50 protein-coding genes, 19 tRNA genes and 1 riboswitch are annotated in these 56,441 nt (G+C 33.9%); of the genes, 10 read left to right on the top strand and 59 right to left on the bottom strand.

Annotated elements, in window-relative coordinates; genetic code table 11:
• Positions 1–5: 5 nt before the first annotated feature.
• Positions 6–82: transfer RNA gene (locus COJ46_RS23590), tRNA-Arg, on the bottom strand.
• Positions 83–639: 557 nt separating this feature from the next.
• Here COJ46_RS23590 and cls point away from each other — a divergent pair.
• The gene (gene cls, locus COJ46_RS23585; protein WP_097978952.1) at positions 640–2,085 is read left to right on the top strand and encodes a cardiolipin synthase; all 1,446 of its coding nucleotides are present in this window, start codon (positions 640–642) and stop codon (positions 2,083–2,085) included.
• Between the two features lie 131 nt (positions 2,086–2,216).
• On the top strand, positions 2,217–3,035 hold the full coding sequence (locus tag COJ46_RS23580) for a M15 family metallopeptidase (RefSeq protein ID WP_097978951.1): 819 nt from the start codon (positions 2,217–2,219) through the stop codon (positions 3,033–3,035).
• A gap of 77 nt (positions 3,036–3,112) precedes the next feature.
• On the opposite strand, the gene COJ46_RS23575 is transcribed toward COJ46_RS23580, so the two are convergent.
• The 15 genes from COJ46_RS23575 to COJ46_RS23505 all read right to left on the bottom strand — a co-directional run bounded on the left by COJ46_RS23575 (position 3,113) and on the right by COJ46_RS23505 (position 10,779).
• Entirely contained in the window at positions 3,113–3,841 is a 729-nt protein-coding gene (locus COJ46_RS23575) for a GntR family transcriptional regulator (protein ID WP_097978950.1), read from the bottom strand.
• A gap of 60 nt (positions 3,842–3,901) precedes the next feature.
• Positions 3,902–4,684, bottom strand: a complete 783-nt coding sequence (frlD, locus tag COJ46_RS23570; protein ID WP_097978949.1) for a fructoselysine 6-kinase — start codon at positions 4,682–4,684, stop codon at positions 3,902–3,904.
• Positions 4,685–4,747: 63 nt separating this feature from the next.
• Positions 4,748–5,761, bottom strand: a complete 1,014-nt coding sequence (locus tag COJ46_RS23565) for an SIS domain-containing protein (protein WP_097978948.1) — start codon at positions 5,759–5,761, stop codon at positions 4,748–4,750.
• A gap of 102 nt (positions 5,762–5,863) precedes the next feature.
• Positions 5,864–7,228, bottom strand: coding sequence for an amino acid permease (locus COJ46_RS23560; protein WP_098566401.1), 1,365 nt, complete (start codon positions 7,226–7,228; stop codon positions 5,864–5,866).
• Positions 7,229–7,251: 23 nt separating this feature from the next.
• Positions 7,252–8,073: a TIM barrel protein gene (locus tag COJ46_RS23555; protein WP_097978946.1), complete on the bottom strand. Its 822-nt coding sequence runs from the start codon at positions 8,071–8,073 to the stop codon at positions 7,252–7,254.
• A 405-nt stretch (positions 8,074–8,478) separates the two neighbouring features.
• Positions 8,479–8,561: transfer RNA gene (locus tag COJ46_RS23550), tRNA-Leu, on the bottom strand.
• A 13-nt stretch (positions 8,562–8,574) separates the two neighbouring features.
• A tRNA-Lys gene (locus COJ46_RS23545) sits at positions 8,575–8,647 on the bottom strand.
• Positions 8,648–8,916: 269 nt separating this feature from the next.
• A tRNA-Gln gene (locus tag COJ46_RS23540) sits at positions 8,917–8,991 on the bottom strand.
• 261 nt (positions 8,992–9,252) lie between these two features.
• A tRNA-Gln gene (locus tag COJ46_RS23535) sits at positions 9,253–9,327 on the bottom strand.
• 487 nt (positions 9,328–9,814) lie between these two features.
• Positions 9,815–9,890, bottom strand: a tRNA-Asp gene (locus tag COJ46_RS23530).
• A 12-nt stretch (positions 9,891–9,902) separates the two neighbouring features.
• Positions 9,903–9,978, bottom strand: a tRNA-Val gene (locus COJ46_RS23525).
• A gap of 10 nt (positions 9,979–9,988) precedes the next feature.
• Positions 9,989–10,063, bottom strand: a tRNA-Glu gene (locus tag COJ46_RS23520).
• 7 nt (positions 10,064–10,070) lie between these two features.
• A tRNA-Ser gene (locus COJ46_RS23515) sits at positions 10,071–10,161 on the bottom strand.
• 7 nt (positions 10,162–10,168) lie between these two features.
• A tRNA-Asn gene (locus tag COJ46_RS23510) sits at positions 10,169–10,243 on the bottom strand.
• Between the two features lie 83 nt (positions 10,244–10,326).
• Positions 10,327–10,779, bottom strand: a complete 453-nt coding sequence (locus tag COJ46_RS23505; protein WP_097978945.1) for a SprT family protein — start codon at positions 10,777–10,779, stop codon at positions 10,327–10,329.
• Between the two features lie 302 nt (positions 10,780–11,081).
• Between COJ46_RS23505 and cmpA the strand changes: the two genes are divergently transcribed.
• Positions 11,082–11,192, top strand: a complete 111-nt coding sequence (gene cmpA, locus COJ46_RS23500) for a cortex morphogenetic protein CmpA (protein ID WP_088003988.1) — start codon at positions 11,082–11,084, stop codon at positions 11,190–11,192.
• On the opposite strand, the gene COJ46_RS23495 is transcribed toward cmpA, so the two are convergent.
• From COJ46_RS23495 to msrA, 13 genes are all read right to left on the bottom strand, one after another.
• Positions 11,182–13,380 (bottom strand): Tex family protein, encoded by a 2,199-nt coding sequence (locus COJ46_RS23495; RefSeq protein ID WP_176527982.1) that lies wholly within the window; start codon positions 13,378–13,380, stop codon positions 11,182–11,184. The two genes, cmpA and COJ46_RS23495, sit on opposite strands and share 11 nt — an antisense overlap.
• 117 nt (positions 13,381–13,497) lie before the next feature.
• On the bottom strand, positions 13,498–13,848 hold the full coding sequence (gene ndoA / locus COJ46_RS23490; RefSeq protein WP_056476047.1) for a type II toxin-antitoxin system endoribonuclease NdoA: 351 nt from the start codon (positions 13,846–13,848) through the stop codon (positions 13,498–13,500).
• A gap of 4 nt (positions 13,849–13,852) precedes the next feature.
• On the bottom strand, positions 13,853–14,134 hold the full coding sequence (locus COJ46_RS23485; protein ID WP_069033898.1) for a CopG family ribbon-helix-helix protein: 282 nt from the start codon (positions 14,132–14,134) through the stop codon (positions 13,853–13,855).
• Between the two features lie 144 nt (positions 14,135–14,278).
• Entirely contained in the window at positions 14,279–15,445 is a 1,167-nt protein-coding gene (gene alr, locus COJ46_RS23480; protein ID WP_098566399.1) for an alanine racemase, read from the bottom strand.
• 168 nt (positions 15,446–15,613) lie between these two features.
• Positions 15,614–16,633, bottom strand: a complete 1,020-nt coding sequence (locus COJ46_RS23475; RefSeq protein WP_097978942.1) for a LolA family protein — start codon at positions 16,631–16,633, stop codon at positions 15,614–15,616.
• A gap of 344 nt (positions 16,634–16,977) precedes the next feature.
• On the bottom strand, positions 16,978–17,331 hold the full coding sequence (gene acpS, locus COJ46_RS23470) for a holo-ACP synthase (RefSeq protein ID WP_097978941.1): 354 nt from the start codon (positions 17,329–17,331) through the stop codon (positions 16,978–16,980).
• 25 nt (positions 17,332–17,356) lie between these two features.
• A complete protein-coding gene (uvsE, locus tag COJ46_RS23465; RefSeq protein WP_098566398.1) occupies positions 17,357–18,322 on the bottom strand; it encodes a UV DNA damage repair endonuclease UvsE in 966 nt (321 codons plus the stop codon).
• Between the two features lie 126 nt (positions 18,323–18,448).
• On the bottom strand, positions 18,449–19,996 hold the full coding sequence (cshA, locus tag COJ46_RS23460) for a degradosome RNA helicase CshA (RefSeq protein ID WP_097978939.1): 1,548 nt from the start codon (positions 19,994–19,996) through the stop codon (positions 18,449–18,451).
• Positions 19,997–20,418: 422 nt separating this feature from the next.
• Positions 20,419–21,801 (bottom strand): UDP-N-acetylmuramoyl-tripeptide--D-alanyl-D-alanine ligase, encoded by a 1,383-nt coding sequence (locus COJ46_RS23455; RefSeq protein WP_098566397.1) that lies wholly within the window; start codon positions 21,799–21,801, stop codon positions 20,419–20,421.
• A gap of 80 nt (positions 21,802–21,881) precedes the next feature.
• Positions 21,882–22,982 (bottom strand): D-alanine--D-alanine ligase, encoded by a 1,101-nt coding sequence (locus tag COJ46_RS23450; protein ID WP_141437846.1) that lies wholly within the window; start codon positions 22,980–22,982, stop codon positions 21,882–21,884.
• A gap of 287 nt (positions 22,983–23,269) precedes the next feature.
• Complete coding sequence (locus COJ46_RS23445; protein WP_097978936.1) at positions 23,270–24,541, bottom strand: MDR family MFS transporter; 1,272 nt, start codon at positions 24,539–24,541, stop codon at positions 23,270–23,272.
• A 169-nt stretch (positions 24,542–24,710) separates the two neighbouring features.
• A complete protein-coding gene (locus COJ46_RS23440; RefSeq protein ID WP_097978935.1) occupies positions 24,711–24,938 on the bottom strand; it encodes a hypothetical protein in 228 nt (75 codons plus the stop codon).
• A 281-nt stretch (positions 24,939–25,219) separates the two neighbouring features.
• Positions 25,220–26,167: a peptide-methionine (S)-S-oxide reductase MsrA gene (gene msrA / locus COJ46_RS23435; protein ID WP_286145541.1), complete on the bottom strand. Its 948-nt coding sequence runs from the start codon at positions 26,165–26,167 to the stop codon at positions 25,220–25,222.
• A gap of 151 nt (positions 26,168–26,318) precedes the next feature.
• Between msrA and mscL the strand changes: the two genes are divergently transcribed.
• Positions 26,319–26,708, top strand: coding sequence for a large conductance mechanosensitive channel protein MscL (gene mscL / locus COJ46_RS23430; protein WP_098566395.1), 390 nt, complete (start codon positions 26,319–26,321; stop codon positions 26,706–26,708).
• A gap of 209 nt (positions 26,709–26,917) precedes the next feature.
• On the opposite strand, the gene COJ46_RS23425 is transcribed toward mscL, so the two are convergent.
• Entirely contained in the window at positions 26,918–28,111 is a 1,194-nt protein-coding gene (locus tag COJ46_RS23425) for a C40 family peptidase (protein ID WP_098566394.1), read from the bottom strand.
• Between the two features lie 212 nt (positions 28,112–28,323).
• Complete coding sequence (gene lysA, locus COJ46_RS23420; protein WP_098566393.1) at positions 28,324–29,643, bottom strand: diaminopimelate decarboxylase; 1,320 nt, start codon at positions 29,641–29,643, stop codon at positions 28,324–28,326.
• A gap of 134 nt (positions 29,644–29,777) precedes the next feature.
• Positions 29,778–29,951: riboswitch (Lysine riboswitch) on the bottom strand.
• A 308-nt stretch (positions 29,952–30,259) separates the two neighbouring features.
• Between lysA and COJ46_RS23415 the strand changes: the two genes are divergently transcribed.
• The gene (locus COJ46_RS23415; protein ID WP_098566392.1) at positions 30,260–31,198 is read left to right on the top strand and encodes a cation diffusion facilitator family transporter; all 939 of its coding nucleotides are present in this window, start codon (positions 30,260–30,262) and stop codon (positions 31,196–31,198) included.
• A 67-nt stretch (positions 31,199–31,265) separates the two neighbouring features.
• On the opposite strand, the gene COJ46_RS23410 is transcribed toward COJ46_RS23415, so the two are convergent.
• From COJ46_RS23410 to COJ46_RS23400, 3 genes are all read right to left on the bottom strand, one after another.
• Positions 31,266–31,922 (bottom strand): VC0807 family protein, encoded by a 657-nt coding sequence (locus tag COJ46_RS23410; protein ID WP_097978929.1) that lies wholly within the window; start codon positions 31,920–31,922, stop codon positions 31,266–31,268.
• Positions 31,923–32,677: 755 nt separating this feature from the next.
• Complete coding sequence (locus COJ46_RS23405) at positions 32,678–33,145, bottom strand: DinB family protein (RefSeq protein WP_098566391.1); 468 nt, start codon at positions 33,143–33,145, stop codon at positions 32,678–32,680.
• A 162-nt stretch (positions 33,146–33,307) separates the two neighbouring features.
• Positions 33,308–33,694 (bottom strand): DoxX family protein, encoded by a 387-nt coding sequence (locus COJ46_RS23400; RefSeq protein WP_097978520.1) that lies wholly within the window; start codon positions 33,692–33,694, stop codon positions 33,308–33,310.
• A gap of 176 nt (positions 33,695–33,870) precedes the next feature.
• On the opposite strand from COJ46_RS23400, the gene COJ46_RS23395 reads away from it, so the two are divergent.
• Both COJ46_RS23395 and COJ46_RS23390 read left to right on the top strand, forming a co-directional pair.
• Positions 33,871–34,515 carry a TVP38/TMEM64 family protein gene (locus tag COJ46_RS23395; RefSeq protein WP_097978519.1) on the top strand — a complete coding sequence of 215 codons (645 nt, stop codon included), beginning with the start codon at positions 33,871–33,873 and terminating at the stop codon, positions 34,513–34,515.
• A gap of 113 nt (positions 34,516–34,628) precedes the next feature.
• Complete coding sequence (locus COJ46_RS23390; RefSeq protein ID WP_069033916.1) at positions 34,629–34,937, top strand: magnetosome magnetite crystal formation protein family; 309 nt, start codon at positions 34,629–34,631, stop codon at positions 34,935–34,937.
• Between the two features lie 114 nt (positions 34,938–35,051).
• Here the strand turns inward: COJ46_RS23390 and COJ46_RS23385 are convergent, their stop codons facing one another.
• From COJ46_RS23385 to COJ46_RS23375, 3 genes are all read right to left on the bottom strand, one after another.
• Positions 35,052–35,936, bottom strand: coding sequence for a TVP38/TMEM64 family protein (locus COJ46_RS23385; protein ID WP_098566390.1), 885 nt, complete (start codon positions 35,934–35,936; stop codon positions 35,052–35,054).
• Between the two features lie 297 nt (positions 35,937–36,233).
• Entirely contained in the window at positions 36,234–37,064 is an 831-nt protein-coding gene (locus tag COJ46_RS23380; protein ID WP_097978517.1) for an aldo/keto reductase, read from the bottom strand.
• Between the two features lie 39 nt (positions 37,065–37,103).
• Positions 37,104–38,306, bottom strand: coding sequence for an MFS transporter (locus COJ46_RS23375; protein WP_097978516.1), 1,203 nt, complete (start codon positions 38,304–38,306; stop codon positions 37,104–37,106).
• 423 nt (positions 38,307–38,729) lie between these two features.
• Between COJ46_RS23375 and COJ46_RS23370 the strand changes: the two genes are divergently transcribed.
• Positions 38,730–39,095 (top strand): winged helix-turn-helix transcriptional regulator, encoded by a 366-nt coding sequence (locus COJ46_RS23370; RefSeq protein ID WP_097978515.1) that lies wholly within the window; start codon positions 38,730–38,732, stop codon positions 39,093–39,095.
• A gap of 46 nt (positions 39,096–39,141) precedes the next feature.
• Here the strand turns inward: COJ46_RS23370 and COJ46_RS23365 are convergent, their stop codons facing one another.
• Both COJ46_RS23365 and COJ46_RS23360 read right to left on the bottom strand, forming a co-directional pair.
• The gene (locus tag COJ46_RS23365) at positions 39,142–39,813 is read right to left on the bottom strand and encodes an META domain-containing protein (protein WP_097978514.1); all 672 of its coding nucleotides are present in this window, start codon (positions 39,811–39,813) and stop codon (positions 39,142–39,144) included.
• 63 nt (positions 39,814–39,876) lie between these two features.
• Positions 39,877–41,241 (bottom strand): alkaline phosphatase, encoded by a 1,365-nt coding sequence (locus tag COJ46_RS23360; protein WP_098566389.1) that lies wholly within the window; start codon positions 41,239–41,241, stop codon positions 39,877–39,879.
• 332 nt (positions 41,242–41,573) lie between these two features.
• Here COJ46_RS23360 and COJ46_RS23355 point away from each other — a divergent pair, with 332 nt between their 5' ends.
• A complete protein-coding gene (locus COJ46_RS23355; RefSeq protein WP_098566388.1) occupies positions 41,574–42,098 on the top strand; it encodes a copper resistance CopC family protein in 525 nt (174 codons plus the stop codon).
• On the top strand, positions 42,095–43,174 hold the full coding sequence (locus tag COJ46_RS23350) for a copper resistance D family protein (protein WP_098566387.1): 1,080 nt from the start codon (positions 42,095–42,097) through the stop codon (positions 43,172–43,174). Before COJ46_RS23355 ends, COJ46_RS23350 begins: the two co-directional genes overlap by 4 nt.
• 56 nt (positions 43,175–43,230) lie before the next feature.
• Here the strand turns inward: COJ46_RS23350 and COJ46_RS24730 are convergent, their stop codons facing one another.
• The 20 genes from COJ46_RS24730 to COJ46_RS23255 form a co-directional block, all read right to left on the bottom strand.
• Positions 43,231–43,395 (bottom strand): hypothetical protein, encoded by a 165-nt coding sequence (locus tag COJ46_RS24730; protein ID WP_176522648.1) that lies wholly within the window; start codon positions 43,393–43,395, stop codon positions 43,231–43,233.
• 90 nt (positions 43,396–43,485) lie between these two features.
• Positions 43,486–43,902 carry a methylglyoxal synthase gene (gene mgsA / locus COJ46_RS23345; RefSeq protein ID WP_097978524.1) on the bottom strand — a complete coding sequence of 139 codons (417 nt, stop codon included), beginning with the start codon at positions 43,900–43,902 and terminating at the stop codon, positions 43,486–43,488.
• Positions 43,903–44,053: 151 nt separating this feature from the next.
• Positions 44,054–45,466 carry a sensor histidine kinase gene (locus COJ46_RS23340; RefSeq protein ID WP_286145540.1) on the bottom strand — a complete coding sequence of 471 codons (1,413 nt, stop codon included), beginning with the start codon at positions 45,464–45,466 and terminating at the stop codon, positions 44,054–44,056.
• The gene (locus COJ46_RS23335) at positions 45,456–46,130 is read right to left on the bottom strand and encodes a response regulator transcription factor (protein WP_097978522.1); all 675 of its coding nucleotides are present in this window, start codon (positions 46,128–46,130) and stop codon (positions 45,456–45,458) included. The genes COJ46_RS23340 and COJ46_RS23335 overlap by 11 nt, the downstream gene beginning before the upstream one ends.
• A gap of 148 nt (positions 46,131–46,278) precedes the next feature.
• Entirely contained in the window at positions 46,279–46,947 is a 669-nt protein-coding gene (locus tag COJ46_RS23330) for a PspA/IM30 family protein (RefSeq protein WP_097978510.1), read from the bottom strand.
• A gap of 1 nt (position 46,948) precedes the next feature.
• Positions 46,949–47,359: a hypothetical protein gene (locus COJ46_RS23325; RefSeq protein ID WP_098566386.1), complete on the bottom strand. Its 411-nt coding sequence runs from the start codon at positions 47,357–47,359 to the stop codon at positions 46,949–46,951.
• Between the two features lie 675 nt (positions 47,360–48,034).
• A complete protein-coding gene (glmS, locus tag COJ46_RS23320) occupies positions 48,035–49,837 on the bottom strand; it encodes a glutamine--fructose-6-phosphate transaminase (isomerizing) (RefSeq protein WP_097978508.1) in 1,803 nt (600 codons plus the stop codon).
• Positions 49,838–50,371: 534 nt separating this feature from the next.
• Complete coding sequence (gene glmM, locus COJ46_RS23315; RefSeq protein ID WP_097978507.1) at positions 50,372–51,715, bottom strand: phosphoglucosamine mutase; 1,344 nt, start codon at positions 51,713–51,715, stop codon at positions 50,372–50,374.
• A gap of 13 nt (positions 51,716–51,728) precedes the next feature.
• Positions 51,729–53,018, bottom strand: a complete 1,290-nt coding sequence (locus tag COJ46_RS23310; protein ID WP_097978506.1) for a CdaR family protein — start codon at positions 53,016–53,018, stop codon at positions 51,729–51,731.
• Positions 53,011–53,829 carry a diadenylate cyclase CdaA gene (gene cdaA / locus COJ46_RS23305; protein WP_097978505.1) on the bottom strand — a complete coding sequence of 273 codons (819 nt, stop codon included), beginning with the start codon at positions 53,827–53,829 and terminating at the stop codon, positions 53,011–53,013. The genes COJ46_RS23310 and cdaA overlap by 8 nt, the downstream gene beginning before the upstream one ends.
• A gap of 630 nt (positions 53,830–54,459) precedes the next feature.
• Positions 54,460–55,359 carry an arginase gene (gene rocF, locus COJ46_RS23300; RefSeq protein WP_088014518.1) on the bottom strand — a complete coding sequence of 300 codons (900 nt, stop codon included), beginning with the start codon at positions 55,357–55,359 and terminating at the stop codon, positions 54,460–54,462.
• Between the two features lie 240 nt (positions 55,360–55,599).
• Positions 55,600–55,675 (bottom strand) — tRNA-Ala (locus tag COJ46_RS23295).
• 20 nt (positions 55,676–55,695) lie between these two features.
• A tRNA-Gly gene (locus tag COJ46_RS23290) sits at positions 55,696–55,770 on the bottom strand.
• A gap of 16 nt (positions 55,771–55,786) precedes the next feature.
• A tRNA-Lys gene (locus COJ46_RS23285) sits at positions 55,787–55,859 on the bottom strand.
• 29 nt (positions 55,860–55,888) lie between these two features.
• Positions 55,889–55,963, bottom strand: a tRNA-Gln gene (locus tag COJ46_RS23280).
• 8 nt (positions 55,964–55,971) lie between these two features.
• Positions 55,972–56,056 (bottom strand) — tRNA-Tyr (locus tag COJ46_RS23275).
• An 18-nt stretch (positions 56,057–56,074) separates the two neighbouring features.
• A tRNA-Val gene (locus COJ46_RS23270) sits at positions 56,075–56,150 on the bottom strand.
• A 10-nt stretch (positions 56,151–56,160) separates the two neighbouring features.
• Positions 56,161–56,235: transfer RNA gene (locus tag COJ46_RS23265), tRNA-Glu, on the bottom strand.
• Between the two features lie 16 nt (positions 56,236–56,251).
• Positions 56,252–56,324, bottom strand: a tRNA-Thr gene (locus COJ46_RS23260).
• A 13-nt stretch (positions 56,325–56,337) separates the two neighbouring features.
• Positions 56,338–56,412 (bottom strand) — tRNA-Asn (locus tag COJ46_RS23255).
• Positions 56,413–56,441 lie beyond the last annotated feature (29 nt).

The raw sequence follows: 56,441 nt of genomic DNA, 5'->3' as shown, positions 1-56,441 counted from the left end.
TAATATGGCGCGCCCGAAAGGACTCGAACCCATAACCTTTTGATCCGTAGTCAAACGCTCTATCCAATTGAGCTACGGGCGCATATTGTAAAGTGTGTCGTCTTCGTTAGCGACTTTTACAGTTTATAACATCCAACTGTTTATGTCAACACTTTTTTAAAAGTTTTTTTAAACTTTAAAAGCTTACTACGATAAGCTCTCGTTGACTGCGTTAACTTGTCTGACGTGACTTAAACTATATTAAAGCATCGAACATTCAATGTCAACACTTTTTAAATAAAAAAAAGCACGAGTTTATTTACCTATTTGATTTAACTGGTTTTAGAGCCTTTTTAAGTTATTAATGTAGCTTTAATCAGTACATATTTAACGTTTCTGACATAGTACTACTCAACAATAACTGAATAACTATAGTACAATTTAAGGACAGGCCCTGATAAAAATAGAACAACTCCTTTTTCTCATAATAAGTTCTATGTTTCATTTTTTGATTTTTTAACGAAATAGAATCGGTATAAATAATATGTAATATGAAGTGTTTTCGAATACTTTGTACTTTTAAATAAAAAATATTATTAATGAGCATAAAAAAGATATTAAACTAAAATAAGGAAATTTAACTAATAGGAAGTGTGAAAAATGGATATTAATAATTTTCTTACAATCCTCCTTATCATCAATATAATTCTAGCAGGAGTACTAGTATTTATTGAAAAAAGGGATGTTGTCGCCACATGGGCGTGGTTAATGATCTTACTTTTTATACCTATAGTGGGATTTTTACTATATCTATTTTTAGGTAGACAGCTAAAACAAAAGAATTTCTACCATCTATCGACCAAAGAAAGAACTTATCTACAATTGGCGGTTACAGACCAGGCTAATAAAATTCATAATGATCAAAGTTTTCTTCAAGATGAGCTACTATCAAAGCATTCACAAATAATTATGATGAATTTAAAATCAGCTAACGCTTTATTAACGATAGATAACGAGATCCACACGTTTCGAGATGGACACGAAAAATTTAATTCTCTATTTAAAGACATCCAACTTGCCCAAAAAGAAATTAATATCCAGTACTATATCATCCAGCGTGATTCATTAGGAAAGAAACTTAGAGATGAACTTTCAAAAAAAGCGGCAGAAGGTGTGAAAGTACGAGTCCTGTATGATGACATTGGTTCAAAAAGAATCACCCCTTCTTTTTTCAAAGAACTTATTAAACATGGTGGTGAGGTAAGAGCTTTCTTCCCTTCATTTTTAAGACTAATCAATTTTCGATTAAATAATAGGAATCACAGAAAACTATGTATTATTGATGGAAGAATTGCTTATATAGGAGGATTCAATATTGGAAATGAATATCTTGGTATTGATCAAAAATTTGGTTATTGGAGAGACACTCATTTTCGTATAATGGGAGAATCAGTTAACCAAATTCAAGGTAGATTTATTTTAGACTGGCAACAAGCTACTAATCAACCTATACATAATATAGAAGAATTCTCATTTAATAATGAAAAAAATATTGGAAGTACCCCTATCCAAATAGTTGCAAGTGGACCTAATTCAGAAACAGAACACTTAAAAAACATGTATGTTAAGTTAATTATGTCTGCCAAAAAATGTGTTTATATTCAAACACCGTATTTTATTCCAGATACAAGCATTATGGACGCATGCAAAATCGCAATTTTATCCGGTATCGATGTAAGAATAATGATTCCAAGTAAACCTGATCACCCATTCGTGTATTGGGCATCTCTATCGTACGCTGGAGAACTTTTATCGTATGGGGCAAAAATATTACTTTACGAGAATGGTTTTTTACATGCTAAAACAATCGTTGTTGATCATGAAGTAGCTTCGGTAGGAACTACGAATATTGATACACGTAGCTTTAAATTAAATTTTGAAATAAACGCGATTACCTATTCAGAAGAAAAAGCTTCTGAGCTACAAAATCTTTTTTTACTTGATAGTAAACATAGTAGTGAGCTTACAATTGAAAAATATCAAGAGCGATCAGTCATAATCAAGTTAAAAGAAGCAATCTCTCGCCTCTTATCTCCAATATTGTAAATAAAAAACATTACTTAACGGTAATGTTTTTTATTTTATCTTTATAGTTTCAAAATGAAAGGTAATGTGAGCTTTTCTGTAGAATAATCGTTATAGTTAAAGATTATTAAAAAATTAAAGAAGGTGAAATCATGAGAATTATTAAGAAGATAGTTGTAGTTTTTATAACTCTTTCATTCCTATCAATAAGTTTCTTTACAAATCCAACTTCTACCTATGCAGCAAATAATGTTTATACTGTAACTGCAAATAAATTAAATGTCCGTAATGGGCCTAGTACATCAAATAAGTTGATCGGTTCAGTTAAAAAAGGCCAACTTCTAACGGTTATTAAAAAACAATCCAATGGATGGTATAAAATTAAGTTTAAAAAATCAACGGGATTTATAAATGGAAAATATGTGACGGCGGAGTTCACTAATGTTAAATCATTAGATAAAAGTATTATTGTTGACTTGAAATATAACACAACTAATAACTTTACTGGCAAACGTATTTATAATTTTAGTCAAGCAATACTTAGGACAAGCACAGCAAAAAAGTTAGCAAAAGCAAACGTAATCCTTAAAGAACAAGGATATACTATTAAAGTTTGGGATGCTTATCGTCCTTTATCTGCACAACAAACACTTTGGAACGCATATCCTAATTCGAATTATGTAGCTAAACCTGATCCTAAAAATATCCGTGGACACCAACTTGGCGCAACGGTGGATATTACAATATGTACTTTAGATGGAAAAGAAATACAAATGCAATCTAAATTCGATGATTTTTCTTCACGAGCATCTCGAAGTTATAAACGAAGCAGTGAACAGGAAAAGAATTATCAAATTATGGATAAGGCAATGAGACAAGTAGGTTTTGTAGGCTATTCTAAAGAATGGTGGCATTACTCAGATAATAATCAAAACTTTAAAGCTATCCAGGTAAATCCTTCAAATTATTAATGCAAAAACTCACTTTTAAATAATAAAAGTGAGTTTTTTTTATAAAAATATGTATTCTATTTAAAATAGAATTATTTCTATTTTGTCCGATGGACGGTTAAGGTTACTTTACTTGTTTCACACATAAATGTTGAAAGGTGGACAGGTTCCTCATTTGAATCATAGGCTATTTTTAGGATTTTAAAGAGATTGGCTCCTATATCGCATTCAAGGTAATTAGCATATACTTTTGTCGCACCGATTACGTCGATAATTTTATCGTTGCTTAGGATTTCCGTATTATAGCCCTTTGAGAGTACTTTATATGTGGATTCATCTGTTGCAATTTTCTTTTCCAAATCAGGAAAACGAATTAATGAGTAATGTGCAATATCATAAAAAAGTGGACGGTCGTTCACATACATAAGTCGCTCAAGCTCTAGTACGCGACTTCCTTCTTCTACTTTAAGATGTTCTGCAACATCCTTTGATGCCGGGATGACTTCACTTCTAAGGATTCGGGAATTTGGAATCATCCCTAGTTGGTGGCTAAACTCCGAGAATCCGCTTACAGATAGCAGTTCATTATTAAACTTATTCGAAGCTACAAACGTCCCCCTGCGTGGTATGCGTGTTAATGTACCATCCTTCACTAATTCCTCAATAGCCTTTCGAATAGTGATTCGACTGACATTATACGTTTCACAAAGCTCAGCTTCTGTGGGAATCTGTTGATCTGGTTTATATTTCCCTTGTTGAATATCATTCTGTAGCATTTGCCTAATCTGCATATAGAGAGGCTGTGGGGTTGAAGAATTTAGGTTCATAATTTTCATCCTATCCGTCAATGTTTTTCAACATTATTATACACTGCCGACTAGTCATCGTCACCATGCACCTAAATAGCCAATTGTTTTTGTAGCCGTTTTAGTCCCCAATTCCAAACACTGTTGGATCGAAAGACCCTGTAAAGTACCAAAAAGAAAACCAGCTATGAAAGAATCTCCTGCTCCCATCGTATCTACTACATGATCTTCCAATACTCCAAATTGATAAAAATGTTTCCCGTCGAAAGCTAAAGATCCATTTTCTCCAAGCGTAGCAACAGCAACCTTGGAACCTTTTGTTTTTACCTCCTTTAAAAATCCCCTGATATATTCATCATCTTTTTTATAAGAAAAAAAGGAATAGTCCACATAACTAGGTAGTTTCTTTACTAAATCGTGCTCTAACTGGTCTGAAAAATCAAATGCAGTAAGTAAGCCTTTTTGTTTAAAAAGTGGATAATACTCCTCAACATGTCCCCATATACCAGCGTGGACGAGTTGTTGGGTTTGAATAAACTCCAGTTCTTCATCAGTTAATGTGAACTGTGCCATTACTCCTTCATCGTATTCTCCAAAATGACGGTCATTATTAACCAATTCAACATGGGTAACCGCTGTTTTTCCTATCTTTTTAGAAATAAACGATGTATCTACCCCTTTACCCTTAATTGACTGAATCATTCGATCACCGAAGGAATCACTTCCAACCCAGCCGATATACGAAGATTCTGCCCCTAGCTCTTTTAAGTAGACAGCAACATTTACTGGATTTCCTCCGGGATACACTTTCTCGTTTGTAAGATAGACATCCATACAGTTATCGCCGACTGTAACAATTCTCATCTAATCCCAACCTTCTTTTTATTCTAAGAAACGAGCACTACTATGTAGTGCCCACTAAATTTTTTAATATTCTACTTTGCGGTAGTATCTTCTTAGGTCTAATGAGTGGTTTCTTTCCCTTTCAAGGTAAACACTGATTCGACTTAAGACCGCCCAGTTAATGCTAACAGAAAAATGTTTTCTAAATTCCTCACTAATGCCTTGCAATTCAAAATCCTTTGTATCAATAACAGTTAATAGATTTGTAACTTTTTCAGCAAATCTTTCAACACGATCCATCAATGGTCTTGTTTCATCTTCCCCTTTAAGTAAAATAACACTAGTATCTTCAACAACTAGCTCAAGCGTACCATGGAAAAACTCCGCTGCATGGATGGACTTTGCATGAATCCATTGCATTTCCTCCAAAATACACATTGCGTATGAATAAGTGTTACCCCATAAGTTACCTGAACCCACCATCATATGATAATCTGTATCCTTATGTTTAATAGCAAATTCCTCAGCCTTATTATCAAAGTCTTTTACAGCAGCTAAAATTGCTTGTGGCAACAAGGAAACTTCTTTTGTGAACTGTTCATATTGTGGAAATTCATTGTTATTATACATGAAGCGAAATACTACCATGTACAACAACATAAAGAACGTATCAAATGAATGCTTTTCCGAGCCAGTTGTAATACAGTAATCTACTACCTGCGTTAATGGAGTATTTGGCTCCGCTACTAATGCAATTGTAGTAGCCCCTCTTTCTTTACAAAACTCTGCCGCTGCAACAGTTTCTTGTGTTGTCCCTGAAACTGAGGTGAAAATACATACTGAATCCTTTGAAAAGTGCTTATTGTTCATGACCATAAACTCCGCCGCGATTTCGGCATGTACATTGATCGTTGAGTTTGATTCTAAAATATATTTATAAGGATACATCATTGCAATCGTTCCGCCAGCACCAATTAGGAAAAGATTGCTGTAACCTTTTTGACAGATTGAATCGACGATATCCTCAATTTTACTTCTAAATGCAAGTCCTTCTTTTTCTACAAGTTTTAAAAATAACGCTTCATCAAATTTTAGCATGGTTAGATCCCCCTAAATTATATTTGTTATGTCTTGTATTATAATTAAATATAACAAATAAAGCAAGATTTTTCAAAAAATTAAAAAGCTAGTAAAAGAACACTAGCTTCCTGAAATAATTGAATTCTTCTCTAGATTACCGCCATTTTTCTTATTCGGCCCGTACCGTTTTTCCCAGTAAAAGTAAACAGGTAGTCCGGTAGCGATAACAATGAATGCAGCTACCATCCCTTGCCATGGTGCCCAAGTAAACGTACCCCAAGCAAGCCAAGAAGCCCCAATAATTGCTAAAATCGTCGTTAGTCTCCACATTGGCATCCTGTAAATCGGGTTATAGTCCTCTCTCTTACGGCATTTATAAACCGCTACAAAATCCAAAATATTAATCACTAATTGAATTAATGTGAAATAGCCTAGTAAAGTCGTTAAATTAGTTGCAAAAACTAGAATACATGCATAGGTAACTTGAACAATAATTGAAAAACTTGGTGTTTCATACTTTGGATGGACACGACCAAAACGTTGGAAAAACAGCCCGTCCTTCGCCATCGCGTATTCTAACCTAGGTTGAAACATGATACAGGAACTTAGTGATCCTAAAATAACTATAATTGCAGTAATCGCAACAAACGAAGAAGCAATATGAGATAGTCCTGGTATATACTTAACCGCATCAGAAACAGCTGCACTAGAACCTATTAATTTACTAAAAGGCATTAATCCAATTACGCAGACTGCTAGCAAAGTATATAAGATTAATACAATAAAGACAGAGCTAATTAGAGCACGCGGTAGCGTTTTTCCAGGATTTTTAAATTCACCTGCCATAAAACAAATGGCGGCCATACCTGTGTATGCCCAGGTTGTGGCAGAGACACCACCGATTAGACTCGTTTTTACCACTTCTCCATGAGGCGTATAGGAGAAGTTCCCCGGGTGCATATACATTAAACCTAGAACAATAACAATAATGAACGGAATGATTTTCACGGCGGTAATAATTACTTGAAAAAGCCCGCCCTCTTTTACACTACGATAATGAATTGAAGTTATGATTAAAATGATTGCAACCCCTAACAACTTGCCAGAAACTCCTGAGAAGAATGGGAAAAAGCTTGCCAAGTATGAAACTACTGCTAGAGCCATAATAGAAATAGATGGTGGATCAAGCGCCCAGAATGTTGCCCATCCATATAAAAAGGCTAAAGGTCTCCAGCCTGCTTTATTCAAATAAACGTAACCGCTTCCATTTTCAGGGTAAGCAGTTGATAATTCAGCAAGAACCATTACTTGCGGAATAGCGATAATACCGCCAATAATCCAAGCTAAAATAGAAATAGAAGGGGTTCCCGCTGCTTTTGCTACATCACCAGACGAGACAAAGATACCCGATCCTACAGTCGTACCAACAGCAATTGCTAATGCCGACCAAAATCCAAGCTTTCGTGTAAGCGTAGTATTACTCATATAGGCTCCTCCAAATTTTTAAATTATACAATTCCTAATTCATTTAGTTTTACTAAAGATTTTTTTACAGCATCTAGTGGATTTTGATAGTAAGTTGACCCCATAATTTCAAGAGTGCATGCCCCATCGTATTGGTGCTTTTGCACGCTTTTTACATATTCTCTCCATTGTAAATGACCATCATCTAAAGCAAGATGAGAATCTGTCTTGCGATCACCATCTATTAAATGGAAATGACATAACTCAGGAAGCAATAAAAAATAATCATCCGGTGTTTCACCAGCCAAGTTTATTGCAACTGTATCAATCATCCCTTTTAAATAAGGGGACTTTATTTCTTCAATCATTCTCTTTAATTCCCGCGTATTAATAATTAAATTAGATTCGAATTTTGTTAACGGTTCGAGTGCAAGAGTGATACCCTCCTGCTCCGCCACCTTTGTAATTTGATATATTGATTCACTTGCATATTTCCACGATTCTTCTTTTGTTAGGGAGAAGTCACCGATCCCTGAAGTAATTAACATCTTATCCGTCTCCAATTCCACAGCAGAGTGAATATTTTCAATAAAATAATCAATACTCGTTTTTCGCCAATTCGGATCTGAAGCAGCAAGATTGTAAGGATAAATGCATTGTTCTGGCGTATAGCAGACTATTTCCATACTTCTAGCTTTAATTTCTTTCTTTATCTCTCTCAGATTGCAAAGCAAATTTCTATAAACATAGAGATGTGGTTCACCAGCCCATAATTCAATGCTACTGATGCCTAATTGGTCCATACAATCCAAAAAATATTGGATCGGATAATGCTTGAATGTAATATTCATCCCTGCTATTTTCATTGATTACCTCCTTTCTCTTAAAGTCATTTCATTTGTTATGCTTTGTATTATAATCAAGAATAACATAAAATACAATGAATTTTAAAAATTTTTAATATTCATTTTAAAGTCTTACAAATTCTAGTACCTGTCCAACTGGTTTATAAATGTCATAGAATTTTTAAACACAAAAAAGGCCTCTACATTACGTAGAAGCCTTATTTCTTTTTATATAATTTGATGCACAATATTTTAACATTGTATTCTACTATCAAGATAGCACATCTAACACTTTAAAATTCAATAAAAAAGATGTTACCGAAAACATCTGTAACATCTTACAATTTTATCTAATATGGAGTAAAAAGGAGTACGGCCTTTAATTCCAGAAAATAATTAATTTTTGAAAACCCTTGAAAACACTGATGCGGCCGAGAGGACTTGAACCTCCACGGAGAAACCTCCACTAGGCCCTCAACCTAGCGCGTCTGCCATTCCGCCACGACCGCGAATAAACAAAAGTGAGCCATGAAGGATTCGAACCTTCGACCCTCTGATTAAAAGTCAGATGCTCTACCTACTGAGCTAATGGCTCGTAATAATACAGTTTATAAAATATTGCCTGCTCTATAAGACGTCCTTGTCTCAGATAGAAATACAAGAAGCGGTTCGACAAGTACGCTGAAGTAATCGCTTCGTAGCTTACTCGTTCGTGCTCTACCTACTGAGCTAATGGCTCGTAATATAAAGATATTACAAGTATAACTAAATACCAAATATTTTTAAACCAACTTACTGTCTACACGATCGCATCTAAGATAAAAGCAATCCCCTTACCTTAAACATATTAATAAAAAACTAAAATGGCTGGGCTACCTGGATTCGAACCAGGGCATGACGGAATCAAAATCCGTTGCCTTACCGCTTGGCTATAGCCCAATGAATTATCATCACGAATCTACTTCTTAGAATAACCTTCGTGAACCCGCACCGCAGGATTTTTTTTTATGTTGTATTGTTAATACCTCTCGAATTACTCCTCAAGATAAAAAACAATCCGACATTTCGAAACTCATCTTTATCAAGAATACGAGTAACCTTCACGAACCCGCACCCCAAAATTATATATGTGGTATTGCTTTTACTCTCGAATTAACCACTCAAGATAAAAAACAATCCGACATCCTTACAAAAAACAAATGGCTGGGCTACCTGGATTCGAACCAGGGCATGACGGAATCAAAATCCGTTGCCTTACCGCTTGGCTATAGCCCATTGATATTACATCATGAATCAACTTCTCCGAGTAACCTTCATGAACCCGCTCCGCAGGATTTTTTTTTATGTTGTTTTGCTTCTACTTCTAGAATTAACTCCTCAAGATAAAAAACAATCCGACAACTTCGAAATTCATCTTTATCTAGAGTGCGAGTATGCTACATGAACCTACACCGCAGGATTTTTTTTATGTTGAAATGTTTTAACCTCTCGAATTTACTCCTCAAGATAAAAACAATCCGACATTTCAATATACTTCTTTGCTAAGTACGAGTAACCTTCATGAACCCGCTCCGCAGGATTTTTTTTTATGTTGTTTTGCTTCTACTTCTAGAAGTAACTCCTCAAGATAAAAAACAATCCGACAACTTCGAAATTCATCTTTATCTAGGGTGCGAGTATGCTACATGAACCTGTACAGTTATGTTGTATTTACTATTTTTCTCCAAATAAAGAAAAAAATACTACAATTTGTAGTAAATAATGGCGGTCCCGACCGGGATCGAACCGGCGATCTCCTGCGTGACAGGCAGGCATGTTAACCGCTACACCACGGGACCATATGTAATTAATGGTGGAGGATGACGGGCTCGAACCGCCGACCCCCTGCTTGTAAGGCAGGTGCTCTCCCAGCTGAGCTAATCCTCCAGGATAAAAATGGTGACCCGTACGGGACTCGAACCCGTGTTACCGCCGTGAAAGGGCGGTGTCTTAACCGCTTGACCAACGGGCCTTATATATGGCAGAGAAGAAGGGATTCGAACCCTCGCACCGCGTAAACGATCTACACCCTTAGCAGGGGCGCCCCTTGAGCCACTTGGGTACTTCTCTATAATAATGGCTCCGCAGGTAGGGTTCGAACCTACGACCACTCGGTTAACAGCCGAGTGCTCTACCACTGAGCTACTGCGGAAAAATACTAATCTTTTCATCAAGTGCTAAAACGTGATGACAAGTATTAATATAAACTAAATGCCTATTAGATGTCAACACTATTTATAATAGTTTTAATGGACTTTTGCATGATCCACATACATAGCGGCTTATGTCCACTTTTCTTTTTCTTAAGAAAGCTTGCCCACACCCAGAACATCTATATTTATACTTATAAGAATGCGTTCTTTTTTTTATTGAGTTTAGTGGTTTACAATACCTAGGTGCACCTACCTTTTTTAATAGCTCTTTAAAATCTCTATCTTCGTGCTTATATCCTTTCTGCATAATATGAAGATGATAATGACATAGCTCGTGTAATATGATCCCCTTTAACTCTTCAATTCCGTGTTCTTCAAAATAAAACTTATTTAATTCGATATTACTTGTTTTTAATAAATACCTACCACCTGTTGTTCTCAATCTAGTATTGAAAGAAGCTTGGTGGAGAAATGGTCGATCGAAATAAGTGATTGATAGTTCTTCAACAAGTTTTTGTATCTCCTCATTATCCATTTATGAATCGCCATCCTTTTTTCTTCTTTATTATAACTGAACAACTCACAAATTCTTGGGTATGCGCATACATTAAACTTACAAATGAGAATTTCAAAAGATCTTATTAGTACGATTTATGCTAAATGGGCTGCTCTTAGTAAATCTCTCTACAACGGCGTAATTTTTACTATCAAAATGAACAATACAGTTATCCTTTTAATACAGTGTATCGGAAGGTTACCCCTCACTCATTTATTTCATCGCCCATCCTCAAAAAAAGATGGGCGAAGATTTTTAAGTTGGAGGTTTTCATCATGGTAATGCCTAGTTGGCTTAAAACTCAAATGCAAAAAGCATTTTATGAAAAAAACCGTTATCAAATTAAATTATTGAATCAATGTTGGTTTTATTATCAAAAAATTAAGCTTTGACGATTTCTTTCGATTCAATTGGTAGCATAGATAAACCTACTCTTTGTTTCTTTTGGTCTACTTCAGCAATCCATACTTTTACTACTTGACCAACCGATACAACATCAAGAGGATGCTTTATAAATTTGCTACTTATTCTAGAAATATGAACAAGGCCATCATTCTTTAGCCCGATATCAACAAACGCACCAAAATCGACTACGTTTCTTACTGTTCCTTCAAGTTCCATTCCTATTTTTAGGTCTTCAATTTGAAGAACATCTTGGCGAAGGATTGGTGCTGCTAATTCATCTCGTAAATCTCTTTCAGGTTGCATTAATGATGCTAAAATATCTTTTAGCGTAATTTCACCAATATCTAGTTGTTCTGATACTTCTTTTAAATTAATCGTTTTTAACTGTTCTTTCAATTCATTTGAACCAATTTGGCTCGTTGAGAAATTTAATTGCTTTAATAATTTTTTTACTTGTACGTAGCTCTCCGGGTGAATACTTGTACGATCTAAAGGCTCATCTCCTTCAAGAACACGTAAAAATCCAATACATTGCTCATATGTTTTAGCGCCTAATCTCGGTATTGTTTTAAGCTCTTTTCGGTTTGTAATTTTCCCTTTTTCATCACGGTAATTAACAATATTTTTCGCTACTGTTTTGGACAAACCTGATACGTATTGAAGTAGTGAAACTGATGCTGTATTTACATTTACACCAACTTGGTTAACAGATGTTTCAACGACAAATGATAATGATTCATTTAAGCTCTTTTGAGATACATCGTGTTGATATAATCCTACCCCAACAGATTTCGGATCAATTTTTACTAGTTCTGCTAACGGATCTTGTAGTCGTCTTGCAATTGATACTGCGCTCCGCTCCTCAACTTGGAAATCTGGGAACTCTTCTCTTGCTAGCTCAGATGCTGAATAAACACTTGCGCCAGCTTCATTTACGATTACATAATAAGTATTATTTTTCATTTCTTTTAAAATTCCAGATATAAACAGCTCTGTTTCTCTCGAAGCCGTACCATTTCCAATTGCGATCATTTCTATTTTATATTTGACAAGAATATCTTTAATTTTTGTAATTGCTTGTTCTCTTTTATTTCTTTGAACCTCTTCTTTTTCTCCTCTGAAAGGATGAGGGTAAATCACATCTATTTTGAGCACTTTGCCTGTTTCATCTACTACTGCTAATTTACAACCTGTACGAAATGCCGGATCTACTCCTAGTATGATTTTCCCTTTTAATGGTGGTTGCAGTAATAATGAACGCAAGTTTTCTGAGAAAATATTAATCGCGTGTGAATCAGCTTTTTCGGATAATTCTTTACGAATCTCTCTTTCAATCGAAGGCTGAATTAATCTTTTATATGCATCTTCAACGACTTCCATTAAGATTGGTCGTACAAAAGTGTCCTTTGTAATAACCCTTTTTTCTAAATATAAAATAATCTCATCAAAAGGAGACTGAATAGCAACTTTTAAAATATCTTCTTTTTCAGCACGATTCATTGCTAGTATTCTATGAGGAACAATCCTTGAAATTGGTTCAGAGTACTCGTAATACATTTCGTATACTTTTTTCTCGTCTTTTTCTGAGTCTTTTACCGTACTGTCAATCGTTCCTTTTTTGAAGGTAACTTCACGAATCCACTTGCGATAAGTAGCATCGTCTGCAATCCATTCCGCAATTATATCTTTTCCACCTTGAATAACTTCATCAACTGTATTAACTTCTAGTTCAACATTTATGTATTTTAACGCTTCATCCGCAAGTGAACCTTCATTCGGCATTGAAAATAACCATTCTGCAAAAGGTTCTAACCCTTTATCTTTTGCTACTGTAGCACGAGTTCTTCTTTTTTCTTTATATGGTCGGTATAAATCTTCAACTTCTTGTAGCTTTGTAGCTAATGTAATACCTTTACGTAAGTCATCAGTTAATTTCCCTTTTTCCTCAATTAAACGGATTACTTCATCTTTTCTCGTTTGAAGATTTACTGCATACTCATATTTTTCTAAAATGGAATGAATTTGCACCTCATCTAGAGAACCCGTTTTTTCTTTTCGATACCTGGCAATAAAGGGAATCGTATTTCCTTCTTCCTTTAATTCAATTACGGTAGCTACTTGTTTTGTAGTAATCGATAAATCAGATGCAATTTTATTAATCAATTGTTGTGACAAAAATAACGCCTCCAATTTTTGGGAATTTTAAAGGACCTAAAATAACCCTTTCAAGACGAAAGGGTTACAAAACAATTTATTATAATCTATGTAGGTAAAGCTGCTATAAAAGCAACTTTAAAAATCAACAAGTCCTAAACTGATTTGCAACGCTTCGTCAACCTGATCCATCATCTCATCATCAAGATGTGTTATCTTATCGGTTAATCGTTGTTTGTCAATCGTTCGAATTTGTTCTAGTAGTATAACCGAATCACGTTCAAATCCATATTTTTTAGCATCGATTTCAACATGTGTTGGAAGCTTTGCTTTTTGGATTTGTGCTGTAATCGCAGCGACTATAACGGTAGGACTAAAACGATTACCGATATCATTTTGTATTATGAGAACCGGACGAACTCCACCTTGTTCTGAGCCAACTACAGGGGAAAGGTCTGCAAAATATACGTCGCCACGTTTTACTATCAAGTGATTACCCCCCGCTAACTAAGCGCTCCACTTTAGAATCCGCTTCAGACTCAGCATAGAATGACTCAGAAGATATTAATAAGTTGATTTTAGCCATTTCCATGTATCCACGTCGCATTTGTTCGCGACTTTGGCGTCTTTTACGATCTTTTAAAAACATCTTAGTCGCTTGATAAATATACTCATTTCGATTACCGTTTTCTTGCTTTACTAATCCATCTAGTTCGCTTACTACATGTTTTGGTAAACGTACTGTTATTTCAGTTGTCGCATTTAGTTCGGACAAGTTTCAGCACCTCCAGAATCAACTATTACCCATATATCTCCCTATACTACATCATACCATTATTTTCAGTGATTGGAAAGACACATATCTTCGTTTATCTTAACCAAATAACAGTGTTTCATACTTTAATACATCAAATTACAATTAATCTGATACTAGATAATTACTTATGGACTTAATATTTCCATTCTTTTTATATACCCTTGGTACCCTATGATTGATAAGGCAAGTTACTTCATAATTGATTGTATTCATATGTGTAGCGACTTCCTCAGCCGTTACTGCTCCATCCTTACTTTCTCCTATTAAAGTTACTTTTGTACCAACAGGATAATGTTTAGAAAGCTTGATCATACACTGATCCATACAAACTCTACCAACGATTTCTGCCTTTTCACCTTCAACCAACACAGAAAATCCTTGCATATCTCTAAGCCAGCCATCTGCATACCCAACTGGCAACGTCGCAATCCACTCAGAATCAGAAGTAAAATACGTTGCACCATAACTTACACCACTATTTGCTGGTAATTGCTTAATATGAGTGATTTTCGTATAAAGCGATAGTGCTGGCTTTAATGTAAATGGTAACATTGGTTTTATTTCTAAAGATGGAGTTAAACCATACATGATAATACCAACACGTACAGTATTAAATAAGTTTGTTTCTAATGCAGCCGCAGCACTATTTGCACAATGAATTAGCTCTGGAGAGAATCCACTGCTCTTAACCCATTCTATACATTCATAAAATTTATCTACTTGCTCATTAAAATAGGATCTATTTAGCTCATCAGCAGTAGCGAAATGTGTAAACAAACCTTCCAGTATAATTGATGGATTTTTTTGTAAGATCGATGCAGCTTGCTCCCATTCAGAATTTGTTTTTAGGCCTAATCTACCCATCCCAGTATCAAATTTAATATGAATCATTGTACGATCTGTGCTTTTTAGATTTTTAGAAATACCTTCTAGCCAATCAACATTATATGCCGTTAAAGTTAATTTATTCTTGATTGCCACGTTAATATCCTCTGGTCTAGTTGCTCCTAACACTAATATCGGCGCCTCTATACCTGCGTTACGCAGAAAAATCCCTTCATCAATAAAAGCAACTAATAATCTTGTTGCTCCAGATTTCAATGCTTGTTTTGCTACTTCAACGTAACCATGTCCATATGCATTCGCTTTTAAAGCTACATATATTTCTTGATGACTAGGGTAAAGCGATACAATATTTTTGATATTTTCCTCTATTGCATCTAAATCTACTTCTACCCAAGTGTCGCGATAAAATGATGTTTCTGTCATGAACTACACTTCCTTATCGATTTACCCATTACTCTTTTTTTATATGTGTAAAATTATTTGCTTATTTTACTATAAATGTCAACCAATATACTACTCATTTATAGTTTATTTAAAATTTAAAAAGGCGTGATAAAGCATCATCACGCCCTTTTAAGTTTGAAAAAAATATTATTTTGTGCCTGTATCTCCGACTGATTGGGCAACTTGAATTAACTCACCTTGAGTTAAGTTTTTAGAAACAATCGTGAAATCTGTTCCACCGTATGACCATGTGATCATCTTATCTGATAATGCTCCTACCGTTTTACCTAAATCTACTGGTTCACCAGTGATTTCCATCGTTGTTCCAGACTCTGAAATTCGTGCTTTTTCCTCTATTAAAGTAAACGATTTTTTATCACCTTTATATGAAAGTATAACCTGAACACCATTGGCTGTTTTTACTTCTTGTTGATCATCTAACACAACACCCTTCATTAAATAATTAGGGTAAAGTGTAACTAATAAATTAGGATCATTATTTGGATTTGTAGATGTAGGAACACTTAAACGGGCGCTTGTCATATTTTTCTTCACATCAAAAGCATCATTATCAAACTTCGCATTGTATTGTACTTTATCGAATTTAACATCCAACACAACATTTTTATCTGTATCTAATAGTTTTACCGATTCAGGTGTCAGACCCTTTTTATTAAACGTAATTTCTTGTGTTGGGAGCAATTGTCTATTTGTGTAATTTGTTTTTGTTTCAAACACATATCCTTGCTTAGTTGCTTTAAACGTTGCATTCTTATCTTGTACTAAGTCATTAACTAATGATTCCGGTAAATATGGCTGACTGCTGTTTGATGGCCAATCGCTTTGGAAGCGATAGCTTTTATTTAATGCTGGCGTTAAAACAAACACACCCTCTTTGTTTCTTAAAATAATTTGGTTTTGATCACTCTTAGCATTTTTTAATTGAACACGGTAGTAAGATGGCTTTTTATGCCAAATGACTACTTCATACTTTTGAGGATCATTACCATTATTAATTGTTAATGTTGCATCAGCCTTATAGCCATTCATTTTTTCCATCTGATTACTAAGAGAACCTACAACATCATCTTTCGATTTCTTGCCACATGCAGCCAATGATAGTACTAACATGATTGTCAAAAGCATCGCTACAAGCTTTTTCTTCATCTCCCCAGCTCCTTTATTCCTCTTAAATTGTAAAAAAGAGAATTTTATGCAAAGGCTTATGAATAAATGTGCGCGAGTAGCTTAGAAGTAAAATCTAGATTTATTCATGCACGTTGCAACCTTGCTTCTCATATCCTCATGAAACTATATGAGGTCAAGCTCTAAAATATGCAGACTAGCATGACAAGCTAATTTAAAAAATTTAAAGAAAACGCTCTGATCACCGAGGGCTGTAAGTGAAGACAATGGAGTAGTTACACTTATTAATTAATCCTTATAATTTAACTATTACGTCGAGTACAAAAAAGAAAAGCCACTCTAAGGAGTGACTGTTTAAAAGGGTATTATACTTGCTGTAAGACCACTTGAGCAGCAGCATAATGTTCAGTATGCGTAATTGATAAAAACGGTATAAACGGCAAATCAACGGTTAAAACAGGCTTACCTTTTTCGTCATTTAAGATTTCAATATCATGAAATCCTAATTCCTTCCCAATTCCTGTACCAAAAGCTTTCGAACATGCTTCTTTTGCGGCGAATCTTCCTGATAAAAATTCAAGTTTTCTTCGTTCTGATAAATTTTCGTATATTTCATATTCTGCTTCAGTTAAAATCCTTTTTGCAAACCGTGGCTGCGAGCTTATAATTTCTTTCATTCGTTCAATTTCTACTAAATCTAATCCAATACCTACGATCATATTTCCTCACCCTAACTTTCGAGTACTACGGTTTAAAATAAAAGCTTGAATCATTAACCATGTCAATAGACGGATGAGTTTTCATATCATCCATTAGTTGAAATAGTGCATTATCTTTTTGTTTTGCTTCAATCATACAATCAATTTGCCTAACCGATCCATAAATTTCATTTAAAAATGTCATAAACATGTTAGGGTCAACAAAATCAGCATGAGCACGTATGTCTTTCTCATCTCTAGGACTTGAAATATGCATTTTCATAGGCAAGCTCGAAGCTTTCCATGTATCGACTGCATAAGCCCAATTTTTTACCCAATCTTCATTTGTATGATTAACTAGATGATGATGATAGTCAAATACAAGTGGTACTCCTAATTTTTCACAAGCAAATAATGTTTCATCAAACGTAAAGGTAGTATCATCATTTTCAAACATTAGCATTTTTTGAATTTGCGCAGGAACAAGGCTAAAATTCTCTATTAATTGTTCCAGTGATTTTTCCTTATCATCATACCCTCCACCAATATGGAGTACACATCGTTGTTCTGTATTAATCTTCATCGCTTTTAAAAGCTGATAATGCATTTTTAAGGTTTTTACCGATGTTTTTAATAGATCTTCATCAGTTGAATTTAAGATTACGAAATGATCCGGATGAAAATCAATCCTCATTTCATTCGTAATGGCAAATTTACCTAACTCAAGTAAACTTTCCTTTAATGGCTTTATGTATTTCCAGTCTGCTACTTCTTCATGGTTTGCTAAAGGGATTAATTTACTGCTCAGGCGAAAAAAAGATATATCGTGCGCTTTGTTGTGCTTTAGTAGTCTTAGACAGTTATTAATATTAGTATTAGCAATTTGCTCTAGCTTACGAATCGCCGCATCTTTATCCTTTTGTTTTAAAAACTGAGCAACCGTCATTGTCTTTGATGGTGAGGCGTTTTGTAAATTCATACTCATTGCGACATATCCAAGTCTTACTAACATTTTTATTCCAACTCTCATACGTTTTTAGTTAGTGTATGGAATCCGTCCAAATTCACACATTACAAAAGAATAAAATAATAAACAAAAAAGGCACATGGATTTTTACCATGTGCCTTAACTAATACCTTATTTACTGCTGTCTTGTGGTTTGCGTTGTCCACCACGGTTGTTATCACGAGAACCTTCATTACGTTTGCCACGGAAGTTTCCTCCGCGGTTATCACGGTCTCCACGACGTCCATCTCCACGACGATTATCGCTACGACGTCCATCTCCACCGCCACGTCTATTTTCGCCACGACGGTATCCGCCGCCACCGCCACCGTTTCCTCCGCGTCCGCCACGGTCACGTTTGACCATTGGTGGCTCATCAGTTAAACGAATTGGTGTTTCATTTGGCTCTTTTGTTAACATTTTTAAAGCTGCGGCTACAACACTTACAGAATCATGCTCTTCAAGTAATTCTTCTGCAATACGTTTGTAGAATGCTAAATTATCACTTTCCATAGTCGAAGTTAATTTTTCAGCAATGATACGTTGTTGACTTTCAATTGCTTCGTCTAATGTAGGTGCAGTCATACGTTCCATACGACGTTTAGTTGTACGTTCGATATTTTTTAATTGATTAAACTCACGAGGAGTAATAAATAACATCGCTATACCCGATTTACCAGCACGTCCTGTACGTCCAATACGATGAACATAGCTTTCAGGATCTTGTGGAATATCAAAGTTGTATACATGTGTAACGCCAGAAATATCTAATCCACGAGCTGCTACATCAGTTGCAACTAAAACATCAATTGATCCAGATTTAAATTTACGAAGTACTTGCTCACGTTTTGCTTGTGATAAATCACCATGAATACCTTCTGCAGCATATCCACGTAAGTTTAATGCTTCTGATAATTCATCAACGCGACGTTTTGTACGACCGAAAATAATCGCTAATTCTGGTGTTTGAATATCTAATAAACGTGTTAGAACGTCAAATTTTTTCTTTTCTTGAACTTCAATAAAATGTTGTTCAATGTTAGGCATTGTAACTTCTTTTGCTTTTACTTTTACGATTTGTGGATTTGTCATGAAAGTTTCTGCAATGCGACGAATTGGATCAGGCATAGTTGCAGAGAAAAGAAGTGTTTGTTTATTTTCTGGAACCTCTTTTAAGATCGCTTCAATGTCTTCAATGAATCCCATGTTTAACATTTCATCCGCTTCATCTAATACAACTGTATTTACATTGTTTAGGCGAATTGTACGACGGTTAATATGGTCTTGAATACGACCAGGAGTTCCTACAATAATATGTGGGAATTTTTTTAATGAACGCATTTGACGATTAATATCTTGTCCACCGTATATCGGAAGGATTTTTACACCTTTATTCATACCGATTTTGTGTAACTCTTCGCCAACTTGAATAGCTAGTTCTCGTGTAGGAGCGATAACAAGTCCTTGGACATTGTTACTATCTACATCAATTTTTTCTAGTAATGGAATACCAAAAGCGGCTGTTTTACCAGTACCAGTTTGCGCTTGACCAATTACATCATGGCCTTGTTTTGCTAATGGAATAGTCTGCGCTTGAATTGGTGTAGCTTCCTCGAAGCCTAATTTTTCAATCGCAAACAGGATTTTACTACTTAATCCTAATTCTTGAAATGTTGTCAATTTGGTTAATCTCCTTTGTATCTCAATTGATCTATAAAAATTTTTTAAAAAATTATATGTTTCGTGACTGTTTCATATGGAAGGTTCGTTTTTAGTGGAAAACAATAGTCCGAAGTATCATGAAAAGGAAACAATATCTACCCATTATACGGACATTCTATCTAAAAAGCAAATGAAGTTATATTCTAACAATTTGTTTTCCAAACTATATTTTACCCTTAAATTATCGTTAAATTCACCATAAAATCATGTTTATAGCCTTCTTCATCCCTTATATTACGAACAGTTTTCATTTATTAAATTACGCGTATAAAGTTTTCACTACGTATATATTTACACCCAAGAAGCAAAGAGCAAAACAAAGAGAATAAGACAAACTTTTATTCCTATTCCCCTTACCTTCCCCATCTTTGATTATATTCTTACCCCTGATTTACTAACGCATTTACAACTTCTTCTAATTTCATTCCCCTAGAAGCTTTAACTAATACTAGGTCATTTGGTCGGACTTGTTGTAATAAATCTTCAATTAACTTATTTTTATCTTCGAAGCTTTTTACTCTTGAAGAGTCCATTTGTTCAAAGGCTGATGTTGCTGCAAATTTACTTAATGGTCCAAAAGTATAAAGAAAATCAAAATGAAGATTTACAACTTCTTCTCCAATTTCTTCATGAAAAGCAATTTCTTGATCACCTAGTTCTAACATGTCGCCAAATACTACAAATTTTCGATTATAACCCTTTAGTTCTGAAGCAAATAAAAGAGCCGCTTTCATAGATGTAACACTTGCATTATAGGCATCGTTAATAATTGTTATTCCATTTTCACTCTTTAATAGTTCCATACGCATTTTTGTCATTTCTAAATTCTGCATACCAGAACTAATTTCATCCCATGTTAATGAAAACTTTCTCGCAACTGCAATAGCTGCCATTGTATTACTAATATTATGTTTGCCTAGTACGCCCAATTTGAAACGGACATCCTTAGCTTTATTTATTTCAAATTCACTACCAGATTCATTCATTTCAATAAATGTTGGAAACACATCATTACTTTCGTTTAAACCAAAAGTTTCGATTGTATAGACTAAGTTTTTGTCTTTTGTACCTTCGATTAATAATGGTTCATCACCATTAATGACAAGTAATCCATTTTTTGATAGTCCGTTAGCAATCTCAAGCTTCGCTTTTGCGATTCCAGCTCTTGAACCAAGTTCCTGCATATGTGACTCACCGATGTTTGTAATTATTGCCGCGTCAGGTTCAGCTAAATTAGATAAAAATTCAATTTCACCAAAATTGCTCATACCCATTTCTAAGACAGCAACCTCTGTATCTTCTGCCATCGCTAATACTGTTAACGGAAGTCCGATATGATTATTAAAGTTCCCTTGTGTTTTATGTACTTTATATTTTGCTGAAAGAATGCTAGTTAAAATATCTTTTGTCGATGTTTTCCCATTACTTCCTGTAATACCAACTATTTTACCATCCCACTCAGTTAAATATGATTTAGACAGTTTTTGTAATGCTTCTAATGTATCATCCACTAAGATGACAGATGCGTTAGTTGGTACATTTGAAAACTTTCTAGAACAAAGCACTGCACTAGCACCATTTTCAATTGCTTGAGGTAAAAATTGATGTGCATCGAATTTTTCACCAATCAGCGGTATAAATAATTTTCCATTTAAATCGACACGAGAGTCTGTTGAAACTCCGTTGATTGTTAAATCTTCACCCTTTAATTCGCTACCAGGGATCATGTTAACGATTTGAGATAAAGTACGTACGATTGACATTGTCACCGACTCCTCTTCTATAGCATGTTTCTTCTATTCACATGAAAACACTATTCAACCATGAATAGTGTTTTCAATTGTTAAATATTATATTTAATTTGTTGTTTTTGTTCGTAACGTTCAATTGCTAGGTCTATTAATTTTTCAATTAATTTTGGATATGTTAATCCAGTAGCCTGCCATAATTGAGGATACATACTGAACGGAGTAAATCCAGGCATTGTATTAACTTCATTCATTAATACGCCACCATCTTCTGTTACAAAGAAATCAGCACGAGTTAAGCCTGATCCATCGATTGCTTTGAACGCAACTTCTGCATAATGCTTAATTTTTTCATATGTTTCAGTCTCTACAGGAGCTGGGATAATTAGACCCGTATCGCCACTCTCATATTTTGCAGTATAATCATAAAATTCTACTGATGGTTTGATTTCGCCAACAACAGAACATTCAACTTGATCGTTTCCTAATACAGCAATTTCAATTTCACGGCCAACAATATTTTCTTCAATAATTATTTTACGGTCAAATTGGAATGCTTCTTCAAATGAAGCCATTAATGCTTCACGATTCTTAGCTTTCGTAATACCAACACTTGAACCTAAGTTTGCAGGTTTAACAAATACAGGATAGCCTAATTCTTTCTCGACTACTTCATAGCAAGACTCTGCATTTGATTTCCACTCTGTTTTTAAGAAATGTACATATTTAGCTTGAGGAATTCCAGCCTGAGCAAATAAGTTTTTCATAATCACTTTATCCATACCAGCCGCTGAAGCTAATACACCATTTCCTACATAAGGAATATTTAATAGTTCAAGTAACCCTTGAACTGTTCCATCTTCACCATTTGGTCCATGTAATAATGGGAAAATAACGTCAACTGGGCCAGTTGAATCTTGATTTGAAGCTGCAGGAATAATTGATGAAGTTAACGCGACAGGAGCGATTTCATTTACATGTTGATCTTCATTTGAGAATTTTAAAGCTGCAACACTTTCTACTTTCCCCTCAATTTGTTTCCCTTGTAACCATTCGCCTTGTTCTGTTATATAAATTGGATACACATCAAATTTTGTGTGATCTAAGGCAGAAATAACGGCAAAAGCTGTTTGTAATGATACTTTGTGTTCAGCAGATTTACCGCCATATAATAATCCTAACTTAATCTTCATGATGTTCCCCCTACTATTTTTTGCTCTCCCTATTGTACCACTTTATACAAATGTGTATAAGCATTTATGGGTAGAAACCTATTTTTCTTTACAACATATGCAATGATATCTGTTTTGTGATTTCTTTACAACTAAAAAAAAGCATAGCTCTACTTGAGCTATACTTAGTTTATAGACAAGAATACAAAAACTTGAATTCCAGACTGAGGGCAAGCGTTTTCAGGCAGTCCAAAAAGAGCAATAAGTACTGCTCATTTCACGATTCAACAAAGAAACAAGCGCCCTTAGAACTATTGCGCTATACCCTGTTGATTATCTCTAATCGCTACTTTTTCATCAAGTGAGCGATACATTATTCCTGATAGTACAACTCCTGTTCCTAGAATGATAAAAAGCCATATTCCAAGTTTTAAATCAAATAAAAATCCACCTAATAAAGGTCCAAGAAATCCACCAATCGTCCATTTCATACTACCAACCGCCATATAGGTCGCTCTTAAATCTTCAGGTGCAATATTCGCCACAAATGTCATTTGTACTGGCGACATGACCATTTCCCCAAATGTGTAGTAAATGAAGATCATTGCCAATAAAAATAGAATCATCCATTTACCTAACCCAACTGTAAGTAATAATGGAGGTGCAAGGCCAATCGATAAAATACCTAAGCCAAATAAGATGGTTCCATAAAACATTGTTTTTCCAATTGAACGATTCGATAAATAACTTGAAATCGGAAATTGCAAGAGAACAACTAACAATCCATTAAGCGACATTAAAAATGGGTAAGGATTCCACATACCAAATTGAGATTGAAAGGTTTGTTTAAAATAAAGTGGAAGCATTCCCTCAATTTGTGAGAAACCCATTGAAATAATTACACCTGTAGCTACATAAAAAATTAATAATTTATCAGATCTAATGATTTTCATAACCTTTTTAAAAGGTATTTTCGTTACTTCATTCTTTTCTTTAACATTCTTTTCTGCAGGAAGTGTTTCTTTTAATAGAATTAATTGTGCAATACTATAAAGTCCTAAAGTGATAGCTGCAATATAAAATAAACTGTCTTTTGAAAAGTAAACAACTGAACTTCCTAATAATGGACCAATCACAGTACCTACATTACTTCCAACTCTTAATAATCCATAAGCTTCAGTTCTTTTCTCTGGTTCAGTAACATCAGCCACCATAGCAGAAGCTGCTGGACTAAAGAACGAGTTACTAATACCTAGTAAAATTGATAAAATTAAAAATGCTGTATAGCCTTCTGCTAAAGCAAAGGATACTAAAATAAGAGATGTTCCAAGCGTCGAAAAAACCATCATACGTTTTCGACCATATAAATCTGCTAATCTACCACCAGCCATCGAACCAAATAGTGATGCTATAGGTGAAATTGACATAATAAATCCTACTTTTAGCATTGAATCAACTTTTCCTTCTAGGTATAGTGCAAAAAACGGCATAAGCATCATCATTGCACTACTCGTAATCGTTTCTCCAATCACTCGAATCCACACATTACGATCCATACCTTTTAACTTTTTAAAAAAATTCATCCTTAAGCGGCACCTCCTAGTGCATCATAACTTCCATATTTTAATCGTATCGGAAGAATTTTAAGTTTCAAATTACTTTATACACGTATCCGATAAAATATGTTATACAAAACAAAAGGGCGTTCAAATTGACTTATCGCCATTTGAACACCCACTCTTTTTTTAACTTTTAAACTTGTTCTTTTGAAGAAATTGAGAACATCAATCCCAAAAAAGTACCTAATAGAAATAAGGTTGAACAAGAGCCCATCAATACTATGCTCACCGTTAAGCTTACGCCCGTATGTAAGAAACCGCTTCCAGTGAAGTATAGTAAAAAAAGAATTAGACCAATAAAAAAGGCAATACCAGAATATTGAGTATATGTTTCAACGATTTCATAATCAGTTCGCTTCATAATGATTAACCTCCTGTTTTTCGTCTTTTTGGTGAATTGCAATACCTAATTTGTGACAACTTTGTGACACTTTTATATTAACACACTTATTTCGCAATTGTAAATATTTTCAGAAAACTTTTTAGAAAATATTTTGGACAATATTAAGAAACTAATAATGTGGTTAGACAAATAACATCCCCCTTCTATAATAAACAAACAAAAAACCGAGACGAATAGTCATCTCGGTTCAAATTAAAATTATTTCAATTAGTTCGTATCTAGTTAAATATCCTTAGCGTCTATTTAAGAAAGATACTCTTATAATTACCATAGCCCTCTTCATCCATTTTTTCATACGGAACAAATCTTAGTGCCGCAGAATTTATGCAGTAGCGAAGGCCCTCGGGTCCAGGTCCATCATCAAATACATGCCCTAGATGCGAGTCAGCTTCAGAACTTCTGACTTCAATACGCAACATCCCATGGCTATAGTCCTTCTTCTCTTCAATTTCACCTTTTAGAATCGGCTTTGTAAAACTTGGCCATCCACAGCCTGAATCAAATTTGTCTAATGAACTAAATAAAGGAAGTCCTGATACGATATCAACATAAATTCCTTTTTCTTTATGATTCCAAAACTCATTTCTAAATGGTGGTTCAGTAGCATCTTCCTGAGTAACAGCATACTGAATTGGTGTTAGTCTTTGCTTAAGCTCCTCTTGGCCCGTTTTCCAGTGTTCCTTTAAAAATTTTTGACGACCAGATCCTTTAAAGTAAAGCTGGTAACGAACCGGGTGCTTTTTATAATAATGCTGATGATATTCTTCTGCTTCATAAAATGGTTTTGCAGATAAAATTTCAGTCACAATTGGTTTCTTGAAAACGCCACTTTTCTCTAGTTTATCTTTCGAAGCTAGAGCTTGCTCTTTTTGATTTTCATTGTGAAAAAAAATTGCAGTTTTGTATGAACTACCTCGATCATTAAATTGCCCACCTACATCTGTTGGGTCAATTTGTTGCCAAAATAAGTCCAATAATTTTTCATACGGATAGACTTCCGGATCAAATGTAATTTGAACAGCTTCATAATGACCTGTTAAATGAGTGCATACTTCTTCATATGTCGGGTTTTCTTTTTCCCCACCTGTATAGCCTGAAACAACTTTTATAATGCCGTCCTGTTGATCAAACGGTTTTACCATACACCAAAAACATCCACCAGCAAATGTAGCCAATTCTGTGCCCATACCTTTACTCCTCCTAAAAATTGTCATTAATTATATTTACCATATCTAGAAGGTGATATAAATATTTTTGCTTAAAAAAGTCCAATTGCTATCTTGAAAGAATTAAGATTTGTATGTAAACTTATACGATAATTACACAGGAGGATATAAGATGTTTGAAGAATTTAAAAAGTTTGCTTTAAAAGGAAATGTACTTGATTTAGCAATTGGGGTAATTATTGGGGGTGCTTTTGGTAAGATCGTATCTTCTTTAGTTGCTGATATAATGATGCCAATTTTTGCACTGATCATAGGAAAACAAAACTTTTCTGCTTGGCATTATCATGAAATTAAATATGGCTCATTCATCCAAACAGTAGTCGACTTCCTTATCATCTCAATCTCAGTATTTTTCTTTGTTCGATTAATTAATAGACTTTCATTTAGAAAGAAAGAAGTAGAAGAAGCAAAACCTGTTGTTCCTACTAAAGAAGAAGCTCTACTTATTGAAATACGTGATTTACTAAAAGAACAGGTTTCAAATCAAAAAGGTATAAGCTAAAAGCTTATACCTCAGACTGTTGACAAACGCTCGCTTTCTTNNTCGCGCCTCGAAAGACAAGCACTTGCAATCAGTTTGAAAATCAAGTTTTTAGTATACTTTGTCTACACACTAAGGTATAAGCTAAACGCTTATACCTTTTTGATTTTCCTTAAGACAATATAAAAAACCTCGCACTATACTAAATATAATACGAGGTTAATAAACTATTAGAATTTTCCATAGCCTAAGAAGTGAGAACGAACCCAGCTATTACTTAAGCTGATTACGCTGATCCCTTTGCTTCCAGCATGAACCATTTTATTTCCACCAATGTAAATACCCATATGTGAAGGACCATTAATATAAGTATTTTGTAAGAATACTAGGTCACCAGGTTGTGGAGAACTGATTTTTGTCGCATTGCTCCAATATGTTTTTACATTTCCACGAGAGATGCCATATCCATTATGTGAATATACGTACCAGATGAAACCACTGCAATCAAAACCGCTTGGAGACGTTCCACCAAATACATAAGGTACACCTTGGAATTGTAAAGCATAGTCTACAAGTGAGTTTCCAGTTGCTGCTGGACCATCATCATTTGAATCTGATTTAGGTTTTGAATTTGAATCTGAATTTGAACTAGATTTCGAATCAGAATTTGAACTAGATTTAGTAGCTGGCGTGCTAACGCTGTCATCTTCTTCATCATCGCTAGATAACGCAGCTAACTCAAGAGATTGTTGCTCAAGACGTTGAACTCTTTCATCTTCTTTTGCATTCTCTAATTCTTTAACTGCTAACTTTAAGTTAGCTTCAGCAGTATTTAATGATTTTTGTTTTTCAGCTTGTGATTTTGAAAGTTCACTTTGTTGAGCCACTAAATCTTCTTTTGCTGTTACTAAAGATTCTTTCTTCTGGTCAACAAGTTGTTTTTCTTTTACTACTTCTGCTTGTTCAGACTTTTGTTCTTTAATGATATTTTCATCAGCATCAAATAGTGTTGAAATTGAGTTTACTCGATTAAAGAAATCTACGATTGAATCAGAATTAAATAAAACGTCTGTTACTAGATTAACTTTTGGTTGTTTTTGCATTGCAACTAAACGATCCTCTAATAAATCGTTACGTTTTTGAATTCTGTCTTCTAAATATGTAATTCTTGCTTTTTTATCTTTAATAACTTCTTCTGTTTCAGAAATTTCTGCTTTTTTTGCTTCTATGTTTTGCTTAGTTGTTTTAATTTGTTGATCTATTTTCTCTATCTCGTTGCTTAATTCTTTAAATTGTGATTGGAACTTATCTACTTCAGCTTGCTTTTTTTCAACTTTGCTATCAGCTAATACTGAAGCATTTGGCGCTAATGATAATACTATTGTACTTGCCATCGCCAGCACTGCTAGTTTTTTTCTTAACATTTCAGCGTTTCTCCTCTCGCTAATCTACGTAAATATTTATACCATAGATTCCCGAAGAGAGTCGCAATTGTTACAATATTGTAATATAAATGATAAATATGTCTTTATATGTCGATAAATTATCATCTTTTATTAAAGGAAACGAAATAAAACACTTCTATATTATATAGAAGTGTCAGTATTGATACAAATAACACAAAAACGTTAATTATCTATCTACTAGAGTTTTCGATGTAAACTCTGTCATTTCTAACTAAATCTTCATATGTTTCGCGACGAACTACTTCTCTTGAAACACCCTCTTTAACAAATACTACTGCTGGACGACGGATACGGTTATAATTATTAGCCATTGAGTAGCCATAAGCTCCAGTGCAAGATACAGCTAATACATCATTGGTTTGTACAACAGGTAAGTTACAATCCCAAATTAGCATATCGCCACTTTCGCAGCATTTACCAGCAATCGATACAACTTCTTTGTTCTCATCATTTGCTCGATTTGCAAGCATCGCCTCATATTTTGATCCGTATAGTGCAGGACGAATATTATCAGTCATTCCCCCATCAACAGATACATATTTACGAATTGAAGGAAGAGTTTTTGTTGAACCAATCGTATAAAGTGTTGTTCCAGCTTCACCAACAATACTACGTCCAGGCTCTAACCATAATTCTGGTAATTTGTAGTCTAACTCTTCACATTGTTGTTTTATAATAGTAGTAATTTTTTCTATATGCTTAGCAACAGCTAAAGGCTCATCTTCCGAAGTATAACGAATACCAAAGCCTCCACCTACATTTAATATTTCAGCTGTAAAACCTAAATCATTTTTAAGTCCATTTAAAAAGCTCATTAATACATTGATTGCATGAACAAATCCATCTGGTTCGAAAATTTGAGATCCTATATGTGAATGTACTCCTAATAATTTTAGGTTAGTTGATTTTAAAGAAACTTCCACTGCTTCATTAGCTTGACCAGACATAATATCGAATCCAAATTTAGAGTCTTCTTGACCCGTCATTACATATTCATGTGTATGTGCTTCAACACCTGGCGTAACACGTAATAAGATTGATACTTCTTCATTACGTTGTTCAGCTAAGGCCTGTAATACTTCTAGCTCAAAGAAATTATCGACTACAAAACAACCGATTTTTGCATTTAAAGCTTCGTCAATTTCTTCAATTGTTTTGTTGTTTCCGTGAAAGTGAATTTTCTCAGCTGGATAACCTGCTTGCAATGCTGTATATAACTCTCCACCAGAAACAACATCTAGACATAGACCTTCTCTTTCTATTAAGCGGGCTTGTTCAACACATAGAAACGCTTTACTCGCGTAAGCAACCTGATATTTCATTCCCGTTTCTCTTAAAGCTTCATGGAATTCCTTACATTTTGATTCAATTAATGCTTCGTCATAAATGTATAGAGGGGTACCGTAATTTTTTACTAAATCTACAGTATCACAACCTCCGATTTCTAAATGTCCTTCATTATTAATTCGACTATTACCATGTAAATACATTCGTGTTCTCCCTTCAAATCAAATGTAAGATCATTCTAAGAAGCTTCCTTCAATGTATTAGTGTATTAAAAAAGACACATGAAGGATATGTTCATGTGCCTATCGCTTTTAAAAAAGGACTTAGCCAATCACATCTCTTCAATAGCTCTTCACAAACACATGTGACAGTACTACATTTATTAAATGTAGTCCCAGAAATAAAATGTGTGGCAATTTATTTCTTCGGCATAGGATCCTTTCTCATTTCGTCATAGAACCCACAGTTCTCTAAAATGATACTCATATACAATGCAACCTCTACGAATAGACTGTTATTTTTTATATTAGTCTATGTATAACACAGTCTAAAAATAGATGTCAAACCATTTTTGAATAATATTGTCGATTTATATTCACTTCATACACACAGCTTTTCCTTTTCAAAATAATATCTATAATATAGAATATGTTTTATGCGAGAGAAAAGGTGATTCAAAAATGAAAAATCATTTCAAAAATTATAAATTAAATCTAAAAAAAAACAAACCACTAACAAACTGTTAGTGGTTTTTCTTTTTTGTTGCCTTATTACAAAACTCTTAACTTAAGTAGAAAAAATTGGACAGGGGTGAATAGATTGCGTTCAAGCAAAATAGCAGTACTCTCAATATGTAGTAACACATTCATCGTTTTATTAAAATTAATTGTCGGGATTTTTACTGGTTCCGTAGCAATTATCTCTGAAGCAATTCATTCTTTATTGGACTTAGTTGCTTCAGTCATTGCCTTTTTCTCTGTAAGGATTTCAAACAGACCACCTGATAAGGAACATCCTTATGGTCATGGTAAGTTTGAAAATATTTCAGGTACAGTCGAAACAATCTTAATATTTATAGCTGGTATTTGGATTATCATTGAATCTGTTGAAAAGCTACTTCATCCTACCCCAATTAAGATGCCAATTATCGGTGTTGTCGTCATGTTAATTGGAGCGTTAATCAATTGGAGAGTAGGAAAAATCGTTCAAAAAGTAGGAAATGATACTCATTCTGTTGCAATGCAATCAAACGCTTTGCATTTATTAACAGACGTTTATTCATCACTCGGAGTTGCAATAAGTTTAATTTTAGTCAGTCTTACTGGTTGGGATTTTCTCGATGCATTGATTGGAATTGGAATCGCAATTTATATAATGAAAGAATCAATCGAACTTGGACGTAAGTCGTTTACCCCCCTACTTGATACTGGGCTTTCTATAAATGAATTAAAACAAATCGAAAATGTATTATATTCTTTTAAATCCCAATTTATCGAATACCATGACTTACGCACGAGACGTTCGGGTGCTGAGGAGCATATAGATTTCCATTTAGTATTACCATCTCACATGAGCATTGAAGAAGCCCATATACTATGTGACAAAATAGAAGAAGAAATAAAACAGGTTTTAGTAGATCCTAAAATATTAATCCATGTCGAACCAGAAAATGAAAGAATACAAAAACTTGATTTCATAAATACAGCATCTAGAGAAAAGCAGGAATTGCAAGGAGTAGGAAATTCATTAAAAGGATAAATGGACATTAGAAAACCCCACAAGGATTTTATAACTTGTGGGGTTCATTCTATTTTTAGGACATTTACTAAATAATAATTTCATCGGAGGGTTGCTCTGAATCGTCTCCTTTTAATTTTTGAGCTCTCATCGTAACCATTGCATAGCCGATCGCCATAATTATGCCAAAAACATATCCACCAACTGTAAAGATAATTGTACGTGAGTAATATGCTTTTAATCCATACGTATCAACCATCCACCATTGTGCAACAGCAAATACGATATCTTTAATAATCCATGCGATAAACAAGTACTGGAACACTTTGAATAGTGAAGGATGTTTATATAATTTTTTACTTTCTTCACGATCTTGTCCCTGTATTGCAGCAATATCAATCATAAAATAAAATGGTAATGGCTTTTTCAAAGCCATTAAAACTAAAAATACAACTACAACACCAAAGTGATAATACACATTGTACAAAATTAAGTTTTTCGCAGAACCTAATGCCATTAAATCAACGGCAGTACTTACAGTTAATGTTGAGATAATAAATATACCTGTAACATTAAACTGTTTAGTATACCAAAAACGAAATAAAGTATATAAGATCCCTGGAACCGTCGGTAAGAGCATCGCCCAATAGTCACTAAAATAGTGTTGTAAAACTTTATATAAAACAAGCGGAAATACTAAATACAAAATTAGATCGTAAATAATTAAATTACTTTCTTTCTTCATTTATACAACCTCGTTTTTTTAGGCCTTTTTCGTCATAATCATTGCTAGTTAATATTATTATTAATGTTACTAAAAAACAAAAATCAATTAGAAAGTGCCATATTTTATTTTGAATTACCACAATTTTCAAACTATCAAAATGACAAATTGTTAAACATGATTATAACAAAAAAATCCAGGAGCATAAACTCCTAGATTTCACGCTGTTGAAAAACAACCTTGTCAATTAAATAACCAAATTTCCGTAAAAGGAATAGAGTGATGTTGATTTCCACTACAGGATGCTCGCTTTCCATGGGGCGAGATTCTTTAGCCTTCCCGCTAATCCCATAGGAGTCGAGCATCCCTTTTGTACCAATCAACTTATTCATCAAAAAAAGTCTATAATAAAAACCTAATAAAATAGCTTTTACTTAGAGTATCCTAACAGTTGTTTATTAATCAGTTTTTAGGTTAATTAATATCGAACACTTAAAAAAATAAAACTAATCAAATTGAATTTTTTTCTTAAAATTAGCTCATAATTTTTTATCTTCTGAAAAAAACCATTTCTAGTGTTATTGGAATCATAAAATTGCCCAAACATATTAACATTTAAAACCTGTAAAAGATCATGCAAAAAATGATAATTTCATCGTTAAATAATGTTCGTTTAATGTCCGTTTTCCCTATTGACCATTTTATATTTCAACACTCTGAAATTTATGAGCATAAACTCCTAGATTTAATGTACGGTAAAATGTCAGAAAATAACTCTACTGGCCAAGTGATCTTTTTAAACCGTTTATTAATCCGGCATGTAGCCCTTCATGGAAAATGTTAAAGCTAATCATGTCTCGAACTGTCTTTATTTCAAAACTACCTAGTTTCATCTCTTTTGAAATGATTTCATCTAAGCGCCCTTCATATGTAGAAATAACTTGTTCAACTTGCTTTTCTAATAAAGTAACAATTTCCTCATATGATGGTGGCTCCGCTTGCCAGTCACCTGGTTTAGTCCCACCCTTGAAAAAATTAATGAATTCCTTTGGAAGTTTCCCAGCATCACCAGTGTTAGCATAAAGTAATTGCTCATATGCCCCTAGCACATGACCTGCATTCCAAAGAATATTATTATTGAATCCTGCTGGTATTACATCTACAGCTTCTTTTGCAACAGAACCAAGAACTTTCAATGTATAAACCCTTGTAAACCTAAGTTGTTCAAAAATAGCATCTGCCATCTTGATCCCTCCAAATAATTTTATTACTGATATAATCGTATCACGAAATTGGAATATTTTTCATGAAAACATGAACAGATGACTGTTTTTAACGTTAATTTAAGAAACAAAAAAAGAGCCTCAATAGTGAGACTCTCTCCAGTCTTATTAACTATCAATCACTTAAAATAATACCATTGATCCTGGACCAGTGAGCAATAACCCTACTGCAGCTGCAATAATTAATAGATTAAACTCAAATCCGTTCGAAGTATTCCAGAATCCGTTCTTTATATGAACCTTTAATACTGCTACTGCCATCACTACTATTATCAACCATGCTCCTATTTCTGTATATACACCAGCCGCTACAAAGAATCCACCTACGATTTCTGCTGCTCCTGTTATAAAAGCAAAAAATGCCCCAGGTTTGATTCCAATCGACTCTAACCATTGTCCAGTTCCTTTAATACCGTAACCACCAAACCAACCAAATACTTTCTGCACCCCGTGACCTAATAAAATAATACCTAAAACAAGTCGAATAACTAATAGGCCTTCATCAAGCATATCTCCACCTCAATTCTCTTTAATTTGAGATATTTAGTGCATAATTATTTTTATTCATTTTTTGACATGTTTATGACCTTTATTATTAATTTTTAAAAAATGAATCAGCTTTCTTGTATTTGAGGAATAGAATACTATAACAGAAGATTTTCTAACTTAAAAGGAGAGCATACATCATGAAAAAAGTCGTTCCACTAACTGTAATCGGCTTTTGGATTTTAATGCTACTACTCGCCATTCGATATCATTTATTTCATTTATCATTGCAAGATATAAAACATTTTATTGCTAATTCTTCCATCAACCCAATGCTATTATTTGTCGCTATTTTCTGTGCAAGAATCTTTCTATTCATTCCTAGCTCTGTATTAATTGTAGTAGGTAGCTTGTTTTTTCACACGTTTGAAACCATTCTCTTATCATTAATCGGAATGGCCATCACAGAAACAATTATTTACCTATTAAGTAGAAGTATATTAAGTGATTCGATCCAGCAATTCATGGAGAATAAATATCCCTCTCTATTTGAAGAGCTTATTTCGAACCGAAAGAGATACTTATTCTTAACAGTTGCAACTCCACTAGCTCCAACAGATGGTGCATGCTTTATCGCAGCCTCCACCAATATGAAATACTTGCCCTATATTGCAATTGTGTTTGCTGGTAATATTCCGATTGCAGTTCTTTATACGTTATACGGAAATTTCTTGCTTGGCTCACCATGGATTACAATCTGTATTACTGCTACAATCTTAGTCGGATTTTTCATTTACATTTCTTTAAAAAAGAGACAAAAAAAGGATACACATTTCTCAGCCTAAACTTTTTCAAACTAAGTATTTTAAAAAATTGTTAATAAATAAATCGATTTTTATATATAAATTAAACTATACTAAGATTAATTAAAACTTTTTTAAGAAATCGAGGTAAAAAGATGGAAACAAATAAGATTTTGTCCTCATTATGTTATTTTAGCGTATTCTTCGCACCTTTTTTATTCCCTATAATTGTTTATTTCGTTGCAAAGGATCAACAACTAAAATCGCATTCTAAACGAGCATTTTTTTCACATATACTCCCATTTCTAACGATTATTATTTTAGCGATTATTTCCCTTTTCACTTTTAATACTTTTGGTGATGGTGCAGGTTTTGCTCTTATCGGTGGATTTATATTAGCATTCATTGTTAATTTAATTGTCTTTATATGGAATATTGTTCAAGGTATTAAAGTATTGATGTAAATTCGTCATGTTTTCTACATTATTTCTCAGGAAATTTTCAATTTCGACAAACGTAATTATTCTTAATAAGTAAAAAGGCAATGTAATATTAAACCATTACATTGCCTTTTTTTATTATTCACTTTGTGTTACATAAGCTTCTTTTGAATTAGTTCGTTTAATTGATTTCTTAATCATTAATGATAAAGATAAGATGCAGGTAATTAAAATGGAGCTAGTTAAAGCTATTTGCGATGTTGTTAAAGAGAAAAATTTAGCCAAATAGACAGAGTATGAAAGTAGAGATGATGTAATTAATTTTGAAATCGAAGCAATTAAAAGAAACTTTTTGAAAGATACTTTACTAATTCCTGCCCCGACACAAATAATTTCATCAGGTAAAATCGGAATGATAAACATTAAAGTTAAAATAATTGTTTCATTTTTTTTGACATATTCCTGGTATTTTTTTAACTGTCTTTCTTTAACAAACTTTAAAACTAATTTAAGTCCACCTATTCTTGCTAAGAAATACATAATGACAATACCTAAAGTTGAACCTAAGAATCCAATTAACGCTCCTGTAAACGATCCGATTACAGCACTACCCGCAGGAATAGTAAGTGCTTCTGGTAAAGGTAAAAAAATCGGTTGAAATAAACAGATTAAGAAAAATAATAACTTTGCAGTTGTAATATGATTGGTTAATACTCGCTCAACTCCGTACTTATCTACGAATATTAGAAATTGACTAGCATAAAATAGAATTCCAACTACTGATATACAAAGTAGTAAACTAATGAATACTATCTTTGTAACCTTTAAAAACTTTTTATGATTCGATACAACTAGATAGAAATCTAGTAGCAGAATTCCCATGATTGCAAAAATAAATGATATTTTATAGATCGTTACGACAGTAGGTAAACTAGTGACTAATATTAAGATTGATATTGTAGCTAATACTATGTGTAACGTAATTTCTTTCATTGTATTAAACTGTTTATTTTCTTTCTTCAATGTTATCAACTCCTATACTACTGCTTGACCGTTCTTCAGTATTTTTCGTTACTCTAATCGTAACGATTTAATATACAGTTTAAAACGCACTTAAGTATTAAACTTAGTAAGTCTTAGGTCTTACATTAAGGAAGTTTTTTTAAAATGAATTTATATTCAAATATTCAACATTTATGATAAAATGCCTCTATGGTTTTATATAGAAAATAAATATTTTATGATAATCAAACGGCCTCATTCGATTAAATAAAAAAACGACTGTCATCTTTTTGACAGTCGTTTTGTTTTATTATTTAATTAAAAATCAAAATTGTCTGGGTCTGGACCAACACGGTGGTTTTGGTTCAGAGAGTTGATTTGGTTCATATCTTCTTCTGTTAGTTCAAAATCTAAAATATTTGCGTTTTCTTGAATGCGGTGTTCTTTGATTGATTTTGGTATGATCACTACACCGTTTTGTAAATGCCATCGTAATACAACTTGAGCAATTGATTTATTATGTTTGTTTGCTATTTGTAGTAATGTTTCATTTTCAAATAATTGTCCTTGCATTAATGGAGCCCATGCTTCTACTTGAATTGAGTTTGCTTTTAAAAATTCTCTTAGTTCAACTTGACTTAACATAGGATGTAACTCAACTTGATTGATCATAGGCATTATTTCAGCATTCGCCATTACTTCTTTCAAGTGATGAATTTGGAAGTTACTCATTCCAATTGCTTTTACTTTTCCATTTTTGTATAGTGTTTCAAGTGCTTTCCATGATTCAACATATTTACCTTCTACAGGCCAGTGGATTAAATATAGATCTAAATAATCAAGACCTAGTTTTTTCAAACTTAATTCGAAAGCATCGATAGTTGATTGGTAGCCTAGATCAGCATTCCATACCTTTGATGTAATAAATAAGTCTTCACGTTTTAGACCATTTTCTTCAAGAGCTTCTCTAATTCCTTGCCCCACACCTTCTTCGTTTTGATAAATCGCTGCAGTATCGATACTACGGTACCCATTTCGTATTGCAGCTTTTACAGAATCAATTACGACTTGTCCATCTTCTACTTGGAAAACTCCTAACCCAATTACTGGCATTTCTAAACCATTATTTAATTTAACTAAATTATTCATTTTATTTCTCCCTTTTTTATATAATATTTTTTTAAAAATTTACTTTTTCTTTTCTAAAGAAGCACTCCAGATGCTTAACAGAACTGCTCCGAATACCATGATTCCACCAATCCATGGTGTATGAATCAACCCGATTGTATCTACGACTAAACCGCCAATAAATGCTCCAATTGCAATACCTACGTTGAATGCTGCTATATTTAGCGCTGATGCAATATCTACAGCAGAAGGAACATACTTCTCAGCTAATTTCACAACATAAATTTGTAGACCAGGTACATTCATAAAAGCAAGTAAGCCTAAGAAGAAAATCGTTACAATCCCTACTATTTTAAACGGTGCCGTAAACGATAGAATGATGAGAACAATTGCTTGAACAGCAAACATCCATGTTAGTGCTTTTAAAGGATTTTTATTTGCCGCTTTTCCACCAATCGTATTACCAAGTGCTACTGCAATTCCATAAACAAGTAAGATCATACTTACAGAGTTTGGAGCAAAGCCGGTGATTTTTTCAAGGATTGGTGACAAGTATGTGAATGCTACAAATGTACCTCCATATCCTAATGCTGTAATAGCAAATGCTAAAAGTAATGGTCCATTTTTTAAAACTTTCAGGTTATCACTTAATTTTGAAGCTGGCGGTTGTTTAATTGTTTTCGGAACTAAAATTGCAATTGCAATAATTGCAATCACACCTAATAATGCCACAGCTCCAAAAGTAGATCTCCAACCAAAATGCTGACCAATAAATGTGCCTAATGGAACTCCTGTTACAGTTGCAACAGTTAAGCCCGTAAACATGAATGCAATCGCACTTGCACGTTTGTTTTCAGGAACTACATCCGCTGCAATTGTTGAACCGATCGAAAAGAACACCCCATGTGAAAATGAAGTAATGATTCGAGCAACTAACAATAGGCCAAAACTAGTCGAAAAGGCAGCAACGCTATTACCTACTATAAAAATAATCATTAAAAGCATTAATAACGTTTTTCGGCCAATCTTATTTGTTAATGCCGTTAAAATTGGTGCTCCAAAAGCAACACCCATCGCATATCCAGAAATTAATAATCCTGCTAATGTAATTGATATTTTCAAATCACCAGCTAGAGTTGATAATAAACCAACGGGAACAAATTCAGTTGTTCCGATACCAAATGCACTAATGGCAAGAGCCATTAACGCGGGAGTGCCACTTTTTTTCTCTTGCACTTTAATCGAAGCAGCAGTCGAACTCATAAAATTCCTCCTTGTTATTTTTATTGTGAGTTTTATTATTAGTTTGAATACAAAGTGACATGGCGCCTGAATAAAGTCTCATTGTCATTCAAAACATAATTGAAAAGAAATAATAAATGATTAACGTCTTCCTTTATACATTTAAGTAACAATGGAAGAAATACTTTTCGTAAATGTGTGTTAATCAATTAACTATTGTCATTATGAGCGATAGGATTAAGTAAAAGAAGTATGTACTTTGAAGTGATATAGTTACTTTTTAGTAACATTTAAGCGAATAAAGGTTTAAAACAGAGAAAAATTTACAAAAAAGTTTTTTACCGAACTAGAAACTACACAGTTTGCATAGAGAATGTTATGATATTTGAATCATTAAAAATATGTTTCGTAGTTTTGATAAAAATGAAAGAAGGAGAGGAGAAAATGAAAAAATACAATATTCCAGTTGAAGCTTCATTAGATGTAATCGGTGGTAAATGGAAGGTTGTGATTCTTTGTCATTTGACAAAAGGTACAAAAAGAACTTCTCAATTAAAAAAATTAATGCCGAACATTACTCAAAAAATGTTAACTCAGCAGCTAAAGGAATTGCAGGAAGACAATATCGTTCACCGAAAAGTATTTAATCAGGTTCCGCCAAAAGTGGAATATTCCTTAACGGATTACGGATGGTCTTTAAAAGAAGTATTAGACTTACTATGCTCTTGGGGAGAAAACCACATTGAACATATGTATCCAGACAAAAGTGAAGTACTTCTTCCACCAGTTGAGGATGAAGTAACCCTTTAAATAAAAAACTCCTTTTTCTTTTAAGAAAGGAGTTTTTTTCTGCAATCTATTGAAAATCTACTTTTATTTTTTGTGCTTTCGCAATTACTTTATGTTGATCATCTAATACATCACTAGTTGTTACCTCAATCCATTTCAAGCTAGGATCAGTATGATCGACTATAAATCCCATTGCTCCTTGCTTTGAACTATTAGGATTGATTTCCCCACCTAAATATTCAATATAGAAGTCATCTTTGAATTCCTTTACTTCATTATTACTTGTCATTAAATGGGCAACTGGACCAAAGTTTAATTGTTTATTCGCGTGATTAATGATTTCTACCTCAACCTTAACGAATCGAAAACTTTCATAGCTTTCTGTATAATAATGAAAATAATCCATTAAAGAATAGGTCGGTAAATTTTTAATCAACTTAATCTGTTTAATTTTCATTTTGATTGGCCCAATTGTGTAAGACTTATTTAATTTAGCAATGCCTTCTAAAGTAACTTCACCTTTTTCATCTTTCAGTGTTTGACCTTTAAGAAGTAAATTCGTATCATCTGAAACCTGTGGATTTGGCACATATACATCGTTTAATGACTTTGCTCGGCTTTTGGAGATTGTAGAGACATTTTTTATATTCTCTGCTGAAGCAGTTGTTTTCTCCTTCTGAACTAAGCTACATCCTGAAAGCATTAAAGAAAGTAAAATAAATGGAATCAATTTTTTCATAAAAATCCCCTTTCATCCTTAAATCCCGTTAAATGAGTCATTTAACGGGATCTGATTTTTTACTTATTTACCATTCTTTAAAATACTAAAGATGTTTTTTGCTTGGTCAGTATTATCAATTTTCCCTGCAAATAGTTGGCTACCAGGGCCATAAGCATAAACATTTACGTCTTCACCTGTGTGACCACCTGTAGTCCAACCAGTTACTGAACGGTTATCAAAAATTGTTTCGATTGCATTATCAATCTCTAACATATTTTTTGACTCTGCCGCTTTTTTTACAGATTGAATTTCTTCAGGCTTCAATTCTAAGTTAATGTTCGATTTTAATGTTTTTTCTACATCTGCGCCTTTACTAATTTGTTCTGCCATGAAATCAGGAGTACGTTTAGCTGCAGCAATCGGTGCGCCGTACCAATTGTAATCACCTTTTGCCCCAATAGAATATCCGCCTGTTGAATGGTCTGCTGTTGCAACGACTAATGTATGCTTGTCCTTTTTAGCAAATTCAATTGCAGCTTTAAACGCTTTTTCAAAGTCTTCCATTTCACTCATTGCTGCAACGATATCGTTATCATGTCCAGCCCAATCAATTTGACTACCTTCTACCATTAAAAAGAATCCATCTTTATCTCTGCTTAATTTATCAATTGCTGTATTTGTCATATCGCTTAATGATGGCATTGAATCATCACGATCGATCATCTTTGGCATTCCACCAGGAGCAAATAAACCTAATACTTTATCGTTTTTATCTTTTTGCATTTGATTTTTATTCGTTACATAAGAGTATCCATCTTTTATAAATTGCTTTGTTAAATCACGATCTCCTCGTACAAAATTACTTAATCCGCCACCAAGCATGACATCTATTTTATGTCCACCTTTAATTAGTTCATCATAATAATCATCCGCAATAGCATTCATATTTTTACGACTTACATCATGAGCTCCATAAGACGCCGGTGTAGCATGGGTAATTTCTGAAGTAGCTACAAGCCCTGTTGCTTTTCCTTTTTCCTTTGCAGCCTCTAGTACTGTTTTTACTCTTGACCCATCATTATCTACACCTATTGCTGCATTATAGGTTTTAACCCCCGCTGACATAGCTGTTGCCGCTGCAGCAGAGTCAGTAATATTTTGCTTTGGATCCTCAGGATATGTCATTTGTTGGCCTACTAAATAATGATCGAATTCTGTTTGTTCAACTTCTTTTGTTTTTGGATCATCTTTTAAATAACGATAAGCAGTTGTGTATGAAACACCCATTCCATCACCAATTAAAAAGATCACATTTCTAATTTCATTCTTGTTTGTTTCCTTAGCTTGTACTGTATGATTTGCAAATGAACCAATAAACGAACCAAATGCCATTGTTGAAAGCACTGCCACTGGAATTAACTTTTTCTTAAGTTTGTTTCTGAACATAAAAAATCCCCCTAAAAATTAAAATTTCATTATATTTTACCTCTTAATTTTAATGAAATTTTATTAATTTACTTTGGAGGTTCTGTAAATAGAGTATTAAGAATTGTTTTTAATAAATTAATTTTCTTAATTAAAACTAACTACTACTTTTTGATAGGATTACAAATATGTACCGACTAGCTGCGTCTTCTTCACAAATACATCACATTTTTGAACTAAAATGTCTAATTGAATAGAGTGGTTAATTTAACAAAAATAATAATATTTCATAATTACAAGTTTTTACATTATATTAAATTAAGCACAAATTTTTACATAAGAAGGAGATTTATATGAAAAAAGGTTTATCAATCATTATTTTACTGCTATTTTTATTCCCAACTATGGCAAGTGCGCATACTAAGCTTGTTTCTTCTAATCCATCAAATGGGCAAATTATCACTGAACCAACTAAACAAATTACGCTTGAATTTGAAGAGGCTCTTGAGCAATTAGGTACAATCAAATTATATAAAACTGGGTCTGCTACAGCTGTTACAAATGTTTCTATTAAAGGTAATAAATTAATTGCTGATCTACCAAATGGTTTAGAAAATGGTGATTATAAGATTGAATGGAAAGTAGTAAGTGAAGATGGTCATCCAATAACAGGTCAAATTCCTTTCAAAGTGCAATTAAAGCAAGCTGAAACTAAAACAACTGACAAAGTAGTTAAAGATCAAACGCCAGCTAAAGAAAAACAAAAAGAGGCTACTCCTAAAAAAGAAAGATCCAAATATCTTATTCCATTAATTGCAATCGGGCTATTTGGAATCGCGTTAATGGTTGGTGGAGTTGTTCTTTGGAATAGAAAATGAGTTATATCGTTCCGATCACGGAGTTCATAACATATATCCTTTATTCGATATTAGCAGGAAAGTTTGTATTAGATTTTGTACCGTCAGATAAAAAACCAACAATCAGTATTTCGAAAGGTACTGTTTATTTGGTTATTATCGGTATATTATTCTTTTCACTATTTCCTGCTATTCGAATTATTACTTTTTTCCTAGATGATGTTCATCTTAAAACAGCTATATATTCTGTTTTCATAAAAACAGCTGTAGGTAATGCATGGATTTACTCGAGTATGTTTGCCATTATGCTTGTCATTAATATTTATAGCGATGGCAAAAGGTTTTTTAATTTCTTTTGGTTATTCATGATGATTTTAAGTATCGGTTATGCAGGTCATATAACCTCTATGAATTTTTGGACGGGTTTTATCTTTCAAAGTAGTCATTTTCTAATGGTTTCTATTTGGAGTGGAATTCTATTTAATATCACTTGGCTAGCTAAGGACACGAATAACTATGGTAGATTCTTGAAATGGTTTACACCTTTAGCCATCATATGTGTCGTTATTATTTTCATTAGTGGTGTAGTCTTAATGCTAGAAGTCGTCAAATTGAAAGACTATACGAATGCTTGGTTACTTCCTTATGGACAGATGTTAGTCTTGAAGCACATTAGCATTATTCCAATATTGTTTTTTGCTTTTTTCAATGGTGTACTAATGAGGAAGTCCGCTGAAGGCACTATGAGTAATATTCGTAGTTGGTTAAAAGTAGAGTATATTACCATCATAATTGTGTTCTTTTTTACAGCTATTATGGGTACTAAATCTCCACCGCATAATATTAATTTAACTTTGCAAAATGAGGGTCCGTCTAAATGGATTGAATGGATTATGGGGATTGATATTACTTTACCTATTAGAATAGCTTTTACTTTTACGGTAGAAGGAATGATGTTAATGAGTATGTCGATCATCTTCCTAGTGTTATTAGCCATCAGCTTTATGAAAAAGACAAAAATCATGCTACCAATTTTATTTAGTCTTTGCTTTGTGATTACAATGTATCTTGGTCTAATGTATAGCGTATCGGTTTAGAAAAAAAGATTGTACTATGTATTTAAGTACAATCTTTTTTACTTTATTATCTAGTTTTAACGTCCGTGTCTCCATTTAGTTGGCTTTCCTGATGAAGGACAGTTAGGGAATTTTTGTCCTGCTTGTAATTCAATATGTTCCCCGTCTTTATCAGTATAATAGCCCGAAATCTTTACTGTTTCACCTGTATCATGTGTATGTCCAAATTCTTGAGTATCCATCATAAACCTCCTTTTCAACTGAACTAGAATTACTTTTTCCTTCATCAAAGTTAATTATTCGATTACGACATCTTTTTTAGGATTTTTTGCTTATCTTTCTCGAATTTGTTTATCATGTACGATGTTTCTCCACTTTAAGTCCCCTCGCTCTAGACCATGAATTAAAATTTCTGCTGTACCCATGTTTGTTGCTAAAGGGATTGAGTAAACATCACATAAACGAATTAAAGCCAAAATATCTGGTTCATGCGGTTGCGCTGTAAGTGGATCGCGAAAGAAGATAACAATATCCATCAAATTCTTCGCGATTAAGGCACCGATTTCCTGATCTCCCCCAAGCGGTCCAGAATTAAATCGATGTATTTTTAAATTTGTATTTTCCATTATTTTTGTTCCAGTTGTTCCTGTTGAATATAATTCATGTTTAGATAAAATAGATTCATATGCCATTGCAAAATTTACTAATTCTTTTTTCTTTTGATCGTGTGCAATGAAAGCAATTTTCAACGTCAACATTCCTCTCTTTTCGGAAAAATGGATTTTAATTTCGGCAATTGTTCGTAAAAACAATCGGAAACGACTCCATTCAAATTTAACCTTTATATATTTTTTACTTCTTTGTATTGGTTATTCTACTCTTGCTTATGCCTTTTTACTATTATTTAGAAGTTGGAATCCGAATAGTAAACGTACTTCCTTTTCCCACTTCACTATTTACTTGAATAGTTCCATTATGAATTTCCACAATCCATTTTGCAATCGCCAAGCCTAAACCATGGCTACCGATTTGTCTAGATCTTGATTTATCAGATCGATAAAAACGATCAAATATTCGGGCATGGTCTTCCGGTTTAATCCCAATACCAGTATCTGTTACTTGGATACATAGTTCATTTTCTTTATCCGAAAGAACTAACTGGACCTCTCCTCCAATAGGTGTATACTTAATCCCATTATCTATTAATATATATAAGAGCTGTGATAACTTTTCAGAGTCTCCTTCAGCGACTACATTCTCTGGAGCAGTTAAGTTTAAATTAATTTGTTTGGATGCAGCTAACGGTTGCAGAGATACTATCGCCTTTTCTGCAATGGAACGAAATTCAAACTTCTCTAATTTAATTTCAACTTGATCCAAGTCTGAACGAGCTAAAGTTAATAATCCGCTGACTAAGTTTGTCATCCTTTTTACTTCGTCTTTCATATTAAATAAAAGCTTTCGAGAAAAATCATCTTTCTCAGTATCAATCGTCATTTCCATTGCATCAATCGACGATAATAAAACGCTTAATGGTGTTCTTAATTCATGAGAAGCATCTGCAACAAATTCGCGCTGTCGGTTAAATGATTTAAAGATAGGGATCATCGCTTTTTTTGACATTAAATAACTGATATATAGTGCAACTCCAGAAAATACGATTGTTAATCCAACCAGTATAATGACAACAAATTTGAATAAATGGTAAATATCCGATATATCTTTTCCAACATAGATTGTACCGATGATATTTCCCTTATAAAATAGTGGTTTACCTGAAACCATCAAACTAATCTCTTTTCGATTTGAAGGAACATGTATTTCATGATCATGGAATTTTCTCATGTCCTTTTTTTCAAACTCTTCATGTTCTAATTTAATTTTTAATTTTCGGGTTTCTTTTCCTTTAGGAATCCATTCTTTTATTTGTCCAAACAGCCTAGACCTTAATTGTGGGATTTCCTCCTGTCCCATTATTAATTCGCCATTTGGATTAACTACATAATAAAAAAATTGATCGACACCTGCTAAAACTACTTCTTGGTTATCGTCTTGGAGGTTTCCTTGTTGATTTTGAATCATATAGTTTTCGATAATCTTTGCTTCTTGAGTAGCCAATGATTCCACTGTACGTCTTTGATCATTCATTATGACTACATATAACACTGCAAAGACTATGATGATGAATATAATTAGAAAAAGCATAACAAGTCCGCTATATAGTATTGTTAGGCGATTTTGCGTACGCTTAAAAACATCTCTTCCTCCGCGATTACGAAAATCACGTAAAGAAGAAATAAGATTAGTTATCAAATTTATATCCTACCCCTCTAATGCTTTGTAGCAAATCTTGTTTACCAAGCAAATCTAGTTTCTTTCGAAGAAGTTTAACAGTGGCATCAATCGTTTTCATTGCAACATCTGAATCAAAACCCCATACACGCTCCAAAATAATTTCACGAGGTAATACTTGACCTTTATTTTGTATTAAAAAATCAACTAATTGAAATTCGCGAGGGCTTAATTGTATTTCAGTGTCTCCACCTCTGATTGATTGACTTGTACGATTTAGAATCATATCACTAATAAGAATTTCTTCCTCTAATATAGGAGCATAATTACGCCTAGAAAGTGCTCTTAATCGAGCTAGTAACTCATCAATTTCAAAAGGTTTAACTAAATAATCATCAGCTCCTGAGTCCAGTCCTACAATGCGGTCTTCTAGGGCGTCTTTTGCTGTAAGGATTAAAATCGCTCCTGAATATCCTTCTTTGCGTAACCTATGACAAACTTCTATTCCTGTTCCACCTGGCATCATCCAATCTAATATTAATACATCATAATGGTTGTTCGTAGCGTAGTAGTAAGCTTCTTCTCCATCTGTAACCCATTCTACTTTATAACCTGCTTTTTTCTTTAACATATAACTTATTAGCTCACCAAGTTTCAAATCATCTTCAGCTACTAATATATTCATCATCAAAATTACTCCCTTGTTTTATATAAGTATCTCTATCTTTTTCGGTTGTCTTCTTCATCTTTTCCATTTTCAAATCAATTATAAAAAAAAGGAAGCACCCGCTAACTAATACGGTGCTCCCCGATATTTCTTTTAGATCATGACCTTACGCAGTTTCCACCGCCTGCTGTTTTAGCTTTTGTAGCTCTTCTTCTATTTCTTCACTCATTACGTTATCTTTATATCCATTAGATAGGTTATTATGATATGCAAATTTATTTTGAGCCTGTACTTCTGCTTCCATCATAAGTATTCGATCTTCTGCACGCGAGATTCCATTGGCGATTGTTTCTGAATTAAATGAAACAGATGTTTGTTGAATTTGTTTAATTGATTTTGCAATGTTTGCTCTAGAAACTAGTAACAGTCTCTTATGCAGATATTCATCATATTTACCTTTCAGTTCATCTAATTTTTCATAAAGGGACTGAGTTTGATTTTGTATTGTATTTAGTTGCTCTGTATATAGGCTTAGCTGCTTTTCATGAACAAGTTTTTCCTGTATTGCCAGTTTTGCAATGGAATCTTCTCCATTTTCAACAGCTAGCTTAGCTTGTCCACTTCTTTTGTTTACCAGCCCTTCTGTCTCTAAAATTAGTGCTTTTTGCTTATTCTCTAAATAGATTTGACGAGAGAGTGCTTCTTGACCTTTCAAAAGATCTTCTTCCATTTCTCTTATATATTGATTCAACATTGAGATTGGATCTTCTAAACCATCCAATGCTCCATTCACTTTAGCCAACGATATTGATTTCATTCTTTTAAAAATGCCCATTTTATTTATTCTCCTTTTTTGATAATAGATTTTTTTCCCATTTATCCAATAAATCTGCGTTTGTTCTGTTTATAGGTGTGTTAAAACTAGTTGTATCTAATGAAATTTGATTAACCTGGCTAGCTTGTCCCTTTTTAACTAATTTTTTAAAGATAAAAGTCACTACCGCAAATGCGATTAAAAGGAATAATACTAAACCAAACCAAGAAAAGTCATGAAAATGGTGTGGACCATGCATCATCTGATGTGATCTAAACTCGTTTCGACCGTCTCTATCCATGTACATTGAATGTTGATCAGCAAAACGTCTTTCATGAAAACCACCTAGTAATCTAAGAAAAAAATGTACCCCTAAAACAAAAACTGCTGTTATAGAGACCCATGTAAATATTCTCCTTACTCTTTTATTCATGTTATTTCCCTCCTCTCATTTCTTAATAAATTGAATTCTAATAGAGTATGGTGAAATTATGGTGAAAACGAAAAATTAGTTTTGCTTATTAAAAAAAGATAGGTAACAGATTTTTATCTGCTTTCCTATCTCTTTTTACGTAAATCTATTTATAGGCCTCAATTAATTAACCCGGTCCCTTCTCTCTTCTATTAAAGATCAACCTGATTTGGTTTTCTTATTACAACACGCTCATCAACTTCACTAACATGAAAGTCATCTTTTGTTGGAATGAAGTTTTCATCGTACATTTTTTTCATCATTTTTCACTCCTGCTTAGTATTTAAATGCGAATTTTCCCATATTCTTATGATGGATTGATTGATCTAGGTTTATTCTTAGTTTTGTTAAATTTTTGTTTTTTATAAAACACCAGAAGTTTACCTTGTATGTATTTATTATCATGTTCAAATAAAAAAAGGACTAATGGTTATCACCACTAGTCCCCTGTATTTTAAATTGAAAGTTATTTAATAGGTTTTCTTATTACAACACGCTCATCAACTTCACTAACGTGAAAATCGTCTTTTGTAGGGATAATATTTTCATCGTTAAATTTGGTCATCATTTTACACTCCCTGCTCAGTTTTTATTTTCAAATCTGTTTTTTAATAAACTTTAAGATTACTAATTTGATTATTCAACAGTAACTGATTTTGCAAGATTACGTGGTTTATCAACATCACAACCACGATGTAAAGCAGCATAGTAAGAAATTAATTGTAATGGTACGACTGAAAGGATTGGAGATAATTCTTCTTGTACTCTTGGTAAAATGAAGCGATCGCCTTCCATATTTAATCCTTCCATAGAAATGATACAAGGGTTAGCACCACGAGCAACAACCTCTTTTACATTTCCACGAATGTTTAAGTTTACTGATTCTTGTGTTGCTAATGCGAAGATTGGAGTCCCTTCTTCGATTAGAGCAATTGTACCGTGTTTTAACTCTCCACCAGCAAATCCTTCTGCTTGGATGTAAGAAATTTCTTTTAGTTTTAATGCGCCTTCTAAGCAAACGAAGTAATCTACGTTACGACCGATGAAGAATGCATTACGAGTTGTAGCTAAATATTCTGTAGCAATTTTTTCAAACTCTTCTTTTTGGTTTGTAATTGATTCCATTGCATTTGCTACAATTCCAAGTTCTTTAACTAGGTTAAAGTTAACTGTTTTTCCTTTTTCTTTTGCAAGAGCATTTGCAACAATTGCAAGTACTGCTAATTGTGCAGTGTAAGCTTTCGTTGATGCAACAGCGATTTCAGGACCTGCGTGTAAAGGAAGAGTGAAATCAGCCTCACGTGATAATGTTGATCCTGGAACGTTTGTAAGTGTAATTGCTTTATGACCTAATTTATTTGTTTGTACTAAACATGCTCTACTATCAGCAGTTTCACCGCTTTGTGAAATATAAATGAATAATGGTTTTTCTGAAAGCAGTGGCATATTGTAAGAGAATTCACTTGCAACATGTACTTCTACAGGTACTCCCGCCATTTTTTCAATAAATTGTTTTCCAACAAGACCAGCATGATAACTAGTTCCACAAGCAACAATATATAATCTGTCAGCTTCTGCTAAAGCCGCTTTAATTTCTGAGTCAATTACAAGCTCGCCGTTTTCATCTTGGTACTTTTGGATAATATTACGGATTACTAAAGGTTGCTCATCTGTTTCTTTTAACATGAAATGAGGATAAGTTCCTTTTTCGATATCGCTAGCATCAATTTCTGCAGTATATGGAGAACGTTCTTTAACATTTCCGTTTAGGTCCATTAATTGAACACGATCTTTAGTAAGTAAAATAACCTCTTTATCCATTAATTCAATAAATTGATCAGTAATTTGTAACATTGCCATCGCATCAGATGCAATAACATTAAACTCTTCACCAACACCAACTAGTAATGGACTTTTGTTTTTTGCTACATAAATTACATCATCGTTTTGTTTATCTAATAATGCAATTGCATATGAACCTTTCAGAAGCTTAAGTGTTTCTCTAAAAGCATCAAGCACAGATAAACCTTTTTTAATATGCAGTTCAACTAACTGAACAATTACTTCAGTATCTGTATCACTTGTAAATTCAATATCATTTAAATAATCGTTTTTTAATTGTACATCGTTCTCGATAACGCCATTATGAACAAGTGTAAAACGTTCAGTAGAGCTTTGGTGAGGATGCGCATTACGTTTACTTGGAGCACCATGCGTTGCCCATCTTGTATGACCAATTCCAACGTTTCCGTCCGTTTTTGTAGGGATTGATTTACGTAATACTGCAATTCTACCTTTTTCTTTATAAACTTCTACACCATTGTCAGTTAAAAGTGAAATCCCAGCAGAATCGTAACCACGATACTCTAATTTCTCTAAACCTTTTAATAAAATTTCTTTCGCATTATCATTTCCAATATATCCAACGATTCCACACATAATTAACTATTGCTTAGTAAGTCCTAAAACAAGACATACAAAATGTATAGGAATGGAACGCTGTTTTCCTAACCGTTTAACTATTTAATTTTCTATTCCCTCGTCATGTTTAATAATGGTAGAGGACTTACAAGCAATATCCACCTACCTTTCATATTCCGCTCATTAGCGAGTTCATTTTTTTGTTTTAAACGGTGTATCAGATTATTTACGTTTGTGCACACAGTCACCCATGTGTTTTACATAAATAATTTCGGTTGTGATACAGCAACCGGGAGTCATCCGCCGAAACTTCGATAAAACTCCACCTCGTCAACTACACATTCACGTCTAATGTAGTTCTGGCGCTTTTTTAATACTTTATTATTTCTATACTCCTTCCCTGTTAGGAAAACAATAAAACAACTATACTATACTGTATTAAAAATGGTCAACAAAAATATGTTGAAAAAAGTTATAGAATAGCTGTATATAACAAAAATATGCATAGACTTACACAAAAGTGCTCATCAATGCATATTTTTTTAATTTATATTATTCTCCAACTTCTTCTTTTACAACAGCAACAATACGTTCAACATATTGTTTACATTCTGCCTCAGAAGGAGCCTCAGCCATTACACGAATAAGTGGCTCAGTACCAGAAGGACGAACTAAAATGCGACCATTGCCGTTCATTTCTTCTTCTACCTCTGAAATGATTGCTTTAATGCGTTCGTTATTAAGTGCTTCATTTTTATCTGTAACACGAACATTAATTAATAATTGTGGATACTTTTTCATTTCTCCAGCTAATTGTGATAAAGTTTTACCTGTTTCTTTAACAATACTTACGAGCTGAATCGCACTTAACATACCATCACCAGTCGTAATATGATCTAAAAAGATGATGTGACCAGATTGCTCACCGCCAAGATTGAAGCCATTCTTTCTCATCTCTTCCATTACATAGCGATCTCCAACACCTGTAACTGCACTTTTCATCCCATTCGTTTCTACTGCTTTGTAGAAGCCTAAGTTACTCATAACAGTTGATACAATTGTGTTTTGTTTTAGACGACCTTTTTCATTTAAATATTTTGCACAAATATACATTATTTGGTCACCATCAACGATTTCACCATTTTCATCGATTGCAATTAGACGATCTCCATCACCATCGAATGATAAACCGATGTCAGCACCTTTTTCCTTTACAAGAACTGCTAAAGCTTCAGGATGTGTAGAACCTACACCATCGTTTATATTAAATCCATTAGGATTCGTTCCCATTGTAACAATATCTGCTTCTAAATCTGCGAATAAATATGGCGCTAATGAAGAAGTGGCACCGTGTGCACAATCTAGAGCAACTAATAGGCCAGAGAAATCTTCATCAATTGTGTTTTTAAGGAATTGTAGATATTTTTGACCACCTTCAAAATAATCACTAACTTGACATAAATCATTTCCAGTTGGTCTTGGTAGACGATCAACTTCTGCATCCATTAGCTCTTCAATTTCATCTTCTTGCTCATCCAACAATTTAAAACCGTCTGGACCAAAAAACTTAATCCCATTATCTGCAACAGGATTATGTGAAGCTGAAATCATAACACCCGCTTGTGCTCCAAGTGCTTTTGTTAAATAGGCAACACCTGGAGTAGAAATAACACCTAATCTCATAACTTCAGCACCAATTGATAATAAACCTGCAACTAGTGCTCCTTCAAGCATATGTCCTGATACACGTGTGTCACGCCCAACAATTATTTTTGGTTTGACATTGTTTTTAGTTAATACATAACCGCCACAGCGTCCAATTTTATATGCTAATTCAGGAGTTAACTCTTTATTTGCAACTCCTCGTACACCATCAGTACCAAAATATTTACCCATTTTAACTCTCCTTCTAATTCGATGACTGTCCTACATCGCCTGAATTCTCATTTTCATCAGTTTGAGCAGATTTTTTATCAGTAATTTCAATCGTTATTGTATCAAACTCTAAACTATATATAACTCCTTTAGGGCCGGTAATAGTAAGCGCTACATCTCTAGTTCCTGGATCTAGTCCACTAACTTTTGCTGTAATATTTAAATCGCTTGGATTAATCGCATCCAAGTCATCCTTAAATCCCTTGGCAGTAACTACTACTTTTCCTAATGGAGGCTTAGTAAACTTATATTCAAATTGATTATTTTCACCCACTAAATTAATAGGGATATTACTAAATTTCTTTTCCGTTTCTTGATCAAAATTAACGTCTACATTAATCGTGCTAGAGTCAACTCTAAATGCTCCATTTGGCGTAGGTACATTAACTTCATATGTACCACTTTGATTATATGAAGATATGTCAACTGGCACTTCTATAGGACCGTTAAACTTGTCCAACCAATCTTTAGACGCATAAATTCTTATTGCATCAACTTTACTAGCAAGACTACTTAGTTTTAAACCATCCTTAAGTGTTCCTGTTTGCACTAACTTAATCGGGAAGCTAGCACTTTCAGAAACAATAGGGACAGTTACTTCAACTTTTCTTGGACTTGTAGTGAACGGAAGTTGGACACCTTTTTTATTGTATAATCTAACAGGTAACACCTGACTAAATGTCTGATTCGCATCAGTAACATCCACACCAACAGTTGCATATGCCACTTGTGAAACTTCATCTCTTGATCCTACTATTGTCACTAAACCAGGTTTAACAATTGCATTTTCTGTCTTATAGCCATGTTTAATCCTTTTTTCATTTAGATAAACAACTTTAACTGAAACTGCTTTTTCAATTTTTTCATTAATTGTCACTCTAACTGTTCTTGGTTTAATAGTTGCCTTTATTTTATCTGAAATATTTCTAATTTTTAAAGGAACTTCATATGTACCTAAAGCATAAGAAGTTAGATCCAAATATACTTCAAAATCCTTCTTCATTTCAGCAGTTTTTACAATACTATTTGGTCCATCTAATTGCACTGAAACATTCTTTGGAATTCCAGTTACAATTAGATTACGTTGATCGTAAATAGGTGTCACTGGTACGTCTCGCACTAATTCTTTATTATTAACAAACGGTATGTCTCCTAATCCCGATGTACTTGATTGTGGAACTAGATTGACAGACATAAAAAGTAATAATGTTACTAGTAAAGCGATTCCTCTTAATATCCAACGATTATCCATAAAATTATCCATTACGTTTCACCTTCCAATTCCATTTAGATGTAGTGGACTCTTCTGGTGATTTTAGTTCAGTATTCAATAAGTTTATAAGCTCGTCTTTTGATAATTCTCTGTATAGGTTTCCATTCCTTGCTACTGAAACTGCACCTGTTTCCTCAGAAACTACTATCGTAATACTGTCAGTAACTTCACTGATACCGACTGCTGCTCGATGTCTCGTTCCTAATTCCTTTGAAATAAATGCACTCTCAGACAAAGGTAAATAACAGGCTGCTGCTGTTATCTTTTCACCTTGTATAATTACCGCTCCGTCATGTAGTGGTGTATTTGGTATAAAGATATTAATCAATAATTCTGATGATAAATTAGCATTCATACGAATACCGGACTCTATGTAGTCACCCATACCTGTTTGTCTCTCAAATGAAATAAGTGCACCTATTCTTCGTTTAGCCATGTATTCAGTGGCTTTTGCAATGTTCTCAACAATATCATTTCGGTCATTAATTCCACTACCTGTCGTTCTAGAGAAGAAACGGCCACGTCCAAGCTGTTCTAGTGCTCTCCTTAATTCTGGTTGAAAGATAATAATAACCGCCAAGAATCCCCATGTTAATGCTTGATCCATTAAAAATTGTAAAGTATGCAAGCCAAATAGGCTGCTTAATACTTTTACGACAATAATGATTGTTACACCTTTTAAGAGTTGGACTGCCTTCGTCCCCTGAATAATGATAATTAATCTATATATAACAAACCAGACTATTAGGATATCTAATCCATTCTGTAAATACTGTAAAAAATTTATATGTAAAGAAGGCATCTTTTACCCTCCAAATTCTATAGAATAAAACTGTATCTTGAGTATTATACCATATTTTTGCAATACACAAAATTTGTGAGTTATTAATTATATTAACAATACTTTAACGACTATTTTAGTTATATTAAACAAAATTACAGAATTATATATGTTAGTTATCTAAATTCGTAGAAGAATAACCAACAATAATTTCTTTCTTGAAGGACAGTCCCAAACGGTTTTTATAAAAACAAAAAAGCTAGCGAATGCTAGCTTCTTGTAGTTGAAAAACAACCTAGTCAATTAAATAGAAATTTTTCGTAAAGGGAGTAGAGTGATGTTGATTTCCACTACAGGATGCTCGCTTTCCATGGGGCGAGACCTGAGCCTCCTCGGCGAGCCTACGGGGTCTCAGGCTTCCCGCTTATCCCATAGGAGTCGAGCATCCTTTCGTTCCAATCAACTTATTCATAAAAAAAGTCTGCATTAAATACCTAATCAAATACCCTTTACTTAGTGTAATCTAACAGTTGTTTATAAATCAGTTTGTAGGTGGTCAATTAAGATCTAAGCATTGTAATCAATAGCCATAATTTGTTTGAACATTGACTACGCAACTTTAATCTCTCTTTAGTGAATTTTATTTAATAATTATAGTAACTTCTCACCTAATAATGAGCCTATTAATGCAACGGCAACGATTGCTGTTCTATTTCTTTCGTCTAAAATTGGATTAACTTCTACGAATTCAATTGAAGTAATGATATCAGCATCAGATAACATTTCCATTGCTAAGTGACCTTCTCTATAAGTGATTCCTCCAGGAACAGGTGTGCCCACTCCAGGAACGTGAATTGGATCTAAACCATCAAGATCTAATGACAAGTGTACACCGTCACACCCTTTTAAGTGGTCAATGCTTTCTTCCATTACTTTTGTCATTCCTAATTTATCAATTTCATGCATTGTATAAACTTTAATTCCTAATTCTTTAATAATTGCTCTTTCACCTTCATCAAGATCACGAGCACCAATAATGATCACGTTCTCTGGTTTTACTTTAGGGAAGTAACCACCTATTTTCGTTAATAAATCGTGGCCATGACCTAAAGAAACAGCTAATGACATACCATGAATATTACCAGAAGGAGATGTTTCAGCAGTATTTAAATCTCCATGTGCATCAAACCAAATTAATCCTAGATTATTATAATGTTTTGATACACCTGCTAATGTACCGATTGCAATACTATGATCACCGCCAAGTACTAGTGGCATTCTGTTTCTTTTAATAACTTCATCTACTTCAGCAGCAAGCTTTTCACATGTTTCTTTTACAGATTTTAAGTTCTTTAAATTATGTTCTGAATTATCTTCTTTAACAGGTGTACGTTCTACTAAAATATCGCCTAAGTCTTCTACTTGATAAGACATTCTTTCAATACGTTCGTGTAATTGTGCATATCTAATTGCACTTGGTCCCATATCTACTCCACGTCTAGTTTGTCCTAAATCTAGTGGTACTCCAATAATTGAAATATCTTTTAACATTTTTATTTCCCCCATCTATTGAATTCATAAAAGAAAACGCTTACTTGATTTTGAAAAAATATAATTTTTTGGCTGTTAAAGTTATTAATTATATTAATAGTTTAAATCTTTTGAAACAAATGGGTCAACTCGACATTTTTTTGTATACATATGCATTTTTAGCTTTTGAATTACTATATCATATGATTATATACAACAAAAAACCTTAGTCAAATGACTAAGGTTTAACTTTATGTATATTGGTGGAGCCTAGCGGGATCGAACCGCTGACCTCCTGCGTGCAAGGCAGGCGCTCTCCCAGCTGAGCTAAGGCCCCACTATTTATGTATATGCGAATGGAGCGGAAGACGGGGCTCGAACCCGCGACCCCAACCTTGGCAAGGTTGTATTCTACCACTGAACTACTTCCGCACATAAAAAAAAAGAGTGAGCCATGAAGGATTCGAACCTTCGACCCTCTGATTAAAAGTCAGATGCTCTACCTACTGAGCTAATGGCTCGTAATAAAATTACGATAAAATAAAAAAAATGGCTGGGCTACCTGGATTCGAACCAGGGCATGACGGAATCAAAATCCGTTGCCTTACCGCTTGGCTATAGCCCAACAATAAATGGTGGAGGGGGACGGATTCGAACCGCCGAACCCACAGGGAGCGGATTTACAGTCCGCCGCGTTTAGCCACTTCGCTACCCCTCCGGTATTTATTAAATTAGATGGTGGAGGATGACGGGCTCGAACCGCCGACCCCCTGCTTGTAAGGCAGGTGCTCTCCCAGCTGAGCTAATCCTCCGTAATATAAATGGTGACCCGTACGGGACTCGAACCCGTGTTACCGCCGTGAAAGGGCGGTGTCTTAACCGCTTGACCAACGGGCCAGTACAACTTTTCCTAAGCTTCCAACCGGGCTCGAACCGGTGACCTCTTCCTTACCATGGAAGTACTCTGCCTGCTGAGCTATGGAAGCATTAAGTTAAAAATGGCTCCGCAGGTAGGGTTCGAACCTACGACCACTCGGTTAACAGCCGAGTGCTCTACCACTGAGCTACTGCGGAATAAACTTAAAACCAAGCGACGTTCTACT

It is taken from the genome of Bacillus sp. AFS077874 (assembly GCF_002566505.1).
Lineage (GTDB): Bacteria > Bacillota > Bacilli > Bacillales > Bacillaceae_G > Gottfriedia.
This window is presented reverse-complemented; position numbering and strand designations above follow the sequence as displayed.

Coding starts and splice junctions, on each gene's coding strand:
- cls (WP_097978952.1), top strand. CDS start 640: ATGGATATTAATAATTTTCTTACAATCCTCCTTATCATCAATATAATT.
- COJ46_RS23580 (WP_097978951.1), top strand. CDS start 2,217: ATGAGAATTATTAAGAAGATAGTTGTAGTTTTTATAACTCTTTCATTC.
- COJ46_RS23575 (WP_097978950.1), bottom strand. CDS start 3,841: ATGAACCTAAATTCTTCAACCCCACAGCCTCTCTATATGCAGATTAGG.
- frlD (WP_097978949.1), bottom strand. CDS start 4,684: ATGAGAATTGTTACAGTCGGCGATAACTGTATGGATGTCTATCTTACA.
- COJ46_RS23565 (WP_097978948.1), bottom strand. CDS start 5,761: ATGCTAAAATTTGATGAAGCGTTATTTTTAAAACTTGTAGAAAAAGAA.
- COJ46_RS23560 (WP_098566401.1), bottom strand. CDS start 7,228: ATGAGTAATACTACGCTTACACGAAAGCTTGGATTTTGGTCGGCATTA.
- COJ46_RS23555 (WP_097978946.1), bottom strand. CDS start 8,073: ATGAAAATAGCAGGGATGAATATTACATTCAAGCATTATCCGATCCAA.
- COJ46_RS23505 (WP_097978945.1), bottom strand. CDS start 10,779: ATGGATAATGAGGAGATACAAAAACTTGTTGAAGAACTATCAATCACT.
- cmpA (WP_088003988.1), top strand. CDS start 11,082: ATGCCTAGTTGGCTTAAAACTCAAATGCAAAAAGCATTTTATGAAAAA.
- alr (WP_098566399.1), bottom strand. CDS start 15,445: ATGACAGAAACATCATTTTATCGCGACACTTGGGTAGAAGTAGATTTA.
- COJ46_RS23475 (WP_097978942.1), bottom strand. CDS start 16,633: ATGAAGAAAAAGCTTGTAGCGATGCTTTTGACAATCATGTTAGTACTA.
- acpS (WP_097978941.1), bottom strand. CDS start 17,331: ATGATCGTAGGTATTGGATTAGATTTAGTAGAAATTGAACGAATGAAA.
- uvsE (WP_098566398.1), bottom strand. CDS start 18,322: ATGTTAGTAAGACTTGGATATGTCGCAATGAGTATGAATTTACAAAAC.
- COJ46_RS23455 (WP_098566397.1), bottom strand. CDS start 21,801: ATGTCAATCGTACGTACTTTATCTCAAATCGTTAACATGATCCCTGGT.
- COJ46_RS23445 (WP_097978936.1), bottom strand. CDS start 24,541: ATGAATTTTTTTAAAAAGTTAAAAGGTATGGATCGTAATGTGTGGATT.
- COJ46_RS23440 (WP_097978935.1), bottom strand. CDS start 24,938: ATGAAGCGAACTGATTATGAAATCGTTGAAACATATACTCAATATTCT.
- msrA (WP_286145541.1), bottom strand. CDS start 26,167: ATGGGCACAGAATTGGCTACATTTGCTGGTGGATGTTTTTGGTGTATG.
- mscL (WP_098566395.1), top strand. CDS start 26,319: ATGTTTGAAGAATTTAAAAAGTTTGCTTTAAAAGGAAATGTACTTGAT.
- COJ46_RS23425 (WP_098566394.1), bottom strand. CDS start 28,111: ATGTTAAGAAAAAAACTAGCAGTGCTGGCGATGGCAAGTACAATAGTA.
- lysA (WP_098566393.1), bottom strand. CDS start 29,643: ATGTATTTACATGGTAATAGTCGAATTAATAATGAAGGACATTTAGAA.
- COJ46_RS23410 (WP_097978929.1), bottom strand. CDS start 31,922: ATGAAGAAAGAAAGTAATTTAATTATTTACGATCTAATTTTGTATTTA.
- COJ46_RS23405 (WP_098566391.1), bottom strand. CDS start 33,145: ATGGCAGATGCTATTTTTGAACAACTTAGGTTTACAAGGGTTTATACA.
- COJ46_RS23400 (WP_097978520.1), bottom strand. CDS start 33,694: ATGCTTGATGAAGGCCTATTAGTTATTCGACTTGTTTTAGGTATTATT.
- COJ46_RS23395 (WP_097978519.1), top strand. CDS start 33,871: ATGAAAAAAGTCGTTCCACTAACTGTAATCGGCTTTTGGATTTTAATG.
- COJ46_RS23390 (WP_069033916.1), top strand. CDS start 34,629: ATGGAAACAAATAAGATTTTGTCCTCATTATGTTATTTTAGCGTATTC.
- COJ46_RS23380 (WP_097978517.1), bottom strand. CDS start 37,064: ATGAATAATTTAGTTAAATTAAATAATGGTTTAGAAATGCCAGTAATT.
- COJ46_RS23375 (WP_097978516.1), bottom strand. CDS start 38,306: ATGAGTTCGACTGCTGCTTCGATTAAAGTGCAAGAGAAAAAAAGTGGC.
- COJ46_RS23370 (WP_097978515.1), top strand. CDS start 38,730: ATGAAAAAATACAATATTCCAGTTGAAGCTTCATTAGATGTAATCGGT.
- COJ46_RS23365 (WP_097978514.1), bottom strand. CDS start 39,813: ATGAAAAAATTGATTCCATTTATTTTACTTTCTTTAATGCTTTCAGGA.
- COJ46_RS23360 (WP_098566389.1), bottom strand. CDS start 41,241: ATGTTCAGAAACAAACTTAAGAAAAAGTTAATTCCAGTGGCAGTGCTT.
- COJ46_RS23355 (WP_098566388.1), top strand. CDS start 41,574: ATGAAAAAAGGTTTATCAATCATTATTTTACTGCTATTTTTATTCCCA.
- COJ46_RS23350 (WP_098566387.1), top strand. CDS start 42,095: ATGAGTTATATCGTTCCGATCACGGAGTTCATAACATATATCCTTTAT.
- COJ46_RS24730 (WP_176522648.1), bottom strand. CDS start 43,395: ATGGATACTCAAGAATTTGGACATACACATGATACAGGTGAAACAGTA.
- COJ46_RS23335 (WP_097978522.1), bottom strand. CDS start 46,130: ATGAATATATTAGTAGCTGAAGATGATTTGAAACTTGGTGAGCTAATA.
- COJ46_RS23330 (WP_097978510.1), bottom strand. CDS start 46,947: ATGGGCATTTTTAAAAGAATGAAATCAATATCGTTGGCTAAAGTGAAT.
- COJ46_RS23325 (WP_098566386.1), bottom strand. CDS start 47,359: ATGAATAAAAGAGTAAGGAGAATATTTACATGGGTCTCTATAACAGCA.
- glmS (WP_097978508.1), bottom strand. CDS start 49,837: ATGTGTGGAATCGTTGGATATATTGGAAATGATAATGCGAAAGAAATT.
- glmM (WP_097978507.1), bottom strand. CDS start 51,715: ATGGGTAAATATTTTGGTACTGATGGTGTACGAGGAGTTGCAAATAAA.
- COJ46_RS23310 (WP_097978506.1), bottom strand. CDS start 53,018: ATGGATAATTTTATGGATAATCGTTGGATATTAAGAGGAATCGCTTTA.
- cdaA (WP_097978505.1), bottom strand. CDS start 53,829: ATGCCTTCTTTACATATAAATTTTTTACAGTATTTACAGAATGGATTA.
- rocF (WP_088014518.1), bottom strand. CDS start 55,359: ATGTTAAAAGATATTTCAATTATTGGAGTACCACTAGATTTAGGACAA.